Source organism: Acinetobacter sp. 24-47-66 (assembly GCF_056779755.1).
The window spans coordinates 1-55,026 of the sequence record NZ_JBWYIL010000016.1 but is presented as its reverse complement, the minus strand read 5'-3'; the positions used below and the strand labels follow the sequence as shown (position 1 = coordinate 55,026).

The 55,026-nt window shown below is 39.7% G+C and carries 50 protein-coding genes and 4 tRNA genes; 30 read left to right on the top strand and 24 right to left on the bottom strand.

What is annotated here, in order from left to right; translation table 11 throughout:
• The first annotated feature begins 251 nt into the window (after nucleotides 1–251).
• Nucleotides 252–1,415, top strand: a complete 1,164-nt coding sequence (locus AC1M84_RS12685) for an acyl-CoA dehydrogenase family protein (RefSeq protein WP_481595111.1) — start codon at nucleotides 252–254, stop codon at nucleotides 1,413–1,415.
• Nucleotides 1,416–1,467: 52 nt separating this feature from the next.
• Here AC1M84_RS12685 and AC1M84_RS12680 read toward each other — a convergent pair whose 3' ends face one another.
• Nucleotides 1,468–2,070 carry a TetR/AcrR family transcriptional regulator gene (locus AC1M84_RS12680; protein WP_481593999.1) on the bottom strand — a complete coding sequence of 201 codons (603 nt, stop codon included), beginning with the start codon at nucleotides 2,068–2,070 and terminating at the stop codon, nucleotides 1,468–1,470.
• Nucleotides 2,071–2,224: 154 nt separating this feature from the next.
• Here AC1M84_RS12680 and AC1M84_RS12675 point away from each other — a divergent pair, with 154 nt between their 5' ends.
• The 6 genes from AC1M84_RS12675 to AC1M84_RS12650 all read left to right on the top strand — a co-directional run bounded on the left by AC1M84_RS12675 (nucleotide 2,225) and on the right by AC1M84_RS12650 (nucleotide 10,801).
• Entirely contained in the window at nucleotides 2,225–4,030 is a 1,806-nt protein-coding gene (locus tag AC1M84_RS12675; protein ID WP_481595110.1) for an acyclic terpene utilization AtuA family protein, read from the top strand.
• A 72-nt stretch (nucleotides 4,031–4,102) separates the two neighbouring features.
• On the top strand, nucleotides 4,103–4,984 hold the full coding sequence (locus AC1M84_RS12670) for an SDR family oxidoreductase (RefSeq protein WP_481595109.1): 882 nt from the start codon (nucleotides 4,103–4,105) through the stop codon (nucleotides 4,982–4,984).
• A gap of 31 nt (nucleotides 4,985–5,015) precedes the next feature.
• Nucleotides 5,016–6,629, top strand: coding sequence for an acyl-CoA carboxylase subunit beta (locus AC1M84_RS12665; RefSeq protein WP_092768482.1), 1,614 nt, complete (start codon nucleotides 5,016–5,018; stop codon nucleotides 6,627–6,629).
• A gap of 136 nt (nucleotides 6,630–6,765) precedes the next feature.
• Complete coding sequence (locus AC1M84_RS12660; RefSeq protein WP_481592318.1) at nucleotides 6,766–7,923, top strand: acyl-CoA dehydrogenase family protein; 1,158 nt, start codon at nucleotides 6,766–6,768, stop codon at nucleotides 7,921–7,923.
• A gap of 14 nt (nucleotides 7,924–7,937) precedes the next feature.
• Nucleotides 7,938–8,768 (top strand): enoyl-CoA hydratase/isomerase family protein, encoded by an 831-nt coding sequence (locus AC1M84_RS12655; RefSeq protein ID WP_481595108.1) that lies wholly within the window; start codon nucleotides 7,938–7,940, stop codon nucleotides 8,766–8,768.
• Nucleotides 8,769–8,851: 83 nt separating this feature from the next.
• Nucleotides 8,852–10,801: an acetyl/propionyl/methylcrotonyl-CoA carboxylase subunit alpha gene (locus tag AC1M84_RS12650; RefSeq protein ID WP_481595107.1), complete on the top strand. Its 1,950-nt coding sequence runs from the start codon at nucleotides 8,852–8,854 to the stop codon at nucleotides 10,799–10,801.
• 44 nt (nucleotides 10,802–10,845) lie between these two features.
• On the opposite strand, the gene AC1M84_RS12645 is transcribed toward AC1M84_RS12650, so the two are convergent.
• The 5 genes from AC1M84_RS12645 to rplM all read right to left on the bottom strand — a co-directional run bounded on the left by AC1M84_RS12645 (nucleotide 10,846) and on the right by rplM (nucleotide 14,324).
• A complete protein-coding gene (locus AC1M84_RS12645; protein ID WP_035269490.1) occupies nucleotides 10,846–11,496 on the bottom strand; it encodes a hypothetical protein in 651 nt (216 codons plus the stop codon).
• Nucleotides 11,497–11,517: 21 nt separating this feature from the next.
• Nucleotides 11,518–11,952: a ClpXP protease specificity-enhancing factor gene (locus AC1M84_RS12640; protein ID WP_035269488.1), complete on the bottom strand. Its 435-nt coding sequence runs from the start codon at nucleotides 11,950–11,952 to the stop codon at nucleotides 11,518–11,520.
• A gap of 21 nt (nucleotides 11,953–11,973) precedes the next feature.
• The gene (locus AC1M84_RS12635; RefSeq protein WP_481595106.1) at nucleotides 11,974–12,627 is read right to left on the bottom strand and encodes a glutathione S-transferase N-terminal domain-containing protein; all 654 of its coding nucleotides are present in this window, start codon (nucleotides 12,625–12,627) and stop codon (nucleotides 11,974–11,976) included.
• An 869-nt stretch (nucleotides 12,628–13,496) separates the two neighbouring features.
• The gene (gene rpsI / locus AC1M84_RS12630) at nucleotides 13,497–13,883 is read right to left on the bottom strand and encodes a 30S ribosomal protein S9 (RefSeq protein ID WP_035270019.1); all 387 of its coding nucleotides are present in this window, start codon (nucleotides 13,881–13,883) and stop codon (nucleotides 13,497–13,499) included.
• A gap of 12 nt (nucleotides 13,884–13,895) precedes the next feature.
• Nucleotides 13,896–14,324: a 50S ribosomal protein L13 gene (gene rplM, locus AC1M84_RS12625; protein WP_035270016.1), complete on the bottom strand. Its 429-nt coding sequence runs from the start codon at nucleotides 14,322–14,324 to the stop codon at nucleotides 13,896–13,898.
• Nucleotides 14,325–14,535: 211 nt separating this feature from the next.
• Between rplM and AC1M84_RS12620 the strand changes: the two genes are divergently transcribed.
• From AC1M84_RS12620 to AC1M84_RS12605, 4 genes are all read left to right on the top strand, one after another.
• Entirely contained in the window at nucleotides 14,536–14,958 is a 423-nt protein-coding gene (locus AC1M84_RS12620) for a hypothetical protein (protein WP_035270015.1), read from the top strand.
• A 105-nt stretch (nucleotides 14,959–15,063) separates the two neighbouring features.
• The gene (pdxA, locus tag AC1M84_RS12615) at nucleotides 15,064–16,044 is read left to right on the top strand and encodes a 4-hydroxythreonine-4-phosphate dehydrogenase PdxA (protein ID WP_228133293.1); all 981 of its coding nucleotides are present in this window, start codon (nucleotides 15,064–15,066) and stop codon (nucleotides 16,042–16,044) included.
• A 30-nt stretch (nucleotides 16,045–16,074) separates the two neighbouring features.
• Nucleotides 16,075–16,887, top strand: coding sequence for a 16S rRNA (adenine(1518)-N(6)/adenine(1519)-N(6))-dimethyltransferase RsmA (gene rsmA, locus AC1M84_RS12610; protein ID WP_035270009.1), 813 nt, complete (start codon nucleotides 16,075–16,077; stop codon nucleotides 16,885–16,887).
• Entirely contained in the window at nucleotides 16,888–17,739 is an 852-nt protein-coding gene (locus AC1M84_RS12605) for a symmetrical bis(5'-nucleosyl)-tetraphosphatase (protein WP_092768500.1), read from the top strand. It abuts the gene before it with no gap.
• Between the two features lie 75 nt (nucleotides 17,740–17,814).
• On the opposite strand, the gene AC1M84_RS12600 is transcribed toward AC1M84_RS12605, so the two are convergent.
• From AC1M84_RS12600 to AC1M84_RS12585, 4 genes are all read right to left on the bottom strand, one after another.
• Complete coding sequence (locus AC1M84_RS12600) at nucleotides 17,815–18,492, bottom strand: LrgB family protein (RefSeq protein WP_035270007.1); 678 nt, start codon at nucleotides 18,490–18,492, stop codon at nucleotides 17,815–17,817.
• A 9-nt stretch (nucleotides 18,493–18,501) separates the two neighbouring features.
• On the bottom strand, nucleotides 18,502–18,873 hold the full coding sequence (locus tag AC1M84_RS12595; RefSeq protein WP_092768555.1) for a hypothetical protein: 372 nt from the start codon (nucleotides 18,871–18,873) through the stop codon (nucleotides 18,502–18,504).
• 42 nt (nucleotides 18,874–18,915) lie between these two features.
• Nucleotides 18,916–20,247 (bottom strand): ribosome rescue GTPase HflX, encoded by a 1,332-nt coding sequence (gene hflX, locus AC1M84_RS12590; protein ID WP_092768502.1) that lies wholly within the window; start codon nucleotides 20,245–20,247, stop codon nucleotides 18,916–18,918.
• Nucleotides 20,248–20,315: 68 nt separating this feature from the next.
• A complete protein-coding gene (locus AC1M84_RS12585) occupies nucleotides 20,316–20,453 on the bottom strand; it encodes a hypothetical protein (protein ID WP_481595105.1) in 138 nt (45 codons plus the stop codon).
• Nucleotides 20,454–20,625: 172 nt separating this feature from the next.
• Here AC1M84_RS12585 and AC1M84_RS12580 point away from each other — a divergent pair, with 172 nt between their 5' ends.
• Nucleotides 20,626–21,420 carry a lysophospholipid acyltransferase family protein gene (locus AC1M84_RS12580; protein ID WP_481595104.1) on the top strand — a complete coding sequence of 265 codons (795 nt, stop codon included), beginning with the start codon at nucleotides 20,626–20,628 and terminating at the stop codon, nucleotides 21,418–21,420.
• 39 nt (nucleotides 21,421–21,459) lie between these two features.
• On the opposite strand, the gene AC1M84_RS12575 is transcribed toward AC1M84_RS12580, so the two are convergent.
• The gene (locus AC1M84_RS12575) at nucleotides 21,460–23,094 is read right to left on the bottom strand and encodes a phospholipase D family protein (protein WP_481595114.1); all 1,635 of its coding nucleotides are present in this window, start codon (nucleotides 23,092–23,094) and stop codon (nucleotides 21,460–21,462) included.
• Nucleotides 23,095–23,193: 99 nt separating this feature from the next.
• Here AC1M84_RS12575 and AC1M84_RS12570 point away from each other — a divergent pair, with 99 nt between their 5' ends.
• Nucleotides 23,194–24,204 carry a metallophosphoesterase gene (locus AC1M84_RS12570; RefSeq protein ID WP_481594009.1) on the top strand — a complete coding sequence of 337 codons (1,011 nt, stop codon included), beginning with the start codon at nucleotides 23,194–23,196 and terminating at the stop codon, nucleotides 24,202–24,204.
• A gap of 40 nt (nucleotides 24,205–24,244) precedes the next feature.
• On the opposite strand, the gene AC1M84_RS12565 is transcribed toward AC1M84_RS12570, so the two are convergent.
• Nucleotides 24,245–25,555 carry an MFS transporter gene (locus AC1M84_RS12565; protein ID WP_035267948.1) on the bottom strand — a complete coding sequence of 437 codons (1,311 nt, stop codon included), beginning with the start codon at nucleotides 25,553–25,555 and terminating at the stop codon, nucleotides 24,245–24,247.
• Between the two features lie 141 nt (nucleotides 25,556–25,696).
• Nucleotides 25,697–26,335 (bottom strand): PAQR family membrane homeostasis protein TrhA, encoded by a 639-nt coding sequence (gene trhA / locus AC1M84_RS12560; RefSeq protein ID WP_481595103.1) that lies wholly within the window; start codon nucleotides 26,333–26,335, stop codon nucleotides 25,697–25,699.
• A 103-nt stretch (nucleotides 26,336–26,438) separates the two neighbouring features.
• Here trhA and AC1M84_RS12555 point away from each other — a divergent pair, with 103 nt between their 5' ends.
• The gene (locus tag AC1M84_RS12555; protein ID WP_481589547.1) at nucleotides 26,439–27,650 is read left to right on the top strand and encodes a class I SAM-dependent methyltransferase; all 1,212 of its coding nucleotides are present in this window, start codon (nucleotides 26,439–26,441) and stop codon (nucleotides 27,648–27,650) included.
• A gap of 21 nt (nucleotides 27,651–27,671) precedes the next feature.
• On the top strand, nucleotides 27,672–28,100 hold the full coding sequence (locus tag AC1M84_RS12550) for a GNAT family N-acetyltransferase (protein ID WP_481595102.1): 429 nt from the start codon (nucleotides 27,672–27,674) through the stop codon (nucleotides 28,098–28,100).
• Between the two features lie 38 nt (nucleotides 28,101–28,138).
• Here the strand turns inward: AC1M84_RS12550 and AC1M84_RS12545 are convergent, their stop codons facing one another.
• The 4 genes from AC1M84_RS12545 to AC1M84_RS12530 all read right to left on the bottom strand — a co-directional run bounded on the left by AC1M84_RS12545 (nucleotide 28,139) and on the right by AC1M84_RS12530 (nucleotide 33,687).
• On the bottom strand, nucleotides 28,139–28,468 hold the full coding sequence (locus tag AC1M84_RS12545; RefSeq protein ID WP_179999860.1) for a hypothetical protein: 330 nt from the start codon (nucleotides 28,466–28,468) through the stop codon (nucleotides 28,139–28,141).
• Nucleotides 28,469–28,581: 113 nt separating this feature from the next.
• Nucleotides 28,582–30,714 carry a 3-hydroxyacyl-CoA dehydrogenase NAD-binding domain-containing protein gene (locus tag AC1M84_RS12540; RefSeq protein ID WP_481595101.1) on the bottom strand — a complete coding sequence of 711 codons (2,133 nt, stop codon included), beginning with the start codon at nucleotides 30,712–30,714 and terminating at the stop codon, nucleotides 28,582–28,584.
• Between the two features lie 11 nt (nucleotides 30,715–30,725).
• Nucleotides 30,726–31,931 carry an acetyl-CoA C-acetyltransferase gene (locus AC1M84_RS12535; RefSeq protein ID WP_035267939.1) on the bottom strand — a complete coding sequence of 402 codons (1,206 nt, stop codon included), beginning with the start codon at nucleotides 31,929–31,931 and terminating at the stop codon, nucleotides 30,726–30,728.
• Between the two features lie 745 nt (nucleotides 31,932–32,676).
• Complete coding sequence (locus AC1M84_RS12530) at nucleotides 32,677–33,687, bottom strand: AraC family transcriptional regulator (RefSeq protein ID WP_092768523.1); 1,011 nt, start codon at nucleotides 33,685–33,687, stop codon at nucleotides 32,677–32,679.
• Nucleotides 33,688–33,897: 210 nt separating this feature from the next.
• Between AC1M84_RS12530 and AC1M84_RS12525 the strand changes: the two genes are divergently transcribed.
• Both AC1M84_RS12525 and AC1M84_RS12520 read left to right on the top strand, forming a co-directional pair.
• The gene (locus tag AC1M84_RS12525) at nucleotides 33,898–35,016 is read left to right on the top strand and encodes a CaiB/BaiF CoA transferase family protein (protein WP_481595100.1); all 1,119 of its coding nucleotides are present in this window, start codon (nucleotides 33,898–33,900) and stop codon (nucleotides 35,014–35,016) included.
• Nucleotides 35,017–35,147: 131 nt separating this feature from the next.
• Entirely contained in the window at nucleotides 35,148–36,143 is a 996-nt protein-coding gene (locus AC1M84_RS12520; RefSeq protein WP_481595099.1) for a DUF2804 domain-containing protein, read from the top strand.
• A gap of 54 nt (nucleotides 36,144–36,197) precedes the next feature.
• Here the strand turns inward: AC1M84_RS12520 and AC1M84_RS12515 are convergent, their stop codons facing one another.
• Both AC1M84_RS12515 and AC1M84_RS12510 read right to left on the bottom strand, forming a co-directional pair.
• Entirely contained in the window at nucleotides 36,198–37,067 is an 870-nt protein-coding gene (locus AC1M84_RS12515; RefSeq protein WP_481594018.1) for a metal-dependent hydrolase, read from the bottom strand.
• A gap of 158 nt (nucleotides 37,068–37,225) precedes the next feature.
• Nucleotides 37,226–38,101, bottom strand: coding sequence for a metal-dependent hydrolase (locus tag AC1M84_RS12510; RefSeq protein WP_481594019.1), 876 nt, complete (start codon nucleotides 38,099–38,101; stop codon nucleotides 37,226–37,228).
• A 141-nt stretch (nucleotides 38,102–38,242) separates the two neighbouring features.
• On the opposite strand from AC1M84_RS12510, the gene AC1M84_RS12505 reads away from it, so the two are divergent.
• Nucleotides 38,243–39,298, top strand: coding sequence for an AraC family transcriptional regulator (locus AC1M84_RS12505; RefSeq protein ID WP_481587987.1), 1,056 nt, complete (start codon nucleotides 38,243–38,245; stop codon nucleotides 39,296–39,298).
• Nucleotides 39,299–39,361: 63 nt separating this feature from the next.
• Here AC1M84_RS12505 and AC1M84_RS12500 read toward each other — a convergent pair whose 3' ends face one another.
• Complete coding sequence (locus tag AC1M84_RS12500) at nucleotides 39,362–40,699, bottom strand: Na+/H+ antiporter NhaC family protein (protein WP_481594020.1); 1,338 nt, start codon at nucleotides 40,697–40,699, stop codon at nucleotides 39,362–39,364.
• Nucleotides 40,700–41,050: 351 nt separating this feature from the next.
• Between AC1M84_RS12500 and trpA the strand changes: the two genes are divergently transcribed.
• Genes trpA through AC1M84_RS12480 form a run of 4 tightly spaced genes read left to right on the top strand, consistent with a single transcriptional unit; the run spans nucleotide 41,051 to nucleotide 44,982 of the window.
• On the top strand, nucleotides 41,051–41,854 hold the full coding sequence (trpA, locus tag AC1M84_RS12495; protein ID WP_481594021.1) for a tryptophan synthase subunit alpha: 804 nt from the start codon (nucleotides 41,051–41,053) through the stop codon (nucleotides 41,852–41,854).
• Nucleotides 41,851–42,747: an acetyl-CoA carboxylase, carboxyltransferase subunit beta gene (gene accD, locus AC1M84_RS12490; RefSeq protein ID WP_481595098.1), complete on the top strand. Its 897-nt coding sequence runs from the start codon at nucleotides 41,851–41,853 to the stop codon at nucleotides 42,745–42,747. The genes trpA and accD overlap by 4 nt, the downstream gene beginning before the upstream one ends.
• On the top strand, nucleotides 42,744–44,033 hold the full coding sequence (gene folC, locus AC1M84_RS12485; protein ID WP_092768531.1) for a bifunctional tetrahydrofolate synthase/dihydrofolate synthase: 1,290 nt from the start codon (nucleotides 42,744–42,746) through the stop codon (nucleotides 44,031–44,033). The genes accD and folC overlap by 4 nt, the downstream gene beginning before the upstream one ends.
• Complete coding sequence (locus tag AC1M84_RS12480; RefSeq protein ID WP_481587984.1) at nucleotides 44,020–44,982, top strand: SPOR domain-containing protein; 963 nt, start codon at nucleotides 44,020–44,022, stop codon at nucleotides 44,980–44,982. Before folC ends, AC1M84_RS12480 begins: the two co-directional genes overlap by 14 nt.
• A gap of 144 nt (nucleotides 44,983–45,126) precedes the next feature.
• On the opposite strand, the gene AC1M84_RS12475 is transcribed toward AC1M84_RS12480, so the two are convergent.
• On the bottom strand, nucleotides 45,127–45,768 hold the full coding sequence (locus AC1M84_RS12475; protein ID WP_092768535.1) for a peroxiredoxin: 642 nt from the start codon (nucleotides 45,766–45,768) through the stop codon (nucleotides 45,127–45,129).
• A gap of 330 nt (nucleotides 45,769–46,098) precedes the next feature.
• On the opposite strand from AC1M84_RS12475, the gene secA reads away from it, so the two are divergent.
• The 8 genes from secA (at nucleotide 46,099) to AC1M84_RS12435 (ending at nucleotide 52,435) form a co-directional block, all read left to right on the top strand.
• Nucleotides 46,099–48,813 (top strand): preprotein translocase subunit SecA, encoded by a 2,715-nt coding sequence (gene secA, locus AC1M84_RS12470; protein WP_092768537.1) that lies wholly within the window; start codon nucleotides 46,099–46,101, stop codon nucleotides 48,811–48,813.
• A 134-nt stretch (nucleotides 48,814–48,947) separates the two neighbouring features.
• Entirely contained in the window at nucleotides 48,948–49,298 is a 351-nt protein-coding gene (locus AC1M84_RS12465; RefSeq protein WP_092768561.1) for a hypothetical protein, read from the top strand.
• A 170-nt stretch (nucleotides 49,299–49,468) separates the two neighbouring features.
• Nucleotides 49,469–50,689, top strand: coding sequence for a bifunctional glutamate N-acetyltransferase/amino-acid acetyltransferase ArgJ (argJ, locus tag AC1M84_RS12460; RefSeq protein WP_035267912.1), 1,221 nt, complete (start codon nucleotides 49,469–49,471; stop codon nucleotides 50,687–50,689).
• A gap of 114 nt (nucleotides 50,690–50,803) precedes the next feature.
• Nucleotides 50,804–51,871 (top strand): quinolinate synthase NadA, encoded by a 1,068-nt coding sequence (gene nadA, locus AC1M84_RS12455; protein WP_481595113.1) that lies wholly within the window; start codon nucleotides 50,804–50,806, stop codon nucleotides 51,869–51,871.
• Between the two features lie 156 nt (nucleotides 51,872–52,027).
• A tRNA-Pro gene (locus AC1M84_RS12450) sits at nucleotides 52,028–52,104 on the top strand.
• Nucleotides 52,105–52,151: 47 nt separating this feature from the next.
• Nucleotides 52,152–52,228: transfer RNA gene (locus AC1M84_RS12445), tRNA-Arg, on the top strand.
• A 37-nt stretch (nucleotides 52,229–52,265) separates the two neighbouring features.
• Nucleotides 52,266–52,341 (top strand) — tRNA-His (locus AC1M84_RS12440).
• Between the two features lie 17 nt (nucleotides 52,342–52,358).
• Nucleotides 52,359–52,435 (top strand) — tRNA-Pro (locus AC1M84_RS12435).
• 110 nt (nucleotides 52,436–52,545) lie between these two features.
• On the opposite strand, the gene yfiB is transcribed toward AC1M84_RS12435, so the two are convergent.
• The 3 genes from yfiB to yfiR are packed head-to-tail and all read right to left on the bottom strand — an operon-like array spanning nucleotide 52,546 to nucleotide 54,725.
• Complete coding sequence (gene yfiB, locus AC1M84_RS12430; protein WP_035267906.1) at nucleotides 52,546–53,025, bottom strand: outer membrane lipoprotein YfiB; 480 nt, start codon at nucleotides 53,023–53,025, stop codon at nucleotides 52,546–52,548.
• Nucleotides 53,026–53,049: 24 nt separating this feature from the next.
• Nucleotides 53,050–54,267, bottom strand: coding sequence for a diguanylate cyclase DgcN/YfiN (gene dgcN, locus AC1M84_RS12425; RefSeq protein ID WP_481595097.1), 1,218 nt, complete (start codon nucleotides 54,265–54,267; stop codon nucleotides 53,050–53,052).
• A gap of 5 nt (nucleotides 54,268–54,272) precedes the next feature.
• Nucleotides 54,273–54,725, bottom strand: a complete 453-nt coding sequence (yfiR, locus tag AC1M84_RS12420; RefSeq protein WP_481595112.1) for a regulatory sequestration protein YfiR — start codon at nucleotides 54,723–54,725, stop codon at nucleotides 54,273–54,275.
• Nucleotides 54,726–55,026: the final 301 nt, after the last annotated feature.

Sequence of the window (55,026 nt, the reverse complement as noted above, 5' to 3'; positions counted from 1 at the left end):
ATGGTAGTGTGGGGTTACCCATGTGAGAGTAAGTCATCGCCAGCTCATTATTCTAAACACCCCCTTCAATAGAAGGGGGTGTTTTTTTATGTGAAAAAAATCGAATTTGAAAATAATTAAACCCTTGTAATTAAATAAGAAGCTCCATTCAGTTAATTTATGCCAAAAGATTGATGATTCTTGCAATTAAAAAAACAACAATAAATGTCAGTATGCCTATGAGGATTTAAATAATTTCAGGGACATAGTTGATGCAATACAATCCGATCTATTACACAGATGAACACTTTGCATTTGCCGATGCAGTAAAAAAATTTGTAGAAAAAGAAATTATTCCCTATGTAAATGAGTGGGACGAAGCTGAAATTTTTCCACGAGAACTCTACAAAAAAGCTGCAGAAGTTGGATTGATGGCATCAGGTTTTGATGAAAAATACGGTGGTATCCCAGATACAGATGCATTCTATACTTTATTGGGATGTGTGGAGTTGGCAAAGGCGGCATCAGGTGGGTTAATCGCTTCCTTACTTTCACATATGATCGGTGCACCGCCAATCAATAGCTTTGCAAGTGAAGATGTTAAAGCAGAGGTTTTGCCACAAATCTTATCAGGTGAGAAGATTTCTGCTTTAGCAATTACAGAACCAGGCGGAGGTTCTGATGTTGCAGCACTTAAAACAAAAGCAGTAAAAGAAGGTGATTACTATATAGTCAGTGGTGAAAAAACATTTATTACTTCTGGTATTCGTGCTGATTACTATACTGTTGCCGTTCGAACTGATCCTGAAGGAAAGGGACCCAATGGTATCTCAATGCTACTGATTGATGCCCATACGCCAGGTATTACAAAAACGAAGTTAGATAAAATGGGATGGTGGGCGTCTGATACCGCTCATTTGCACTTCGATCAAGTTAAAGTGCCTGAAAAAAATTTGATTGGTCCTGAGAATATGGGCTTCTTTGTTATCATGAATAATTTCAATATGGAACGATTTTTCTTGGCTGCGAGTAGTTATGGTTATGCAAAAGTTTGTTATGAAGAAGCTTTAGATTGGGCTCAACAGCGACGTACTTTTGGTAAGCGTTTGGTTGATCACCAAGTGGTTCGTCATAAATTGGTAGATATGGCAACACGTTTACAAACGACTCGCGCTTTACTTGAAGATACGGCATATAAAATGGGTCGTCCTGAACTTCAGGGGAATGAAATGATTGCACAAATTTGTATGCTCAAAAACGTAGCAACGCAAACTATGCAATTCTGTGCTGATGCAGCCGTTCAAACACTAGGCGGCATGGGCTTTATGCGTGGCATGAAATCTGAACGTATATATCGCGAAGTTAAAGTGAATATGATAGGCGGTGGAGCTGAGGAAATTATGAAAGATTTGGCAAGCCGACAGCTGGGCTTCTAAAAGAAATAAAAAGGTGGCTAAAGCCACCTTTTTTAATTGATCAGATATAAAGTTAAGCATTCATTGCCATATCCCAGACGATATTGGTTAACTCATCAAGTGACATTTTCCCTTCTGGATTGTACCAAGTTACGGTCCAAGCGATTGACCCACCAATCAGTCTTCGCCAGATAAAAGGATCGTGCTTAATTTTGCCTTTGTCATGTAATACCTTGATGACACTCAGCCATATCTCTTCATAATCATTTCTTAATTTTAATAGTTTCTTCTGATTTTCCTCAGAAAGTGAAAACCATTCATAGACCAATACAGCCATAGCGGAACCTGTATCCCCAGAGATCGCATCGAGTTCAGCTTTAATCAGAGCCTTGAGTTGTTGCTCTGGATGGTCTGAAGTGGATATGGCACTTTCAAGGCAAGCGTGATTGTAAATGATGGTTTGTTCCATCACATGTGCCAAAATATCGTCTTTGGTTTTGAAATGATGAAATAAACTTCCAGATTGGATACCAATAAACTGAGCGAGTTCACGAACAGTGGTTTTGGCATAACCTTGTTTATGGAATAAATAAGCTGCCCCCAAAAGTAAACGACCACGTGGTGTATCGTCAAAGCAGGCTATTGGTTGAATTTGGTCAATAGAGGTCGCGATCATCTTGTTATTTTATCCTATTTTGTTTTCTAAACGCGTTGCTTCCATGCAAATTTTAGCGCAATAAGCAGATTTGCAAATAATAATAACATTTTGCACTTTACAAACCAAGCGCTTGCTTGGTAGATTAAGCTCAAATTCTAAACAGAATAATGAGATGGTTATGACAAATATTCAGGACGAACAAAAAATTGTAAAAATTGGCTGTGCTTCAGGTTTCTGGGGAGATACCAACACAGCTGCATTTCAATTGGTACACATGTCGGATATTAACTATTTAGTATTTGATTATCTTTCAGAAATCACCATGTCTATCATGGCAAAAGCCAAAATGAAAGATCCTTCTCATGGATATGCATTGGACTTTGTTAGTCGTGTTATGACACCGCTCATCAACAAAATTGCGGACAAGAAAATCAAAGTTGTAAGTAATGCTGGCGGTGTAAATCCATTGGCATGCCGTGATGCACTTCAAGAAGTGATCAAAAATGCTGGTTTGGATTTGAAAGTTGCGGTGGTACTTGGTGATGATTTAATGGATCAGCACGCTGAACTTCAAAAACAAAATATAAAAGAAATGTTTAATGGTGAGGATCTTCCTCCACATGTCGCAAGTAGTAATGCATATTTAGGTGCTGTAGCGATTCGTGATGCTTTAGATTTAGGTGCAGATATTGTAATTACAGGTCGTGTTGTGGATTCGGCTGTGGTGATTGGGCCTTTATTGCATGAATACAAATGGGATTTAGCAGATTACGATAAATTGGCACAAGCGGCACTTGCAGGTCATGTGATTGAGTGTGGTGCACAATGTACTGGCGGTAACTTCACAGATTGGCGTTTGGTTGAAGGCTTTGACAATATGGGCTTCCCAATTGTTGAAGTGAAAGCAGATTCATCATTTGTGGTGACTAAGCCAAATGGTACAGGTGGTTTAGTATCTCCGGGTACGGTAGGCGAACAAATTGTATATGAGATTGGTCATCCACAAGCTTATCTATTGCCTGATGTAACGGCTGATTTTAGCCAAGTCAAACTTGAGCAAGTGGGTGTGCATCGTGTACTTGTGACAGGTGCAAAAGGTACAGCGCCAACACAACACTACAAAGTAAGCACGACCTATCCTGATGGTAACCGTGTATTAGTCAGCTTCTTACTTGCAGGCCAAGATGCAGAAGAAAAAGCTTATGCCGTTTCTAATGCAATTTTAAATAAAGTTGAGCGTGTAATGGCGCTTCGTTCAATTCCACCATTTACTGAAAAATCTATTGAGATTTTAGGTACGGAAACAACTTATGGTGCAAACCGACGTGTGCAAAATCCACGTGAAGTTGTGGTGAAAATTGCCGTTAAACATATGTTTAAAGAAGCATGTATGTTCTTTGCTTCTGAAATTGCACAAGCTTCTACAGGTATGGCACCTGCATTAACAGGGATTGTGGGGGGGCGTCCAAAACCATCTCCAGTAATTAAATTATTCTCGTTCTTGGTAGAAAAATCGAAATTAAATATCGAGGTGGATATCAATGGCGAGCGTCATAAAGTTGATGTTCCGCATGGTGAAGCACCACAAGAAATCCCAACCATTCCAGCAGGTGAAGTGGCAACTTTAACAGGTAATGAAGTTGAAGTGCCTTTAGTACAAGTTGCACATGTACGTAGTGGTGATAAAGGTAACTACAGCAACATCGGTGTACTTGCACGTAAACCAGAATTTTTACCTTGGATTCGTGCATCTTTAACTGAAGCGAATGTTGCGGAATATATGAAGCATGTGTTTGAAGGTGGTAATGGTGGCGAAGTACGTCGCTATGAATTGCCGGGCTTAAATGCACTTAACTTCTTGTTAATTGATGCGCTTGGTGGTGGTGGTGTTGCAAGTTTACGTATTGACCCACAAGGTAAAGCCTTTGCACAGCAATTATTAGATATGCCAGTGAAAGTGCCTGCAGATTTACTGTAAGCATAAATTTGGGCATCGCCATGGTGCCCAATCTAAAACAATTTACATCAATTAAAAATGGAAATATGCGCAATGGGTTATCAATCAATTTTTAGAAATGATGCATTCGCTGGCAAAGTCGTGATTGTAACAGGTGGTGGCTCGGGCATTGGTCGTTGTACGGCGCATGAGCTTGCATCACTTGGTGCGCAAGTGGTGATTACAGGTCGTAAGATCGAAAAACTTGAAAAAGTGATTGCTGAAATCACTGAAGATGGTGGTCGTGCACATGGCATCGTGTGTGATAACCGCGAAGAAGAACAAGTTAAAAAAATGATTGCGGAAGTGATCGAAAAATTCGGTCGTATTGATGGTTTAGTGAATAACGCAGGTGGTCAGTTCCCATCAACATTAGAAAGTATTTCTGCCAATGGTTTTGATGCGGTCATCCGTAATAACTTACATTCGACCTTCTATCTTATGCGTGAAGCCTATAACCAGTGGATGGTAAAAAATGGTGGTGCCATCGTCAATATGGCAGCAGATATGTGGGGCGGTATGCCGGGTATGGGGCACTCAGGTGCAGCACGTTCAGGTGTTGATAACCTGACCAAAACGGCTGCGGTGGAATGGGGTAAATCAGGTGTGCGGGTAAACTGTGTGGCACCGGGTTGGATTATTTCATCAGGGATGGATACCTATTCAGGCCCTGTCGCAGAATTCATTATCCCAAACCTTTCAGGCAATGTGCCTTTACAACGTATGGGAACAGAATCGGAAGTGTCTTCAGCGATTGTGTATTTACTTTCTGAAGCGGCCAACTTTGTTTCAGGGATGACAGTACGTATCGATGGTGCGGCTTCACAAGGTACACGCGTATTCCCATTATCATCTGCAGAAAATAGTGAGTCTTATAACGGCTTCCACCGTGCATTTATTCCAGATGTACTAAAGAAAAAAGACGAAAAGAATTAATCGAGATTATAAGGAACAAGGAGGAAACGGAATGGCAGTGATTCAGTCCGAAGTTGCAGTAGGAAGCGAAGTATTTGAACAGAATAAAGCGAAATTGCTCGAGCAAATTGAAGAGATTCGAGCGATTCAAAAAAGTGCGCTAGATCGTTCTTATAAAGCTAAGCCTAAGTTTGATAAAAAAGGAAAGATTTTACCGCATGAGCGTGTACGTATGTTGCTCGATGCAGATTCTCCATTTGTAGAGTTGTGTGGTCTTGTGGGTTACAAGATGCATGATGATAAAGATGGTTCAGAAGCAGGTGGCGGGATCATTGCAGGGATTGGTTTTGTAAATGGTACACGTTGTATGGTGGCTGCCAATAACAGTGCGATCAAAGGCGGTACGATTGCCCCAATGGGTGTACACAAAAGCCTTCGTTTACACCAAATTGCGTTAGAGCAAAAATTACCAATCATTACTTTGGCAGAAAGTGGTGGTGCAAACTTAAACTACGCAGCAGAAGTATTTACTGCCGGTGGTACAACATTTGCCAACCAAGCACGTTTATCTGCAAAAGGAATTCCACAAGTTTCTGTAGTCCATGGTAACGCAACAGCAGGTGGTGCATACCAACCGGGTCTTTCTGATTATGTGATTACTGTACGTAAGCAAACTGAAATGTTGCTTGCAGGACCGCCATTGTTATTGGCAGCAACAGGGGAAGTGGCAACTGCTGAAGAATTGGGTGGTGCAGAAATGCATGCACAAGTGGCAGGTACAGCAGAATACTTAGCAGAAAATGATGCTGATGGTATCCGTATCGCACGTGAAATCTTTAAGCATTTAAACTGGAAAGAGCAAGTTAAGCTTGAAACACCAGAATATAAAGAGCCACGTTACTCGGCAGAAGAATTGCTTGGCATCATTCCTTCAGATCCAAAACAACCTTTGGATATGAAAGAAATCATTGCCCGTATTGTTGATGATTCTGATTTCTTCGAGTTCAAAAACGAATATGACTCACATACAGTGTGTGGTTGGTCAAAAGTCGGTGGTATGCACTTAGGCATCATTACTAATAATGGCCCAATTACGCCACAAGGTGCAGCAAAAGCAGCGCAGTTTATTCAATTATGTGAACAAACCAAACGCCCAATTTTATTCCTGCATAACACCACAGGTTTTATGGTGGGTACAGATGCAGAACAAAACGGCATCATTAAACATGGTTCTAAACTGATCCAAGCTGTTGCGAATTGTACAGTGCCGAAGATTTCGATCATTGCACATGGTTCATACGGTGCAGGTAACTATGCGATGTGTGGTCGTCCACTTGGCCCACAATTTATCTTCTCATGGCCGAACTCTCGTGTTGCGGTAATGGGTGGTGCGCAAGCTGGTAAAGTTCTTCGTATTGTTGCAGAAGCAAAACAGCGTGAATCTGGCATGGAGCCAAATGAGCAAATGTTAGATTTCTTAGAACAATCGACAGCAATGAAATTAGAGTCGCAATCGACTGCATTATTCAACACAGCGATGTTGCATGATGATGGCATTATCGACCCACGTGATACACGTAAATTGCTAATTTTCTTATTGCAAACGATTAATGAATCACAAGCACGTGAGTTGAATCCAACACGTTTTGGTGTGCCAAGATTCTAATAAATCCCTCTTGCGGAATATATTCCTCATCCCTGTGAAAAGTGAGGAATTCCCCCTCTTTTTAAAGTGGTGAGAAGCATGGCTTCGCAAGGGAGATTAAAGATTAAAAAATATTGAAATTTTAAGGAAGACAAAAATGAAATTTACTGAAGAACATGAAGCGCTACGCCGTACAACACGTCAATTTGTAGAAAACGAAATCAACCCATTTACAGCAGAATGGGAAAAAGCGGGTCGATTCCCAATTCATGAAGTATTCAAAAAAATGGGTGATTTGGGTTTATTAGGTATTTGTAAACCTGAAGAAAACGGTGGTTTGGCACTCGATTACTCTTATAACTTGGTGGTTGCAGAAGAGTTAGGTCGTATCAATGTTGGTGGTGTTGCACTTGCGATGGGTGTACAAACCGATATGGCAACGCCTGCGATTGCACGTTTTGGTTCTAAAGAGTTACGTGATGAGTTTTTAACGCCAGCAGTTGCAGGTGAAAAAGTTGCAGCGATTGCAGTATCTGAGGTTCAAGCAGGTTCTGACGTTGCAGCACTAAAAACCACAGCAACTAAAGATGGTGATGATTACATCATCAATGGTCACAAAATGTGGATTACAAACTCTCTACAAGCAGACTTCTTCTGTTTATTAGCGAATACCTCTGATGGTAAGCCACACTTTAACAAATCAATGATTGTGGTTCCTGCAAATACACCGGGTATTACATTCTCTGAGCCATTAGACAAGTTAGGTATGCGTTCAAGTACCACTGCACAGGTGTTCTTTGACAACGTACGTGTGCCACAGCGTAACTTAGTGGGTCAAGAAGGCATGGGCTTTATGATGCAAATGCTTCAGTTCCAAGAAGAGCGTATGTGGGGTGCTGCTAACGCCATGGGTGGTATGTTGCAATGTATCGAAAAAACAATTCAGTACACTAAAGAGCGTACGACATTTGGTCAGCCGTTAATTGACAACCAATATATCCATTTCCGTTTTGCTGAACTCATGACTGAAATTGAAGCGCTGAAAGCATTAACCTATCGTGCTTGCCAATTACATATCGAAGGCGAAAACGTAACGCAAATGGCGTCTATGGCAAAACTGAAAGCAGGTCGTTTAACACGTGAAGTTGCAGATAGCTGCTTACAATTCTGGGGTGGTAATGGCTTTATGGCAGACAACCCAGCAGCACAATTCTACCGTGATGGTCGTTTAGTTTCGATCGGTGGTGGTGCAGACGAAATCATGCTTGGCATTATCTGTAAGATGATGGACATCCTTCCTGGTAAGAAAAAATAAGCAGGAGATCTGATATGACATTATCAAGCTCAATTGCCAATTTAGAAGTTGATGGCAGCATCATCCTAGAGCAAGACGGTGGCATTTTAACCTTATGGTTAAACCATCCTGAAAGCCGTAATGCGATGAGTCTAAAGATGGTGCAATCGATGCAAGCGGTATTTGCTGCGATCAAAGATGATGTGTCTGTACGCGCTGTAATTTTGCGTGGTAAAGGCGGTCATTTCTGTGCAGGTGGAAACATCAAAGATATGGCGGGTATCCGTGCTAAAGCGATGGAAGTGGGAAACAACACACCATATACCGAATTTAACCGTACCTTTGGTGCGTTGATTGAGCAAGTCGATCAAGCACCACAAACGGTTGTGGCTGTACTTGAAGGTGCTGTACTCGGTGGTGGTTTCGGTTTGGCATGTGTCTCTGATGTTGCAATTGCGCATGCAGAAGCACAATTTGGCTTACCTGAAACTGGCTTAGGGATTTTACCTGCACAAATTGCACCGTTTGTGGTGACACGTGTTGGCTTAACTCAAGCACGTCGTTTAGCCTTATTAGGTATGCGCTTTAAGGGTCAAACCGCTTTAGAGGTGGGGATTGTGCATCAAGTGGTTGCAGATGAAGTTGAACTTGCATCAGCACTTGAAGAAACCATTACCCAAATTAAACGCTGTGCGCCATTGGCATCGCGTGCAACCAAAGCATTATTACATCGTACCACCAAAGAAGAATTGGGGCCGTTACTTGATGATGCAGCACGTCAATTTGCAGATGCCGTGGCAAGCGCAGAAGGCATGGAAGGCACAATGGCGTTTATTCAAAAACGCCAACCAAGCTGGGCAGAATAAACCACATTCCAACGCCTGTATGAATGTGAATTAAAAAGGATACGCTCCTCAAGATCAGAGGAGCCTAAAAAATTGGTGGAACTATGGCGTTTACAAAAGTATTAGTTGCAAACCGTGGTGAAATTGCTGCTCGTGTGATGCGTACAGCAAAAGCCTTAGGTTACGAAACCGTTGCTGTGTACTCAGATGCCGACAAAAATGCGCGTCACGTACAAGTCGCAGATGAAGCGGTTTATATCGGTCCTTCAAAAGTATCAGAATCTTATTTATCGATTCCAAATATTATCGAAGCATGTAAGAAAACTGGCGCAGATGCGGTGCATCCGGGTTATGGTTTCTTATCAGAAAATACTGATTTTGCTGCAGCATGTGCAGAAAATGGCATTATCTTTATCGGTCCACCTGCAGGTGCGATTGAGCTCATGGGTAGCAAGCGTTTGTCTAAAATCGCCATGATCGAAGCAGGCGTACCATGTGTACCGGGTTATGAAGGCGACCAACAAGACATCGACTTTTTAGCAGATCAAGCGAAAAAAGTAGGTTTCCCATTGATGGTGAAAGCATCAGCAGGTGGTGGTGGACGTGGTATGCGTCTTGTACATCAAGAAGCTGATTTGCTTGAAGCGTTAAAAACTGCCCGTTCTGAAGCAGAAAATGCGTTCGGTTCGGGTGAGCTGATTATCGAGAAAGCAGTGATTGCGCCTCGCCATGTAGAAATCCAAGTCTTTGGTGATACACATGGCAACTACGTGTATTTATTTGAACGTGATTGCTCGATTCAACGTCGTCACCAAAAAGTGGTTGAAGAAGCACCATGTCCAGTATTGACACAAGAAACACGTCAAGCCATGGGTGATGCCGCAGTTGCCGCAGCCAAAGCTTGTAACTATGTGGGTGCAGGTACGGTTGAATTCTTACTAGATCAATCAGGTGAGTTTTATTTCTTAGAAATGAACACACGTTTGCAAGTAGAGCATCCTGTAACAGAGATGATTACAGGTCTTGATCTTGTGGAATGGCAGCTTCGTGTGGCAAACGGTGAAACATTACCGCTCAAGCAAGAAGAATTGACTATGAATGGTCATGCCATTGAAGTGCGTTTATATGCAGAAGACCCACGCCAAGACTTCTTACCACAAACAGGCAAAGTATTGCGTTGGCAACCTTCGGATTTAGAAGGCGTACGTATCGATCACGGTATGATGCCAACTGATGAAGTTAGCCCATTCTACGATCCAATGGTGGCTAAAATCATCGTACATGGCAAAACACGTACCGATGCGATTCGTTTACTTGCACGTGCTGTAAATGATTCTGTACTGTTAGGTGTAAACAGTAATAAGGAGTTTTTAGTTAACTTATTACGTCATCCACTTGTGGTGGAGGGTGATGTGAACACTGGTTTTATTCAACAGCATTTCCAAAGTGATGTGAGTTTGAATAAACAGAGTCTAAATTTAGAAAGCTTAGCATTGATTGCAGCGTTGTTGATAAATGCATCTGCGCAAACAGATTGGAACACAGGAGTTTCTTCAGCATTACCACTGAAACTTCGATATGATGATCAAAAGTTAGATCTCATTGTGCATCGTGATGGTCTTTCAGTGAGTGTTGAAACCTGTGGTGAAAGCCAGTCGATTGAGGTTGTAGCGCAAAATACACAGCAATTGATTTATAGCATTAATGGAATTCGACGTCGAATCGACTATGTTCTTGATGGTAATTTTGTTTATTTAGATCGCGCGAATGGCAACGTCATGGTGGAAAATATTACCTATTTACCACCTGAGACTGCCGATGTGGCAGGGGATGGTAAAATTCGTGCCCCAATGGATGGTGCAATTATAAATGTCATTGCTCAACCTGGAGAGCGTGTAACTAAAGGGCAAACATTATTGATTCTTGAAGCGATGAAAATCCAACAGCAAATTAAGTCAGATGTCGACGGTGTTGTGGGTGAAATCGTAGGACAAGTTGGTCAGCAAGTGAAAAAACGTCAAATCTTGATGAATATTGAGGTTGATGCTGAATAAGCAATAAAAAAGCCATCTAACGATGGCTTTTTTTATGACCGGATTTATGCAAATACTGTTTGTACGGCACAGTAAAGCACCCAAAGAATTGCAATCGCAACTACAGGTTCTAAAACTTTTGCCCAAGTTGGTGTAGCCACTACTTCTGGCTCAGCAACATCGTGGTGATCATGTTGAACTTGATTGACCATGTCATGAAACTCCTTCATCGTTTGGTCTAATGATATCTCTTCTTGAATGACAGGTTGAGAACCAATCAACTCATTTAGGTTATTTGTTAGCCAAACCCAATCTTTTGCTTTACCAGAGAGATGTTCAACTTGACCCTGAAGTAATTCATTCATGCCTTGTAGTTGATAATGACCTGTTACATCAAGTTGTTTAAGTTCATTAAGCTGTAAGGTCAAAATCTCTGATGTCGCAGTTTCAAGTTCTTGATGAGACAGCGTAGACTGATTATGTTGAGATGTCGTCAAATGCCGTGCGACTTCTTGAATATAAAGTTGGTCAGCGGCATGAATTTCTTGGTATATTTTTTTTTCGTCTTTACGCCATAGGCTGATGAGTTTACCTAAAGCTAAGATATTTAATTCATTGAGATATTCATGCCGTTGTTCAGCTGGATACTGTTTCAACAGCTGAGGCTTTTGAATTTTGGTCTGCTCAACAAAATATTGTACTAAATCAAAAGCCATTCAACTCTCCTGTAAGTTTTTTCAATCCAAAATTCTTAAACTCGGTTTTTTCTTTGGTGCTTCATTTTCTTGATTTTGTTGCTGTTTAGATTCTATCGGATTTTCATCCGTTTGTGCATTGGCATATTCATCAGGATCAAAGAATAATCCTTGACCATTTTCTTTTGCATATAACCCGAGTACAGCATTGATTGGCACATAAATATCTTTGGAAACACCACCAAAACGTGCAGAAAAGGTAATCGCTTCATTGCTCATGTGTAGTTGATGCACAGCATGTGGCACGATATTTAAAACAATCTGACCGTCTTGAACGAACTGTGTAGGTACATCGGTATAAGGCTGTGTGGCATCTACCAGTAGATATGGGGTGAGATTGTTATCGCAAATCCATTCATAAATCGCACGTGCTAAATACGGGCGAGTTGGACTTAATTTGATTTCTTGATCAGACATGTGACTCACTCTTTTGCTTTTTTAAGCGGATTTTAATTCAGGACTATAACGATTTTTTTCCTGAACCGTCATGGACTTAATGAAGGCTGGACGACTGAAAACACGCTGGCAATATAAATAAAACGGGCGGCATTGTTGCTTTGGAAGCTCAATACCCATCGTTCTTAACCGTATAAAAATCGGTGCCAACATGCAATCTAAAATTGTAAATTGTTCAGACATGAAATAAGGATAGTGCTGAAACAAAGGTGTCAGCGAGATAAGCGTATCTTTTAACTTTTTTTGGGCTGCCTTTTGTGCGTCAACATCAAGTGTGTCTGGGTGGCGCAACATATCATCTGCAAGTTTTAACCAGTCATTTTCAAAACGCCATATATATTGGCGTTGTTCTGCACGTGGAGCAGGAGCATCTGCATATAACTTATTCTGACGATAGCGATCATCTAAATATTCAGAAATGATGGATGTATTGAAAAGTTTTAACTCATTTTCAATCATCATCGGGAGTCGATTGTATGGATTTAAACTCGCAAGATCCTCGTTGTCTTCGTCGATAATAAATAAATTGTGTTTAATTTGTTTTTCTGCCAGTAAGAAGCGAATCCAATGCGATCGAAAGTCATCTGCATGACTATAAATGGTGATGCCTTGTAATGGGGTGGTTTCGACTGACATATTCCAATCAAAGTATTAATGAATAGATAAGGATACTAAAAAAGCACGCTAAAATCATCGTTTAATGAGCGATGCATATTAAAACACTTGGATTTTATATTGATTCGTATTTATGTCTGGAACGTTTTTTATTAACTTCTATCCTTGCATTGTTGAAATTCAATCTTTAACTTTTTTATCCAAAGCGATGTAAAAAGCCGATCTTTAAATCGGCCTTGTGCACTAATGTATGATTCCACTCCACCATTGACGGACGTCGCGATTGTTAGTTAATGCACTTGTGTCGCCAGGTCTAAGTTTATAGCCACACTTGTAAACCACTGAGAATTTTTGACCTAAAGATCGATGTACCAGACTATTATTTTGTACAGGATATCCATCTGAGCATCCAACTAACTCTAATGCTTTATTTATGTTTTCATATGAAGACATTAATCTTTGTATAGGTCCATCACAAACATGCTTACCCGTATTGGATTGCCAGCACACGGCTAAAGCATCTATTGATTGTGAGTTATTTGCTTGTGCAATATTGGATGTACCGAATATTGTAGCGGCTACGGCGAATGATAAACATATTTCCCTATTTAACATTTTTATCCTCTTAATTTAAAAAACTGCATGAAAGTATTTTTTAATGAAGTTATAAAAGTTAACAATCCTCAAATTGGGATAGATGATTAAGCATATGTTTGTTTAAGTCAGTCAAAATAGAGCAATAAAAACTAGCGTCTTTTTATTGATATCAGAGTTTAATATTCATTTTAAAGTATCGTGTACGACTGATTTTCATGAGTAAGGGAAAATATAAAGATGAAAAAAAACCTTGGCATAAGCCAAGGTTTTTTTGTCCGAATTCGGAAAACGAATTAACGTTTAGAGAATTGTGGACGTTTACGAGCTTTACGTAAACCAAGTTTCTTACGTTCAACTTCACGAGCATCACGAGTAACGAAACCAGCTTGACGAAGAGCAGGTTTTAAAGTTTCGTCAGCAGCGATCAATGCACGAGTAATACCGTGACGGATTGCGCCAGCTTGACCACCGATACCACCACCAGCAACAGTGATGTAAAGGTCATATTTCTCAGTAGCATCTAAAAGCTCTAGTGGTTGACGTACAACCATACGAGCAGTTTCACGACCGAAGTATTGTTCTAAAGAACGGTTGTTAATAACGAGTTTACCAGTACCAGCAGATAGGAAAACACGTGCAGTTGCGGTCTTACGGCGACCTGTACCATAGTTAGTAGCCATGTGCTGTATCCCTTAGATGTCCAAAACTTGTGGCTGTTGAGCTGTGTGAGGATGCTCAGCACCAGCATACACTTTCATTTTCTTGATCATAGCATAACCAAGAGGACCTTTTGGCAACATGCCTTTTACAGCGCGTTGGAAGATTTCTTCTGGCTTGTGAGCAACTAATTTTTCAAAGTTAGTTTCACGGATACCACCAGGGAAACCAGTGTGGCGATAGTATTTCTTATCAAGTGACTTGTTACCAGTTACTTGAACTTGCTCAGCATTGATAATTACGATGTAATCACCAGTGTCAACGTGAGGAGTATAAGAAGTTTTGTGCTTACCGCGTAAACGACGTGCGATTTCAGTCGCAAGACGACCTAAAGTTTTGCCAGAAGCATCAACAACGTACCAGTCGTGTTGAACTTCAGCTGGCTTAGCGCTGAGAGTTTTCATTAACCACTACCTATTATAGTTGGTTTGGACGGTGGAATCTGTCCAAACAAAAAGGAGAGCGAATTCTAGCGGAAAAACACTAGAACCACAATCAAAATATTAAGATTTCGAGGGGCATATTCTATTTAATTTAGATTGAAAAGTATAGCGGTTTATTTAATCAATTTCTTTTAGAATGAGGAAATAATCATAATAATAGCTCGGAGTTTTGATGAGTTCACAAAATAATAATGATCGTTTCTCTCATTCTGTTCATCATTCAGATTTATCTTCACGCCATGATCAAATTAAAGTGAGTAAAGTGACGAAATTTTTGACCGGATTTTTATTTATTTTTCTCGGAATATATTTAGCGTTAGGCGTGGTGTTTGGCGCTATTTATGGAATCGATGTTTTGAGTGTCATTCTTATATATTCAATGTATGCACATTTTATGATTTTCCCTTGGTTTATTTATTCAATCGGTGGCTTTGGTTTCTTGTGCATTAAAGACTCAGCGTTTTATTCAGTGCGTTCAACGATTGGACGGATTCTTTTGTTAGGTTTGTTCCTCGTTATCGTGATTGTATGTGTATCCGAGATGGCTCATGCAATTGGTCTATTAGATGCAAGATTTCGTATGGATTGGCGCTAAAAGACTCAAAAGAACGATTAAAAAATCAGAGGGCTAAGATTTTACCATTTTGGGATTGTTGAACATCGCACATTCGATCTGTATTAAAATAATAAAAATCCTTGAATGATGATCGTTATGCTTCCTTTGTATGTCACCAGCGGTGAGCCTGCTGGAATTGGTCCTGATATCTGTTTAAGCCTTGCGCAACGTCTGGATGAGCGTCCACTCGTCGTGCTTGCTGATATACAAATGCTCAAGCAACGTGCAGAAATACTTCATCTTGAAGTTGAAGTGATTGAGTATCAAGGGCAACAAACATCGTCAAAAGTGGGTCAGCTTTATGTGGAACATATTCCTTTAAATGAAAGAGTAGTACTGGGTGAGTTAAATGCTCAAAATGCGAGTTATGTCTTAGAGCAACTCCGCCGTTCTGCAGATTATGCGATGTCAGGTAAAAGCGTTGGCGTGGCGACAGCACCTGTACAAAAGTCAGTGATTAATGAGGCAGGTATTCATTTCAGTGGTCACACTGAGTTTTACCAAGAGTTTGCTGGTGTGTTACGCGTGGTCATGATGCTGGCAACCAAAACCTTACGTGTTGCACTTGCAACCACGCACTTACCCCTTCGTGCGGTTGCGGATGCGATTACAGCTGAGCGCTTGCATCAGGTCATCGACATTCTGATTCATGATTTAAAATCAAAATTTAAAATCGAATCTCCCAAAATTTTGGTGTGCGGTTTAAATCCTCATGCAGGTGAAGATGGTTATTTAGGAGTGGAGGAGATCGAAGTGATTAATCCTGTACTTGAACGCTATCGTGCGCAAGGGATAGACATGAGTTTATGTCTGCCTGCAGATACCTTATTTACACCAGAAAATTTAAAAGATGCCGATGCAGTTTTAGCCATGTATCACGATCAGGGATTACCTGTGTTAAAATCGCAAGGATTTGGTGAAGCCATTAATATTACTTTGGGCTTGCCGTTTATTCGCACCTCTGTCGATCATGGCACAGCACTCTCCCTCGCAGGTACTGGACTTGCGAAAAGCTCGAGCTTACAGGTGGCTGTGGACTTAGCGCTCGATTTAGCGCGTCAGTGATCTTGTCTTAATTACACGTTGGAAATCTTTATGTATCAGATTAATGCCTTAAACCCGAAAGATGAAGGGCATCACACGCGTAAGCGTTTTGGTCAAAACTTCTTACATGACCAACGTGTCATTGCCAAAATTGTGCGTTCGGTGAACCCGCGTACTGGTGACAATATTGTTGAAATTGGTCCAGGTCTTGCTGCTTTAACATCGCCTTTAATTGGTGAATGTGATGCTTTGACTGTCATTGAATTAGACCGTGATTTAGCAGCTGGATTACCCGGTCGTGTACCGCATCCTGAACGTTTAACTATTGTGGAAACTGATGCCTTACGCTACGATTTCACTGAACTGTTTGATGGTCGTCCGTTGCGTGTTGTCGGTAACTTACCTTATAACATTTCTACACCTTTGTTATTTCATCTCTTAGAGTTTGGTGACAAAGTCAAAGACATGCACTTCATGTTGCAAAAAGAAGTGGTCGATCGTATTACGGCATCACCAAATACCAAAGAATATGGTCGTTTATCAGTCATGATTCAGTACTACTGTAAACCGACATTCTTGTTTGAAGTGCCACCTGGTTCGTTCAATCCACCACCCAAAGTAACTTCTGCGGTATTTCGCTTAGAGCCGTATGATGTAAAACCAATAGTGGCGAAGAATGAAAAAGCCTTGGCACGTTTAGTCTCCCATGTATTTACACAACGCCGTAAGACACTTCGCAACAGTTTAAAAGGCATGTTGCAAGAGGAAGGATTTGAAAAAGCTGGTGTTGATCCAATGGCGCGTCCAGAAACATTAACACTTGCTCAATTTGTTGCACTTGCAGATCAAATGGTAGATGCATAAATGGCTGGTGAAAACATTCGATATAATTACGTGATTGGTGATGTTCAGGGCTGTTTTGAAGCTTTGAAAATGTTACTCAAGGAAATCAAATTTGATCCTGATCAGGATTTTTTATGGTTTGCGGGTGATTTAGTCGCACGTGGTGAAAACTCGATTGGCGCTTTACGTTTTATCAAGAAACTGGTCGATCGAGGCGTTGCTGCGACAGTCTTGGGTAATCATGATCTGACCTTGTTAGCGGGCGCAAGGGGCATTAAAGAGATTAAAGAGAAAGACAATACTCGTGATGTGATTGATGCGATTGACAGTGATGATTTAATCGACTGGTTACGCAAACAACCCTTATGTTTATGTCCAAATGAAAATATTGTCATTACACATGCGGGTATTCCACATATTTGGACAGTAGAGCAAGTGAAACAGTTTGCTCAAGAGGTTGAAACGGTTATTGCGCATGATGATTTTGATGTTCTGGATGCATTTTTGAAAGAAATGTATGGTAAAGAACCTACATTATGGTCAGATGATTTAACAGGATATGAGCGCTTACGATGTATCGTGAATTATCTAACCCGTATGCGTTTGACTGATCCAGAGGGTCGACTTGAATTTAGTTTTAAAGATGCTTTAGATGAGCCGATGCCAGCTGGCTATCAGCCATGGTTTGAATATGAGTCAAAAGCTGCTCAAACTCATCAAGTCATTTTTGGACATTGGGCTGCCTTACAGGGCAAAACAATATCTGCGCATATTCAGAATGTTGACGGTGGTTGTGTCTGGGGCAATCAATTAATGGCGTATCGTCTTGAAGATCAGCAAATGTTTGCTGTAGATAATCCTATGTTTGCATAGAATCTACTTTTGGTCGTTTTCGTCTAATAAAAAAGCCACTCATCAGTGGCTTTTTTATTTTCAGTTGTGGGTATATCAAGAGGTCGCTTTTAAAAAGTGAATAAAAGTAGGGAGCCAAACGGCTGTAAACGTTGCATTTACCGCCATACCAAATGCAGCATAACGACCAGCTACACTGCCTCGTTGCCAAGCTTGAGCTGTCCCAATCGCATGGGCTGCTAAACCGAGTGCTAAGCCTGAGGCACGCTCATCATTAATATGACGTAGTATGAGTGGTGAAAAAGCTGCGCCAATCACGCCAGATAAAATAACGATTAAAATGGCTAAGCTAATTGGTGCATGGAGTAAGGTCGCAATATTAATTGCGATTGGTGTTGTCACTGCACGTGTAGCGAAAGCCATAATGGTCGAATCTGCCATATGCAGTAGATACGCTAAGCCCATAGGCAATGCGACAGCACTGACACTAGCAAACACTAATATTCCTAAAATGCCTTTTAGTGGTAAATCGTCATAACGCATCGCTGCAAGTGGGATCGCGAGAGCCACTGTGACGTATCCTAATAAATGATCAAAAATCGGATTGACATCTTTCATGTAGTGATCATAAGGAATACCAATAATCAGTAAGATGACGATCACAAAGAACATCCCGAATACAATTACAGGAATCTGTGGTACGACACGGTTACAGGGTTTTGAAATTAAATAGGCGAATAACGTAATAGCAAAGCCGATTAAAATTGCGAGCATATTTCTCTCCTATAACCAGCGTTTTGCCATTTTGGCGTAAACCCAAAGTGGAATAAGTGTACTTAACGTGAGTACGAGTAAAAAAAGAGGAATTTCTTTACCCATATGAACCAACATAACCAATGCCCCAGCACTAATTGGTAAAAATGCGAAAGCACTTTCTTTCATGATTTTATTATTTACATCGACAACTCTGGTTGGAAGAGTGCCAAATCTACGCCAAGCAAACAGTACAAGTAGTAAGGAAAGCAACCCGACAAGATTGCCCAGTTCGGGATGATTCAATTGAGTCATAAGCCAAACTGAACCTTCTCGGAAGCCAATAATAAGCACTATGGTGCCAATCCATGCTGGCCAATCTATCGTTTTCATCCACTGCATCATGATTATACTTTTAACATTATTTATCACGTTTTAACTGATTTATGATTTGATTTCAAACTCTTCTAAAGGTCTTTTAAATTGTTGCGCCTTATCACCAAGAATTTGATCAATTGGTAAATGTGCTTGTTTTATAAGTTGCTCTAATTTATGTGGCGCAATTTGAATATTTAAAATCAAATGACCTAGATCATCATAATGTTCAGACTGAATCACATTTAATTCATACAGTTGATTGCGTAATTTGCCATATTCAGGTCTGAGTGTGAGTTCAAATTGTTGTATTTGCCCCATTAAACACTCTTGAACGGCTTGTCGCAGTAAATCTAAACCTTGACTTGAGTGTGCTGAAACATAGACTCGATCAGGCAAATTGGGAGAAGCATAAATGATTTTAGGTTCTTCTCCCGTTTGATCAATTTTGTTGTATACGCGTAGTATTGGCACTTGAGCCCCAATTTCTTTTAGGACTTTTTCAACAGCATCAATTTGCTCAAGCTTTTCTGGACTATTTGAATCGATAACATGTAAAAGCAAAGTCGCCTCAAGTGTTTCTTCAAGGGTTGCTTTGAATGACTCTACTAACGAGTGTGCAAGATTGCGAACGAATCCCACTGTGTCAGCCAAGACCAATGTTCCAATGCCATCCCAATTTAATCTTCTTAAAGTTGGGTCAAGAGTTGCGAACAATTGATCTGCTGCATACACATCACTTTCAGCAAGAATATTAAATAGGGTGGATTTTCCTGCGTTGGTATAACCGACTAGAGACACTGTTGGAATAGACGCTTTTTGACGCGCTGCACGACCTTGAATTCGTGTTTGGCGGACTTTTTCAAGTTTGTCTTTGAGCTGGGTTATGCGGAGACGAAGTAAACGACGATCTGTTTCTAATTGTGTTTCACCTGGACCACGTAAACCAATACCACCTTTTTGGCCATCTAAGCCCATGCGACCACCCACTAAACGTGAAGCGAGATGGTCTAACTGAGCCAATTCAACTTGTAGTTTACCTTCATGTGTGCGTGCGCGTTGTGCAAAAATATCTAAGATAAGGCGAGTACGATCGATGACACGACATTGAATAACACGCTCGAGATTACGTTCTTGAGATGGTGTGAGGGAATGATCGAAAATGACAATATCAGCTTCTACCGCTGCAACAAATTCGGCGATTTCTTCAGCTTTACCCGAACCAATAAAAAATTTAGGGTCAGGTTTAATACGTTGAGCTTGTATATGTTCAAGAATCTCTGCACCAGCAGATTTGGCCAATAAACGAAATTCTTCTTGATCAAGATCTTCTAATATTTGGACATTAACACTCACCAAGACCGCACGTTCATTTGCTTGATTTTGTCCAGTAACTTCCACTCAGCTAATACTCCACATCAAAACTCTAGTGTAGAGGAAATTGAACAATTGAGGGAAATAGATTTAAATTAACCTAAAGCAGTTTTGAACATAAGTATAAACGCCAGCATAAATAAAAAGACGCCACCGACAATTGATGCCAATGAGAAGAGTGCCGACCAGATGGGAATGACTTGATTTGATGGTGATTGAGTTGTAGTTTGCATAATTTTTAAATCTATAAATTCGATTTAAAAATTATATTTTATTGGGTATTTGAATTGAAATTGAATTTTCAAATCTATGTATACGGTTTTTATAATCAATGCATCTCTGGTGAGCTCAGTATAGAATGGAGCTATAGTGGATAACGCCTGTTATTATTTAGTGAAATAATTTATGACAACATTAACGCCTAAAAAACTCAATTTATTTTCAAAAACAGCGCTATATAGCCAAAAAATCATCTCAGGTACTGCTGCTGTCACTGAAGGGTTTTATTTAATTTTTAGGCATCAAATGTATAAAAATCCGAATAATCCAAACAATACTCGCTATGTACAACATTTTTGCCGTCGCTTATGCAAAGTTTTTAATATCGATTTACAAGTGCATGGCAACATTCCTCGTGAACCCGCATTATGGGTGAGCAATCATATCTCTTGGTTAGATATTCCTGTATTAGGTTCGAGTGCGCGTGTATTTTTCTTAGCAAAAGCAGAAATTGAAAATTGGCCGATTTTTGGGAAACTTGCCAAGGGTGGTGGAACACTGTTCATTAAACGAGGTTCAGGAGATTCGGTCCGTATTAAAGAGCAAATCACAGAATTTTTGAAGCAAAATATCCCTGTCTTATTTTTTCCAGAAGCAACCACGACTGATGGAACTAAAGTCAAAAAAGTGCATGGAAGAATTTTAGCTGCAGCCATCGAGGCTCAAAAACCAGTGCAAGTTTGTTTAATCTGTTATGTCAATCAAGAGGGGGAGTTAGATCAGGTTGCTCCCTTCATTGGAAATATCGGATTTGCCGCGCATCTCAAAGCGGTATTGGAAATGCCTCAAGTCGTTGCACATTTAACAGCCTTGCCCACGATTGATGTTACTGGGCATACAGTAGAAAGCTTAACGAGAGAAGTGCAACTCAGAATGCAGGAAGGATTGGAAGCATTACATCAAAAAGTACTCAAAGCTTAATCATTAGAAGCAAAGCAGGGATCATGATGATCCCTGCTCTTACATGAATCCTTCGATTGGCAACCATGAGATAACTTTCAAGCTTGCTTTTTGCCACCATTTCATTTTTGGTTCTTTGGTATAGATTTTAATACCTTCAGGTGTCGCTTGTTTCCAATTAATATTATTTTGTGAATCTAGAACTAATTTATAGGCATATTTTTTTAGGTTCTGATCCATGGTTTTATGCACAGCTTGCGCTAGGGGTTGGCTGTTTAAAATGACGCCAATTTCAGTATTTAAATTGGCTGAACGTGGATCAAAATTAAATGATCCGATAAATACTTGCTTATCATCCAAAGCCATCATTTTTGCATGCAGGCTTGAGCGACTCAGCCCTTTAAGGCTCACTTTGGACTGCTTAGAAATTTCAATATTATTTTTATTTTGGAATTCTTCTGGCAAAGCAGGGAGGAACTCATATAACTCTACGCCGTTTTGCAGTAAATCCTGACGATATTTCGCATAAAATGCATGTACAAGCGCAACATCATTGGCTTTAAAAGAGTTGGTCAGTACGCGAACTTTAACGCCATCTTGTGCGATCGCACTTAAGCGTTGCTCACCCTTGCGTTCAGGAACGAAGTAAGCGGAAATGATATCGACACTTTTTTCTGGTTTCTCTAAGCGTTCAACCAGTTGAAAGTTGAGATGTTCCTCTTTCTTTGCTTTCGCTTTGATTTTTTCTGGTGAATCTTTGATAACTTCTGCTTTCACCCAATCCAGCTTAATTTCTTGATTGAGCCAACGATCAAAATCATGAGATTCACGAGTAATTTCAACATAACTACGTACAGCACCATCATCAAAGTGCTCTTGCAGTTGCTGTTTTAAACCTTCATAGCGCAATGTATATTGTTGATGATTGACAATATTTTTAACTGGATAGGCATATTCATGATTCCAGTACTCATCAAATGAGTGGGTAATATCACTTACTGCATGACCGACAAGCATGACATCGACATCTGAAAATTGATATCGGTCACTGACATTGTAGTATTGATTACTCATATTTCGGCCGCCAATCAGGGTAATTTGATTGTCAGCTGTAAACGTTTTGTTGTGCATCCGTCGATTGATACGTTTCAGATCCAAAATCATATCAACGGGTCTAAGGCGTCGGAATTTATAAGGATTGAATAACTTTACGTCAATGTTTTGATGTTGGTCCAACGCGAGATAAATACTTTCCATCGTCTTAGCGTTGTTGTCATCCATTAACAATCTGACTTTTACACCACGATCAGCAGCTTGAATGATTTTATAAAGAGCCAATGCACCTACACGGTCGTTATCCCAAATGTAATATTGAAGGTCGAGTGTTTTCTCAGCTTTCTCAATTAATTGAAAACGTGCAGCTATCGCTTCGATTGGATCATATAAAACATGAAAACCTGTTAATTCAGGATTCTTAATTTTCAAAGGTTCGACAATTTGCGCCAATGAAGTGTCATGAGTGTCGATGTCGTACGCATATTGAGGTGCAATAGCTTGTTGAGTAGGTAAAGTTGAGCATGCAGGTAAAGCAAGAACCAAACATGAACTCATGATGAAGCGCATTTTAAAAGATGTACTCTTTTGGCGATTCAATTGTTGAGATTGATTCTTTTTCATGTGATTTGCTTGCATAATCTATTCTTTGAACTCAGTGTGCTAAAGTATAAAGAGCACCATTTAAAAGATAAATGAACCACTCAGATTATTCGTCTGATTTAATGAAAGAGATTGAATATGTGGACAACAAATAACATCCTTGCTGCGTTCTATATTATTTTCTCGCTCTTCGCTATTTGGGGAGTCACGCAAGCATGGATGAGCCAATCTCGAACTGAAACCATACATCCATTTAAAGCCTTTGTTCATCTCTTGGCATTTTATCTTTCTTATTTACTTGTTCCGTTGTGGTTTTTTAGTATTTTTGCTACTTGGCAAGGTATATTTTCATTGCATGAAGGTGTGTTTATTTTCTTGTTGAGCAGTATATTGATTTATGCACGTTTCATTGAGCCACATCGTGTAGTAGTGAATAACCTGAGTTACAAGTTAAGTTCAACGCAACCCTTTAAACGTCCGATTAAAGTGGCATTAATTGCAGACCTACATATTGGATTGTTTTCTGGGCATGAAAGACAATTGAAAATTATCGTAAATAAGATTAATCAAGTTCAACCAGATTTAGTGGTTGTGGCAGGAGATTGGACCTACGAACCAGAAAATAAGCTGGCAGAAGAGCTCCGAGTATTGAGAGAAATCCAAGCGCCTGTCTATTCTGTGAATGGTAATCATGATGAGCAATATCCAGGTCCACCAATTCAGGCATTATTAAAAGATGCGCTAGCTTCAAATCAGGTGATGGATATTGAAGGTAAGATTGTTGAGTTTGATGAGTTTAGATTGATTGGTGTGGGGGATTTGTGGGCAGGTAAGGCCGACATGAGGGATATGCCTGATTTACCACAAGATAAGCCGTGGTTAATTCTGTCACATAATCCGGATACGGTGGATATGGTGCCAAAATTGCCAACTCATCCGTTGATGTTGTCAGGGCATACACATGGGGGACAAGTGGAGCTTCCGTGGTTGACAGATTACATCATGAAAAAAGTGTCTATCTTGGGTCATAAACGTGGTTTATATAAGCATGAACATGCCAATGTTTATGTGTCCGTAGGTACTGGCATGGTAGGTGTCCCATTCAGATTCAGAGTACCACCGATGATTGATATCATTGAACTCAGCTAATAAAAAAACCGGCTTAAGCCGGTTTTTTTAGATGAAAACATCAAATTTGATTATTCACATCATCATGTTTCGTTTCGCGAATCATCAGGAAAGCAATCAGTGAAAGGATTGATGCAGCCGTCAAATAATAGCCTACTGCAGACAAACCATATTCAGTTGCCAATTTCGTTGCAATCAAAGGTGCGAAAGATGCACCAAAAATACCAGCAAGGTTAAATGTTAACGCCGAACCAGTATAACGCACCGATGTCGGGAAGATTTCTGAAAGTACCGTACCGATTGGACCATAGGTTAAGCCCATAATCGCAAGACCAATACATAAGAATAAGAACACAATCAGTGTGCTTCCTGACTCCAACATGTCCGCAAAGAAAATACCAAAAATAGCAGAAATTACACACACCGCGATCGAAGTGGTTTTACGACCGAACTTTTCCGCAAAAATTGCAGAAAGGGGAATAAATGCTGCAAAACAAAGCGTTGCAACCAACTGAAGTTGTAGGAACTCTTCACGAGAGTAACCTAATTGTTTTGTACCCCATTGCAATGCAAATACAGTGGTTAAGTAAAAAACTACGAAAGTACAAATGGCTGCAATCGTTCCGAGTACAAGCATTTTTGAATGCTTTTTAAAAACTTGTACAAAAGGGACATTCACTTCTTTTTGTTTATCAAGCACGTTTTGGAATGCTGGCGTTTCATGCAACTTTAAGCGAATCCACAAGCCTACAATCACCAATAAGGCACTTGAAATAAATGGAATACGCCATCCCCATGACATGAATGCTTCTTCACTCATGAATGCCCCAAGCGTAAGGAAAGAGCCTGTGGCAAGGATGAAGCCGATAGGTGCACCAAGTTGAGGGAACATACCGTACCAAGCACGTTTGCCTTCTGGCGCATTTTCAGTTGCGAGTAGAACTGCACCTGACCATTCGCCACCTAAACCTAAGCCCTGACCTAATCGGCACAAAGCTAAAAGTAAGGGTGCCACAATGCCAATTTGCGCATAGGTTGGAAGTAAACCAATCGCAACGGTAGAAAGTCCCATGGTTAGCAAGGCTGCCACTAAGGTTGCTTTACGACCGATTCGATCTCCCAAATGACCGAATAGTGCGGCGCCGATAGGACGTGCGATGAATGCGATTGCAAAAGTTGCTAATGATTGAATCGTTGCTGTCATAGGATCTGTACTTGTTGGAAAGAACAAGTAGGGGAAAATAATGACTGCAGCTGTTGCGTAAATATAAAAATCGAAGAACTCGATGGTTGTACCAACGAGACTTGCAGTTAATACCCGAGTTTTAGAGTTTGCGGGTTGAGCTTGTTGTGATGCTGTATTAGACGCCATGAGAGACCTTACACTTACTAAAAATAAAAAACTTAGATTTAATAGCGTAATCTTTTTAAAAAAGGCGTAATTTCTTAAAAAAATACGAAATACCAACTCGCTCTACGGTGTTAGGGTTGCTAGACGATGTAGTTAAAGTGGTTATAGCACGTAAAGATAAATAGACAAGAAATGTGATCCTGCACCTATCAATACAAAAATATGCCAGATAGCGTGAGTGTATCTTACCTTTTTTAAAGCATAAAACAATGCGCCTATGGTGTAAGCAAGGCCACCAATTATAAGTAAGCTTAAACTTTGATCAGATAAATATGTACGCATATCATCGATCACAAGTAATGCTAACCATCCCATTGCAAGATAGGCAAAAAGCGATATTTTTTGAAAATGGTGAATAAATACCAATTTAAATAAAGTGCCAATCGCCGCAATTACCCAAAGTGCAATTAATAAATAGTGAGCTTTTTGCGTTGGTAAAGCTATAGATAGAAAAGGCGTGTAAGTTCCTGCGATGAGATAATAAATAGCCGTGTGGTCCAATTTTTTAAACCAACCCCGACGCTCAGGTGTTTCCGCAAAATGATAAAGACTAGACGCCGTAAAGAGTAGAACTAAACTAAGTCCATAGACCCAAAGCCCGATCCATTGTGCCATAGGATAAGCAGCACCTTTTATAATCAATAAAATGGCACCGATGACGGCCAAGACAGCACCAATGGCATGACTGATGAAATTAATTTTTTCTTCTAATGGATTATACGAAGCAGGAGATGCTTTCATTGTTCACTTACACATTTAATTATACATCTGTATCGTAATTGAATTTTGCTTTTCGCGTAAGACGCATTAAAATTTAATAGCATTTCTTTTTTTGGCACTGTTTATGACCGTTTCGGCATCCTCCACACCGCAAGAGCAACAATTTCTTGAAGCATTTCATCAAGCATTAGCTTCTCAGCGTTTTGATCGTATGATTCTGAGTCAGTATCAGGGCGAGATAGAAGCTTTAGAGAAGATGACTTTACGCATGATTCGATTACAAGATGAATGGATGCTGAATGTTCTGTATCGCTTTAAAACTCAAGATGTGACCAAAAATTTTCCAATTGATGAAGCTGATCCGTTGGTGAGTAAATTGGTCAGTGAATGCAAACAAGCCAATCTTTTTACATTGGACAGCGAGTTACAGCTCAAGAAAAATAAGAAAAAAGCGATCTTAACTCAAAGTAAAAAGGCTTCAGTCTCCAAGATCATTGAAAAATCACACGACCGTCAAAAACACCGTTTTGTTGAGCAAGAAAGTTATTTTCTTCAACCGTTGGGTATTACGGATCAAAAAGAACAAATTATTCCAAGCATGGCGCGTAAGTGGAAACAGATTAATAAATTTGTTGAGATTTGCTCAGGCGCATTAAACCAAATTCAAGTTGATCAGCAGCTCAACGTTGTCGATTTTGGCTCAGGTAAAGGTTATCTCACCTTTGCACTGTATGACTACTTACAAAAAAATGATTATAATCCTTATGTTACAGGTGTGGAACTGAACGAGAAAATGGTTCAATTCTGTCAAGATGTTGCCCGTAAATCAGATTTTAAGCATTTAGATTTTTTCCAAGGAGATGTACGAACTTACTCGCCTGAAAAACTCGATGTCATGATTGCGTTGCATGCCTGTGATGTAGCAACTGATTTTGCGATTCATACCGGTATTCGATTGAATGCGCAAATGATTATGTGCGCGCCGTGCTGCCACAAAGAGTTGAGACCTCAAATGCAAAGTCCCTCTGTATTAAAACCAATGTTGCAGTTTGGTATTCATGAGGGGCAACAAGCTGAAATGCTGACAGATACAATTCGAGCGCTATTGTTAAAAGCCTATGGTTACGAGACTAAAGTTTTTGAATTTGTGGCTTTGGAACATACTAGCAAAAATAAAATGATTTTAGCCACCAAGCGCAAAGATTTGAACGCACCAGATCAGCAAGTGTTAGATCAAATAATTGCATTAAAAAATATGTATGGTATTCAAAAGCACTCATTAGAGTTGCTTCTAAAAGGAGAGTGGGAGCAACAAAATATTGGTGAAAAGTGCTAACACCCCTTTGGGAATTAACACATGAGTAATGTCTTCGATGTTCAAGTAGGTTCATGGTCGCAATTAAAGTGCTACGCGATGCAGATACGAGAGCAAGTATTTATTCTGGAACAACAAATTTCACCTGAAGACGAATGGGATATGGAAGATGAGACATCGATTCATTTCGTTGTTTTCCATGAAGGTGAGGCAATCGCCACGGCTCGACTACTTCAAAACCATAGTATTGGAAGGGTAGCAGTCATAAAGGCTTATCGAGGAAAAGGTGTTGGGTTTGAGCTCATGAAATTTATAATTGAGTTTGCTCAAAGGGAAAAGCGACCAACCTTGAATCTTTCTGCTCAAGTTCATGCATTACCATTTTATCAACGTTTAGGGTTTGAGCCCCACGGTAAGGAATACTTAGATTGTGGTATTCCTCATGTTTATATGACGATGCAGCTTGAATAAAAAAACGGAGCCAATGCTCCGTTTTTTCATCACAAATATCAATGACTATGTGAACCTGATTCACCATCATGTGTATGACTGTGTTCGCCCATTGCTGCGTGTTCTTCTTCAGTCATATTGTGCTCAGTTGCACTAGCTTGAGCAGCTTTGTTGGCTTCTATTTTTGCTGCTGCTTCTTCAGACATCACAGGTGATGCTTTGAATGCATGATGTTCACTGGTTTCTGTTCGTTGTTTACTTGGCATATAGTCAGGTTCATTTTCAATGGCTACATAGAAAATCACCATAAATATAATACTTAAAATGATCGCGATAATTAGCGCTTTCCAACCCCAAGGAGATTTTTCTGGTGAAGAATGATCAGTCATAATGCTATACCAAGTTGGGTAAAATGAATCTGAGAATATGTTACTTTATAACACATATTTATCGACAAGACCGAAAAAAACCTCTCCGAAGAGAGGTTTTTAATTTATATCAATCAGATCGACTTTCCATACTGAACTTTGTCCTTGAGGAGTTGAGGTGCTTTAAAACGCTCACCATACTTCGCTTCAAGCTGATTCGCGCGCTCAAGCGCTTGTGCGAGTCCATATTGATTGAGGAACTGTAAAGCGCCGCCAGTCCAAGGGGCGAATCCTATGCCAAAAATAGAACCGATATTTCCATCAATGACAGACTCTAAAACACCCTCTTCAAGACAACGTAAGGTATCTAAAGATTGCACAAACAAGAAGCGATCAATCATTTCTTGCTCAGAAATATCAGCCTCTTTCGTCCAATGGTTTAAACCATCCCAAAGGTATTTTTTACCACCTTCTGGATATTCATAAAAACCAGCACCAGCAGCTTTGCCTTTACGCCCAAATTCATGGATCATTTGCTTTAAAACATCTTCAGCAGGGGAGTGTGGTAAATCTTTGCCTTCAGCCTGAAGTGCTTTACGCGTTTCGTTGGTCACATGCTCAGACAAGGTTAGTGCGACTTCATCTTGGATTGCTAATGGACCGACTGGCATACCTGCTTTTAAAGCAGCCATTTCAATTTTGGCTGGATGTACTCCTTCAGCCAGTAAACGCAAACCTTCGTTGACAAAAGTACCAAATACGCGGCTGGTGAAGAAACCACGACTATCATTCACCACGATAGGTGTTTTTCCAATTTGTTGAACATAATCATAGGCTTTAGCTAGTGTCTCAGCTGAAGTCTCTTTACCTTTAATAATTTCAACCAACTGCATTTTATCAACAGGGCTAAAGAAATGCAGTCCAATAAAGTTTTTCGCATCTTTACTTGCTGTTGCAAGACCTGTGATCGGTAAGGTGGATGTATTAGAAGCCATCACACCGCCGTCAACCAAATATTGCTCAGCTTCTTGAGTTACTTTAGCTTTGAGTTCTTGATTTTCGAATACAGCTTCAATGATTAAATCACAGCTTTGTAAATCGGATGCATTCGCTGTAGGGGTAATGAGAGATAAAATTTGTTCGCGCTTTTCAGCAGTCATTCGACCTTGTGAAACACGTTTATCTAACAGTTTTTGACTATACGCCTTACCTTTTTCCGCATTTTCAATCGATACATCTTTAAGGACGACTTGAATCCCTTTAACCGCTGTCGAGTAGGCAATGCCAGCACCCATCATTCCAGCGCCTAAAACACCTACTTTAGTCGCTTGCCATTTTGAAGGCTCTTTAGGGCGGCTTTCACCTGATTTGATTGCATTCAGTCCATGCCAGAAAGTACCAATCATGTTTTTCGCAATTTGACCAGTTGCCAGATACGTAAAATAGCGAGATTCAATAGTTAATGCAGTATCAACATCTACCTGAGCACCTTCAACGGCAGCAGCCATAATGGCTTCAGGGGCTGGATAGCAACCTTTTGTTTTGTCACGCAACATTGCTGGGGCAATGGCAAGGACTTGAGCCACTTGAGGTGATGATGGCGTACCACCCGGAATTTTGTATCCTTTAACATCGAATGGTTGTTGAGATTTTGGATTTGCTTTAACCCAAGCAATTGCTTTATCCATGAGCTCTTGTTCAGAATCAGCCGTATCTTGAATTAAGCCTAGAGATTTTGCTTTTTCTACACCAAATTGTTTACCTTCCATCAAGAAAGGAAAAGCATTCTGCAAGCCGAGCAGTCGTACCATACGCACGATACCACCGCCGCCTGGTAACAATCCTAAGGTAACTTCAGGTAGACCAAATTTCGCTTTAGGATCATTTAATGCAATACGAGCATGACAGCCTAGTGCGATTTCCCAACCACCACCGAGAGCTGTTCCATTTAACGCAGCAACAACAGGTACACCCAAGGTTTCAATATAGCGGAATTCCGCTTTCATTTTTTGGATCATGCCAAAGAATTCAGTGGCGTGTTCTGGTTGAGCTTGAATCAACTCATCCAAATCACCGCCTGCAAAAAAGGTTTTCTTTGCAGATTTAAAAATGATACCTGTAATGCCAGATTCGGCTTTCAGTTTTGTTACCGTCTCTTCCAAAGCAACTCGGAAATCTGCATTCATGGTATTGGCAGACTGATTAGGTGAGTCTAAGGTGAGAATAACAATGCCATCAGCATTTTTTTCAAATTGAATTGCACTCATTATTATTCTCCTTATACCAATTCAATGATCGTTGCGATACCCATACCACCACCTACACACAGTGTAGCCAAGCCACGTTTTTTACCTTGACGTTCAAGTTCATCGAGCAACGTACCTAAAATCATGGCACCTGTCGCACCGAGTGGATGACCCATTGCAATTGCACCACCATTTACATTGACTTTTGCAGGATCGACATTCAGTTCATTAATAAAGCGCATTACTACAGCCGCAAACGCCTCGTTCACTTCAAATAAATCGATATCATCAATGGTTAAGCCAGCTTTTTCCAAAGCTTTGCGTGCCGCAGGTGCTGGACCAGTTAACATGATTGTTGGATCAGTTCCGACAAGCGCAGTTGCTAATACTTTGGCACGTGGTTTTAAGCCTTGTTCTTGAACCGCTTTTTCAGATGCAAGTAGAACAACAGCAGCGCCGTCTACAATGCCTGAAGAGTTTCCTGCATGGTGAACGTGATTAATCTTCTGAGCTTCTGGATATTTTTGTAATGCGACTGCATCAAATCCCATACCGCCCATCATTTCAAAGCTTGGATTTAATTTGGCTAAGCCTTCAACGGTAGTCGTTGGTTTGATGAACTCGTCTTTATCTAAAACGACAACGCCAGCTTTATCTTTTACTGGTACAACTGATTTATTGAAGTAACCATTCGCTTGAGCCGCTGCTGCTTTTTTTTGTGAATCTGCAGCAAAAGCATCTACATCAGCACGAGAGTAGCCATCTAAAGTTGCGATTAAATCAGCACCAATCCCTTGTGGAACAAACGTAGATTTCAGGTTTGTTTCTGGATCGAGTGCCCATGGTCCACCATCGGAGCCCATTGGAATACGCGACATTGACTCTACACCACCAGCAACTACAACATCTTCCCAGCCTGAACGAACTTTCTGTGCAGCAAGATTGACAGCTTCTAGTCCTGAAGCACAAAAACGGTTGATTTGAACGCCTGCTACATCATCATTCCAGCCTGCTGCAATTGCAGCAGTTTTAGCGATATCACCGCCTTGATCACCAATTGGAGTTACACAACCCAGTACGATGTCATCGACTTTAGAAGTATCGAGTTGATGGCGAGTTTGAAGTTCATTTAACAGCGTTGTGAGTAATGTGATTGGTTTTACTTCATGTAAAGAACCATCTTTTTTTCCTTTTCCGCGTGGTGTGCGAATGGCATCAATGATATAAGCCTCGCTCATAATAGTTCCTTTTTTATAGGTTGAAATTGTTATGGTGTTTTGAGTGTAGATGATCTATGTGATTGTGCAATGACGAGAACGGATGAGTCGTTTGATATTTTTGGTCACTGAAAAATTAAGTGTTTTAGATTGCGAAATGAAAAAATTTTTAATGAATGTTAAAAAATTCATAAAGCGAATGCTTAGATTATAATTCAGCTATATCAAATCTTTGGCGCTTGATATGGCAAGCTTTACAACATAAGAGCCTTCATCATCTTTATCAACATACCAACCACCGTTAATTACAGCGGGCACTTTTTTATTGATAAACTGCCCTTTCAGATTCTAATTTACTTAAATAGCCAACGGTTAATCCGTTGATTTCAACTGTGATCGCATTTTGATCGTATTGGTTATATGGTTCTGACAGAACATGAGCAGTACATTCATGAAATTTAGATACAGCTTTTTTTTGACCAGCTATTTTAAGTAAATTTTTTTGATATGCATTTTCTCCGACAATATTATAAGTGTACTGTATATCAGCTTGAGGTACAGAGCTGTGCGATTTTACACTGTAAAATAAAGCGCTATTCCAATCAAAATTGATATTAGGATTGCAGTAAGTGTCATCTTATTATTCCTTTAAATATTCCGAATAGTTTAATTTCAACTTGAATATTTTTGCAAAATAAATAAGCACTTAAATCCATATGTAAAAAAAAGCCTGAACAATGTCAGACTTTTTTTATGTTTGAATAAATTAATGATAACCATGTAATTGACGATACAGTCCTGGTGTTACCCCTGTCCACTTCTTAAATGCTCGGTGGAAGGTACTGGTTTCACTAAAGCCGACTTGTTGTGCCACATCTTCTAAAGTTAAAGATGGGTTTAACAGTAAGTGAATTGCGGCGTCTCGACGCAAAGCATCTTTCACACCTTGATAGCTCTTACCTTCAGCAGCTAAGCGACGGCGAAGCGTCTGTGGTGATAAATAGAGCATGGCTGCAACATCATTTAATGTTGGCATTTCTTCACCAATTTGGCTCTTCAATACTTCGCGAATACGTGATGTGAGTGAATTGGTATTCTTGAATTTCACCAACAGTTTCGCTGGAGCACCTTTTAGAAACTCTTCCAAGGTGTTTTCATCTTGGCGAATTGGAAGGTCTAAGTAGTCTGCAGCAAATGTGATTTCAGTACGAGCTGAATCAAATTGGATCACTGGCGCAAAAAATAACGCATCATATTCATCTGCATGTTGTGGGCGTGGATAAGAAAAATGCACACGCTCTAACGGGATACGACGCTCAATAAGCCACGATGCCAAACCATGCCAGATCATGAGCATACTTTCAGTAATGAAATGGTCAGGATCCATTGTTTTTGGAATGAGTGGAACTAAGCGTGCTTCATGTTTATCGCGCTCTAAAGTCACAGACCACTCATCACCGAATAACTTATAGAACTGTGATGATAACTCAAGCGCATCACCTAAAGTTTTGGCATGTATGATCAATTGACACATGATCGCAAAGGTCCCTAAGCGACGTGGCTGGATATCAAAACCAACGTGTTCATCTTGGGTGACCATCCACAGCATTTTAACAAAGCGTGTGTACTGCTCAGGAGAAATACGTGCTTTAGGTTGGCGGAGTAGTTCAGCTTCAATGCCGACATGTGAAAGTAAAGTGTCAACATCCATCCCTAGACGTTTTACCCCAGTCAGGGCTGCATTCACAAAATGGATACTTATCGTATCGCGACTCATGTTAAATCCTTCAGTCTCTTTGATGTTCACTGCTACTTGACCTAAATGACACAAAAAATAATTTAATTGGCAATTATCACTAGAGTAATTGCTCTTTTACATCATAAATTGCCGAAATGATCAAGGTAAATGGCTGAACATGACATTGTTAATCTTGTTTTATATTTCTATTATGGGTGAAAAATCAACATATTCTTGGTGAAAATAACAATGACAGCTGCATTAAAGGGATTGAAAGTTTTAGATTTTTCCACATTATTACCCGGACCCTTTGCGACCTTGTACTTAGCAGATCTAGGGGCAGAGGTGGTCCATATAGAGTCACCAAATCGACCAGACCTTGTCAGAATGTTGCCACCTTATGCAAATGGTCAAGCCACGGCGCACAGTTATTTGAATCGCAACAAGCAGTCGATTGCTCTAGATTTAAAAGATAGTCAGAGTATTGAACTCATTAAATCAAAAATTTCAGAATACGATATCGTGATTGAGCAGTTCCGTCCTGAAGTGATGCGACGTTTAGGACTCGACTATCAAACTTTATCTGAAATAAACCCACGTCTGATTTATTGTTCAATAACAGGATATGGGCAAACAGGTCCTTATAAAGATAAAGCGGGACATGACATTAACTATGTATCGCTCTCAGGGATTGCTGGGCATTCAGGTCGGCAGGAAAGTGGACCACCACCTATGGGGATTCAAATTGCTGATGTCGCAGGCGGTTCTTTACACGCAGTGATCGGCATTTTAACAGCCGTGATTGAAAGGCAACGGAGTGGTTTAGGTCAATATATTGATATCTCTATGACGGATTGTGCGGTGACCTTAAACAATATGGCTGCGGCAGCTGTACTTGCAGGTGGACAGAATCAATACCCTGAAAATGAACATCTGAATGGGGGAACATTTTATGACTATTATCAAACGCAAGACGGGCGCTATATCTCAATTGGGAGTCTAGAACCTCAATTTATGACAGGTCTGGCAACTATATTAGAACTGCCTATCTTATTGGAAAAAGGAACTTCATTTGATGTTGAAGATCGAAAAGCAGTCAAGGCTGCGATCGCTGATAAAATCAGGGAAAAAAGTTTTGATGTATGGCGTAAAACATTTTCTGAATTAGACGTATGTGTAGAACCTGTGTTAAATCTAGATGAAGCTCTGACGTCAGATTTGGCTCAACAACGTGCTTGGACAGTAGATGTACCTCTAAGGATAGATGCAAATGAGGTAGAAAAACAGTTGGCTTGTCCAATTAAATTTTCAAGATCCAAGGCACAGTATCATTATATCGGCCAAACACTGGGTGAAGGGAACTGGTAGTCAAAGTATTGAATATATGAGAAAAAAGAACCGATCTTTATCGGTTCTTTAGTCTATGCTGTCACACAGTAAATGAAATACTTTAGACTAAAGTCTATAATTGTCATGGAATGAAATTAGGCTGAGTCCCAATGGATTTAATTCAAGTAAATGGTCAACCGCGCTATGGGCGTTTTACAGAATTGCCAAGCGCAATTTCTGTTTCAAAATATATTTATAAAACGCCATATGGCAAAGTGCTCAAAGGGTGGAGAAAAAAACTTAAATATAAGAAATTTAAGTTTTGTAGTATCCAACATGAGCATTACAGCATTGGGATGGCTATCGTCGATATCGCTTGGGCGGGACATGGTTTTATCTATATTTATGACCATAATACCGGACAAGTCGTCGAGTGGAATGCGATTAATGTATTGGCACACAGTACGGTTCTAGATGAACAGCCACTATTTAATCATAGCCATTTTAAACATGGAAAAATCCAACTCGATATTCAACATGCCAATGGTGTTCGTTATATCAAAGTGATCAAACATGGTGAAGAAAAACTGTCTGCACGTATCTTTTGTGCTGGAACAGATCCTTTGTCGATGTGCAGTCCTACTGGAATTAATGGTTGGACCTATACTCAGAAACTAACTACATTGGCCGTTGAAGGGTATTTCATTAATAAACAAAAAGAAAAAATTGAATTTAACTCACGAACTTTTGCTTCGCTTGATGATACTTGCGGTTTTCTAAGACCTGAAACGGCTTGGTTTTGGCTATCTTCAAATTTTTGGGATGCGCAAGGAAACCGTGTGGGTTTGAATCTTGCCTCTGGCGTGAATGAAAGTTTTGGGAATGAAAACTGTTTGTGGATTAATGGACGCCTTTATGCGTTGACGGATGTTCTTTTTGAAATGCAAAATGATCAGATGTGGACCATACGATCTATGGATGACAAATTACAATTGACCATTGAAACAGGCTGGCGCCGTTATGAAAATCTTAATCTTAGAATGGTAGGCAGCCAGTTCAGTCAGTGGCAATCTAAAATTACGGGTTTTATTATTTCAGATGATGGTCAGCATATTGAGCTTAATCAAGAGTATGGACTATTAGAGCAACATTACGCTAAATGGTAATGGCGTCATAACAACAAAAAAGTCCGATTGATCGGACTTTTTTTACATTCTTTTTTATATCGCAGCTTGCCAAAAAGCTTCACCTGCTTGAATTGGATCTTGAGTTTCAGCGAGCGTATCAACCCAAACTTGGTATTGATGAATAATAGGGTGTTGGTTTGGGTGAAAATCAGGTTTAAACCAGTCTAAATATTCTCGTTTTTTTGCCGTTAAAATGCCATCTTTTCCAAGCAACCATTTCAAGCCTTGAGCAAACATTTTTAACCTTTCAATTCGAGTAAAACCATCTTGTTTGAGAAGTCCATGTGTTCTTTGCATGGTAAATCCAAACATCATAAGCGTAACTAAAACCAAGGCGGTATAACGTGTAAGGTTTGAAGTCTGCGCTACCTCGATCATAACATCATAAGCAACATCGCGATGTTCCATTTCTTCAATACTATGCCATGCAAATAAACCACGGACAAAAGGATGTGCATGGGCCATCGTACTTTTATGACTGAAAAAGGTCGTTGCCATTAAAGCGGTTAAGTGTTCGCATGAAGCGGTGATCGCAATATTAAAACGATCAGGATACCTTTTTAACGCATGTTTGAAACGTTGATTGACTTGATGAATATATTTTTCAATCGGCATACCTTGCTCAATTAAAATTTTATTCATTTTGTCATGGGCAATACCGTGTTGCGCTTCTTGTTGAATAAAGTCTTTCACACGTTTGGCTAAGACAGGATCTTGAATATGCGGTTGAAATAGTCGGACACACTGTATGAAATATCGTTCTCCATCTGGAAATGTCAAACTCAAAGCATCAAATACACGTGTTTTAAAAGGATCGTTGTTAAACCAAAATCGTGGTACTTCGTTGAGTCGGAAATCAAGGTGCTTACGAATCACTGGATGGTATGTGGTAATTGCATTCATTTTATTTTATCACTTATGCAGAAAGAACAAGTATGTAAAAAAATCACATTGAGGTCATTATCTCTACAGGACAAAAGAAGAGAGAGAAGGAGATTAAAACTGTAAGTAATGTCGGCTAAATCATCTGAATAAAAATGATCCAGCCGGCAATAGGAATATTATCGAGCTGCTTGCCAGAATGCTTCACCAGCTTGAATTGGATCATTGGTCTCGGCTAATGTTTTTACCCAGACATCATATTGGGCAATCACAGGATGTTGGCTTGGATGGAAGTCTTTTTTAAACCAATCTAGGTATGGACCTTTCATTCTCGTTAACATGCCATTTCGACCGATAAACCATGGAAGTCCTTTGACGGTCATTTTGAAACGGTCTAAACGACTAAATCCGTCATACTTCAACATGATATTGGCACGATAAGTTGTAAATCCAAGCATCATGAAAGTTGTAAATGCCAAAGCAAATTGTCGAGTAAGTTCTGGAACATCACCGACTTGTTTCATGACATCAAAAGCCACATCACGATGCTCCATCTCTTCGATAGCATGCCATGCTAAAAGCGCGCGCACATAGGGGTGAGCATCTTCAAGGGTTGCTTTTTGACTATAAAAAGTATCAGCCATTAATGCAGTTAAGTGTTCGGCTGCAGCAGTCATGGCAATATTGTATTGAGGTGAATGACGTGTCAGTTCGAATTTAAAAATTTTGTTAAGAACCTTAATAAATTGATCGACAGGCATACCTTGATCTTTCATGACCTGATTCATCTTGTCATGCGCAATTCCATGCTGTGCTTCTTGTCGAATAAAATCTGCGACTCGTTTTTGTAATTCAGGGTCTTTGATTTTATCTCTAAATAATCGAACTGATTCAATGAAGTAGCGCTCTCCGTCTGGGAAAGTTAGACTCAATGCATCAAACATACGGGTTTTGAATGGATCTCCACCAAACCAAAAACGAGGAATTTCTGAGAGCTTGAAATTGAGATTCGTGCGTACGACAGGATCAACCTGATATTTTACCAATGCGTTCATCTTATTTTCATTCATCCGCTTTAGATCGTTTAAGTATGTATGGCATTGGTCTGATTGTTTTGACAGTACTTGCCATTTTTTATACATTTTACGACAAATGAAAATGAATAAAGTCAATTTTGCCTAAAGGAATAGTGCATCGTGAAAGATATTCAAATACCCAATGGATATTTCCATTTATGGCAAACATTTATTCAAGTGAAACAGCTCGATAAAGAGATAAAGACTGCATTAAATCAGGATGTTGATACGCTGAATAAGATTTTGGCAGCACCGATTGCCATGCAATCCTCTTATTCTTTTTTCTTAAAACTTAATTCTCTCACGCAGGTTTATTTGAATCGCGCCAATTATATTTTTGAAATGGCTCAATATGTGAAACCTGAGCATTTTGGTGTGCTTGGATATATGGCGACACGAAGTGAGACGGTGGCGGAAGCACTGAACTATATTTTAAGATTTAGCCGCTTGGTGATTGATGGTGAAGAGATTACACCCATGCAGATTCACCAGAACGGTGAAATACTGATTTTAAGCTGGCCGTTTATTTGTGATGACTATAATTTTATCAATGAGCTGACGAATGCCATGATGGTTTCATTGGCAAAGCAAATATTAGTGCACGATACCTTTCCACTGTATAAAGTGATCATGGCGCATGAAGCTATCGCACCATTGTATGAATATCAAAAGTTCTATGGTTGTCAGGTAGAGTTCAGCCAAGTTGAATATCAGTTTCAAATTCGCACGCAGGGGTTGCAGCTAAAACCCCAACAAGCAGATCCTTCACTTATGCAATTGTTGGTTCAACAAGCGGAAGAGGCGATTGCATCAAAACCCGTGCAATCGAGTCTTGATCGGCAACTCCACTTAATTATTGCTGAGTATTTGCGTATTCGTCACGAAGCGCCAAAGATTGAAGATATTGCGACAGAATTATGTTTGTCGGTGAGGACTTTGCAACGACAATTAAAAGATCGCGGAACATCATTTAAACGCATACTTGAGCAAGAACGGATGTCACAATGTGAGCGCCTATTAAATCAGGGGCTAGAGTTAACGGATATCGCCGTGCAACTCGGTTACTCAGATCAGTCTGCGCTTGCTAGAGCATTTAAAATGTATAATGGAATAACGCTGTTGCAGTTTAAAAAACAACTTAAACAACGTCCAATTCATCGTCATAATCTAAGTTAGAACATGAAAAATAAAAAAGGTAAGCATCTAGCTTACCTTTAAAGACTCTATTTTTATGCCAGTCTAAATTTGATTCATCTGTATTTTGGGATATCTAAAAGCAATGGAGAGTATAGCAATCACCGCTAAGATCCAACAGTAATAAACGTTTTGGATCATTTCCATTGGCGATAATTTTGCAATTGAACACGCCAATAATAATTGTGCGCCAAACGGAATTAAGCCTTGAACAACACAAGAAAAAATATCCAACAAAGCAGCCGAGCGTTTTGGGTCAACACCATATTCTTTAGCAACTTCACGTGCCATATCGCCAGATAGAATAATGGCAACCGTATTATTTGCCACAAAGAAATTAGACAAGATTACCAGAAGGCAGATTCCGATTTCACCAGCTCTTTGCGTTCCCACTTTGAATAAACGCGTAAGTTGATAAATGCGTTGTATTAGCCACTCTAAGCCACCTTCTTTTCGCATAATGGCTGAAATACCACCGAGTAACATTGAAAGCAATGCGACTTCAAACATGCCCAAAAAGCCATCGTAAATCGCATTATTTAATTTAAGTAGGTTAAAGTCAGGGGCTTGAATCAGACCGACGAGTCCAGACATAACAATGCCCAGCATAAGTACAGCCAACACATGTAATCGGCTAAAAGCCAAAGTAAATACGGCTAAATAAGGCAAAATCAGCCAAAAATTATAGTCATTGAAAGAAATTTGTTGCGTATCACGACTCATCACAAAATAAATCAAAATCGTGAAAAGCGCTGCTGGTACTGCAATCCATACATTGACTTTAAATTTATCCTTTAGTTCTACACGTTGGCTACGAGTTGCAGCGATAGTGGTATCTGAAATCATAGACAAGTTATCACCAAACATGGCTCCTCCAACCACAGCACCAATCGCAACAACAGGATTTATATCGGTGACTTGAGTGAAGCCAAATGCGATCGGTGCACAAGCAGCGATAGTACCCATCGAGGTTCCCATCGCGGTAGCAATAAATGCTGAAATAACAAAGAGCATTGGCAGGACAAAAGCCGAAGGAATGAGAGATAAACCTAATTGTACTGTTGCATCAACACTACCAATGGCGCTACTAATACTGGCAAAAGCACCTGCCAGCATAAAGACCATAAACATTAAAATAAGATTAGGATGGCTTGCCCCACGGAGAAACTCATCTATACCTGTGTTTAATTTGCCACGATAAAGTAATACCGCAAGAATGAGGGCAGGGATAGCAGCAATGGGTGCTTTAATTTGGTAGAAGGCAAACTCAGTGCCAATCAGAGTGTGATAAATACCGCTGCCCAAAAAAATGGCTAAAAACACAATAAGCGGTAGAAGGGCAAGCGCTCGCGGAGAAGCTTTGCCTGGGGAGATTGTGGTCATAACATAAGAAATAAAAGAGTAAGCATGTATAGTATAGAACAGCTTTGGCTAATTCAGAAAAGTTAAAATGTAAGTGCTAAGCTATTTGTTTTTAAACATTTTTAATCAATAAACATAAGTTCATATAAATATTCATGATTTAGAAAAAACAGAAAAAATCGAGCTTTTTGATCATTGTTAAAAAAATCAAAACATTGATAAATATGCACTTGGAATACTTAACTGAAAAGAGTGTTTGGTGCTTTTCATCACACTCTGTTCAATGAGTAAAAAATAGCGTTACAATGGGCCGTCTTGTATTTTACAAAACCAACTCCTCAATTCTATACAATTCAAGGAAAGTACATCCCTATGTCACGTTTAGCCACACGATTTGCACAGCTTAAATCTCAACAGCGTAAGGCTCTAGTTTCTTATGTCATGGCAGGTGACCCTCATCCACACGTAACGGTTCCTTTGTTACATCAAATGGTGGAAGCAGGTGTGGATGTAATTGAACTTGGCTTACCATTTTCAGATCCAATGGCCGATGGTCCAGTGATTGCACTTGCGGCTGAGCGTGCATTGGCAGCCGGTACAAATACATTGGATGCATTGGAAATGGTCAAGCAATTCCGTGAAAAGGACACAGATACACCAGTGGTGTTGATGGGTTATTTGAATCCTGTAGAAGTCATTGGATATGAGAAATTTGTATCAACTGCTCATGACTGTGGTGTGGACGGTATTCTGTTGGTGGACTTACCACCTGAAGAAGCACAAGCGCTCGATGTTGTCTTGAAAAAGTTTGATATGGATCAGATCTTCTTGTTGGCGCCAACATCTACAGATCAACGTATTCAACATGTCGCTAATCATGCGAGTGGTTTTATTTATTACGTGTCTTTGAAGGGTGTAACAGGTGCAGCGACTTTAGATGTGAATGAAGCTGCTCAACGCATCGAAAAAATTAAGTCGATGACGGATGTACCTGTTGGTGTAGGTTTTGGTATTAGTGATGCAGCCTCTGCAAAAGCAATCGGAAGCGCAGCGGATGCGGTCATTGTTGGTAGTGCTTTTGTTAAACCATTTGCACAGACAACTCCTGATCAAGCAGTTGAACAGGCGGTCAATAAAGTCAAGGAGCTTCGAGCAGCGCTCGATGAGTTAGTATGAATCAAGAAGTTAAATCAGGGAAAACTTTAGCACCTGTAACACCTTGGACAGATCGTTCAGTACCAGGTATTCAAATCCCTGATCAACAGCAATCGTTAAAAGCGACGTTTACTGAGCCTACGATTGAATGTCCAGAATGTCATGCTCTGGTGACTCGTACGGCGATGTCTTTCAATGCTTATGTTTGTCCTCAATGTGATGAGCATTTAAAAATGAAAGCACGTGACCGTTTAAATTGGTTCTTTGATCAAACCGCAAAAGAATTAGGTCAAGAGTTTGTTGCAAAAGACCCACTCAAGTTTGTGGATAGCAAAGCTTATCCTGTGCGTATGAAAGAAGCACAAGAGAAAACTGGCGAAACTGAAGCACTCGTGGTGATGGAAGGACAAATCAAAGGTTTATCTTTAATCGCTTGTGCATTTGAATTTGATTTCATGGGCGGTTCGATGGGTACTGTAGTTGGTGATCGATTTGTACAAGCAGCAGAGCGTGCGATTGAAACCAAACAGCCAATGATTTGTTTTGCTGCCTCTGGTGGTGCTCGTATGCAAGAAGGAATGTTATCTTTAATGCAAATGGCACGTACATCAGCTGCGATTCAAAAAATGAAAGATGCTCGTATTCCGTACATTGTTGTATTAACTCATCCAGTATATGGTGGTGTGACCGCATCTTTAGCCATGTTGGGTGATGTGCATATCGCTGAGCCTAAAGCAATGATTGGTTTCGCTGGTAAACGTGTCATTGAACAGACTGTACGCGAAAAGTTAGAAGAGCCGTTTCAACGTGCTGAATTCTTGCTTGATCATGGTGTAGTCGATCAAATTGTTCATCGTCACGCATTACGTGATACAGTTTATCGTATCGTAGCGAAATTGATGAATTTGCCTTGAACCTCACTGCTCCACTCAGTACAGATAATTTACAAACATGGCTCGATTATTGGAGCCATGTTCACGTTACAGGAATTGATTTAGGGCTTGAACGCGTCATTCCTGTGGCTGAAAAATTGGGCGTTACACACCCGCAAGCGAAAGTCATTACTGTCGCTGGTACGAATGGTAAGGGTTCAACAACCACAACCTTAGCTTCTATTCTGAATGCTCAAGGATATCAAGTCGGTTTGTATCAATCTCCGCATATCTATCGTTTCAATGAGCGTGTAAAACTCGCAGGTCAGGAAGTTTCAGATGAGCTTCTGATCGAAGCATTTGTTCAAGTTGATCAAGCACGACGTGAATGTGATTTAAGTTTATCTTTTTTTGAAGCAACAACCCTTGCAGCTTTTGTCATCTTCAAACAACAGAAATGTGATGTTTGGGTATTGGAAGTTGGACTTGGGGGACGTTTGGATGTTGTGAATGTCGTTAATCCAAATGTTGCGGTCATTACCAATATTGGATTGGATCACACAGATTGGCTGGGTGACACCATTGAAAAAATTGCTTTTGAGAAAGCGGGTATTATTCGTCCAGATATTCCAGTCATTTTTGGTGGGCAACAAATACTTCCAACATCAATTCAGGATAAAGTCATTGCATGTAATGCGACGCTGTCATGTCTAAATCAGGATTATTTTTATCAAGCAAATGGTGATGGTAAAACTTGGACATTTTCAAGTTCAGCACTGACCTTAAAATTACCATGTGGTCAGTTGGCCCTAGATAATGTTTCAACTGCCGTGGCTGCATTATTGGTCAGTGGATTGAAAATTTCTCAAACTGCACTAGAGCAGGGCATTATTCAAGCACATTTACCAGGTCGATTTGAAATAAGGGAAATCGCAGGAAAAACAGTGATTTTCGATGCGGGACATAATCCGCATGGTGTAGAATTTTTGTTAAAGCAATTGCGAAATTATTTAGAATACAATAAACAGTACACAGAAGTTATCGCTGTGTTTTCGATGTTAGCGGATAAAGATATAGATTCAGTCGTTAATTTATTGAAAAACACGGTATTTATGTGGAAAATTGCGCCGATGGATGTGCCTCGTGCAGCACCATTACAACAATTAGAGTCAGCGCTTCAAGGTGAGACAGTACAACAGTATTCAAATGTACAGGTCGCATTTAAATCAGCACTTGAAGAAACAAAAAATAATCAGCTGATTTTGGTGTGTGGTTCGTTTCATACCTTAGAAGCGGTCTGGGAGTATTTAGAGAATGTCAATGAATAACAAACAACGCTGGATGGGTGGTGTTGTTTTATTGGGTGGTGGTGTTTTATTGGCAGCATTACTTCTAAAAGGCAAAGAAGAGATCCACCAAAATAATGTTGAACAACCGGTTGAAGCTGTTCAACAAAAAAAGAATGAACCTGAAGCAGTACAACTTCAACCTCTCACAGTTGATGTGGAAACTGAAAAGCGTTTACTTGAAGAGCAACGACGTGCTCGTGAGAAAGCTGTGGCAGAGCAAGAGGCTCGTGCTGCTGAATATTTAAGAATGCAACAAGAGGCCGAAGCTGAAGCCGCACGTCGCGCTGCTGAAGAATATGCTGCAATGAATGCTCGTCGAAACGCTGCTCAGCAAAGTTCAGACAATATTCCTCCTGAATTGGTTGAGGATGAAGCTGAAAAGCAAAAGCGTTTGGCTGAAGAAAAACGCATAGCTGAACAGAAGCGTTTAGCTGAGCAAAAAGAACAACAGGCGAAATCCTCAGAAGAACAAAAGCGTAAAGCCGAAGCAGAAAAACGTGCAGCTGAAAAGAAAGCAGCAGAGCAAAAAGCTGCTGAGGAAAAACGTAAAGCAGAAGAGGCGAAGAAGAAAGCTGAAGCTGATAAAAAAGCTGCAGAAGAGAAAAAACGCAAAGCTGCTGAAGAAGCGAAGAAAAAAGCTGAGGCAGAAAAAGCTCGTGATCTGCTGGAAAATGGAGATCGTCAATGGATGGTTCAAGTGGCATTGGCTGCGAATGAGGCGAATGCAGATGCGCTTGCGGCTAAGCTTCGTGCCAAAGGATATAAGGTAACGAAGAGTCCAACGTCGAAAGGTATTCGAATTATGGTTGGTCCATCTAAAGATCGTGATTCGGCAGATGCGTTACGTAAGAAAATTAACAGTGATGCAAGTTTAAATATGAAATCAGCATGGGTGATTGATTGGGTACCACTGGATAAGCGTCAATAGTTTCTTGCTTTGTTTTAGAAAAAAGGATTCAAACTATAATTTGAATCCTTTTTTAAATTAATATGTTAAAGAATATAAGCCATAATCAAAAAAAAAGCCTATCTGAGGATAGGCTGAACGCTGAAACTTGATGGCTCGTCAAAATTAATCAAGATCAGGTTGAGGTGTTAAACGTAGATAAGGTGTCACTGCCTTGTACCCTTTAGGGAAGCGTTGTTGAATTTCATTTTCGTCTTTAATAGAGGGAACAATCACAACATCTTCACCATGCTGCCAGTTTGCAGGGGTTGCCACTTTATAGTTATCTGTTAACTGTAATGAATCTATAACACGTAAAATTTCATGGAAATTGCGACCAGTTGACGCTGGATACGTAATAATCAAGCGTACTTTTTTATTTGGATCAATGATCACAAGAGATCGGACGGTTAGGGTCTCGCTGGCATTGGGATGGATGAAATCATATAAAGTCGAAACTTTACGATCCTGATCAGCAATGATTGGGAAATTTACCGTGGTAGATTGAGTTTCATTGATATCTTTAATCCAACCATGATGTGATTCAACATCATCTACAGAGAGAGCAATCGCTTTAACATTACGTTTTTCAAACTCGTCTTTTAGTTTTGCTGTAAAACCTAATTCCGTCGTACATACGGGAGTGTAGTCGGCAGGGTGTGAAAATAAAACTCCCCAATGATCTCCTAGAAAATCATAAAAATTAATTACTCCTTCACTTGATTGCTGTTCAAAGTCTGGAGTGGTGTCACCTAAACGTAATGCCATATATACCTCTATTCTTATCAAAACCTTAATGTGCTGAAATTAATATGGCGGAAACTATTTATAATTAAAAATAGTGTTTTTTTATTTGGTTATGAAAAAAACAGATTTGTTTCACTCTCTGGAGGCGAATAAACGTTCATAAATTTGAATTTGAACGATATATATTTCTGATCAAATTTGCTACATTAACTCGCCGTTGCTCATGCGTCATGGAAAATAATCCAGAAATTTTTTGATTGCATTTGTTTAAAACCCTTGTACTTCAAATTTCTAGCACCATAATAACGTTTGAGAAAAATCATTTTGATAAGTAAGTTTTAGAGAGTCTATATGTTGGCAAGTCTGATCGGAGGAATCTTCGGTACTAAAAACGAGCGCGAATTGAAGCGTATGCGTAAAATTGTCGAGAAGATCAATGCGCTCGAGCCGACGATATCTGTGTTAAGTGATGCAGACTTATCTGCAAAAACAGAAGAATTCAAACAACGTTATAAAAACGGCGAAAGTCTTGATCGCTTGTTACCAGAAGCTTTCGCGGTATGTCGTGAAGCTGGTAAGCGTATTATGGGTATGCGTCATTATGACGTACAGTTGATTGGTGGTATTACCCTACATGAAGGTAAAATTGCAGAAATGCGTACAGGTGAAGGTAAAACCCTAATGGGTACTTTGGCTGTATATTTAAATGCAATTAGTGAACAAGGTGTTCACGTTATTACTGTCAATGATTATCTGGCGCAACGTGATGCTGAGTTAAACCGTCCACTTTATGAATTTTTGGGATTATCTGTTGGGGTGATTTACTCCATGCAGAATCCTGTCGAAAAAGCAGAAGCTTATCGAGCAGACATTACCTACGGTACAAACAACGAATTTGGTTTCGACTATCTTCGTGACAATATGGTGTTCTCATTAGCCGAGAAAAAACAACGTGGTCTTGCCTATGCGATTATCGATGAGGTTGACTCAATCTTAATTGACGAAGCACGTACTCCACTTATTATTTCGGGTCAAAGCGAAGATTCCTCACAACTTTACGCGGCAATGAATGCGATTCCGCCAAAGTTACATGCTCAAAAAGAAGAAAAAGTTGCAGATGGTGGACACTTCTGGATCGATGAAAAACAACGTTCAGTCGAAATTACAGAAGCTGGTTTTGAAGCCATTGAAAGTGAACTTATTGCGATGGGTTTATTGGCAGAGGGTGAAAGTCTATATTCTGCAGCCAACTTAAATCTTGTTCATCATGTCACAGCTTCTATTCGTGCACATTACTTGTATCATCGTAACGTGCATTATATCGTCCATGACGGTGAAGTGATTATTGTCGATGAAAATACAGGTCGTACGATGCCTGGTCGTCGTTGGTCTGAAGGTTTGCATCAAGCGGTAGAAGCAAAAGAAGGTTTAGAGATTCAACCTGAAAACCAAACGCTTGCAACGACCACATTCCAAAACTATTTCCGTTTATACCGTAAACTTTCAGGTATGACAGGTACAGCAGATACTGAAGCTGCTGAAATGAAAGAAATTTATGGCTTAGATGTGGTGTTGATTCCAACCCATCGTCCAATGATTCGTAAAGATCTGAATGACTTAATTTATTTGAATCGTAATGGTAAATACAATGCGATTATTGAAGAAATTAAGAAAATTCATGAAGCTGGTGTTGCACCGATTTTGATTGGTACGGCAACAATTGAAGCTTCTGAAATCTTATCGGATAAACTGAAAGAAGCGGGTATCGCACACGAAGTGCTGAATGCCAAACAGCATGAGCGTGAAGCGGATATTATTGCACAAGCTGGCTCTCCACGTGCCGTGACTATTGCGACCAACATGGCAGGGCGTGGTACGGATATCTTGCTCGGTGGTAACTGGAAAGCGAAACTGGCGAAAATTGAAAATCCAACTCCTGAAGATGAAGCACGTTTAAAAGCAGAATGGGAACAAAATAACCAACTGGTGCTGAATTCTGGTGGTTTACACATTATTGGTTCTGAACGTCATGAATCTCGTCGTATTGATAACCAATTACGTGGTCGTTCAGGTCGTCAAGGTGATCCAGGTGTTTCGCGTTTCTTCTTATCGTTAGAAGATGATTTGATGCGTATCTTTGCAGGTGATCGTGTCGTCGCAATGATGCGTGCAATGGGTCTGCAAGAAAATGAAGCCATTGAACATAAAATGGTGTCTCGTTCGATTGAAAACGCCCAACGTAAGGTTGAAGCACGTAACTTCGATATTCGTAAGAACCTGTTGAAGTATGATGATGTAAATAATGAACAACGTAAAATTATATACTCACAGCGTGATGAAATTCTGGCAGAAAGTACATTGCAAGAATACATCGAGTCAATGCATGAAGAAGTGATGAAAGGGGTGATTGAAACGTATATCCCACCTGAATCAATTCATGATCAGTGGGATGTCCCAGGTCTTGAATCTGCATTACGCTCAGACTTTAATATTGATCTTCCTGTGCAGCAATGGTTGGATCAAGATCGTCGATTAGATGAAGAAGCATTAGCACGTCGTATTACTGATGAGGTTTTACAACGCTATCGTGCGCGTCGTGAACAAATGGGGGCTGAATCTGCAGCAGTGTTAGAACGAAACTTTATGTTAAGTTCTTTAGATCGCCACTGGAAAGATCATTTAGCAGCGATGGATTATTTACGTCAAGGTATTCATTTACGCGGTTATGCGCAAAAGAATCCTGAGCAGGAATATAAGAAAGAAGCATTTAATCTGTTTGTAAATATGTTAGCTGTCATTAAGTCTGATGTTGTGACAGATCTTTCATTGGTGCGATTACCAACGCCTGAAGAGCTGGCAGAAATGGAAGCACAGCAGCAAGCTCAAGCTGAAGCGATGCAACTTTCACTTTCTCATGCTGAAGTTGATGGTTTAACAGGTGAGCAAACAGTTAATACTCAAGAATTGGATCAGAATGAAGTTGAGATTACGCCACCTCAAAGCCGTAATGCACCTTGTCCATGTGGTTCTGGTTTAAAATACAAGCAGTGTCACGGTAAAATCTAAATTTCATGAAGCAGAACTTAGGTTCTGCTTTTTTTATTTTATTATAGTGCTTGGTCAGTTCATGTGAATAAGCATTGCCAATTTTCTCAGTTAATGCTATTTAATTTTGCATGATTGAATATATGGAAGCGACAATGAAAAAAATACTAAAACCGGCTTTATTTGCAGTTTTTGCTTTACCAGCTTTTGCATTTGCCAATACTGATACAAAAACTGTACCTCTAGCGAAAGTTCAAGCAGCTGCGGGTGTTACTCAAGCACAAACTGAAGTTAAAAATGACTCCACAACGGTGATAAGTCCACGCACTGGTATTCGTTATACACTTGGTAATACGGCTGGTCGACCAATTATTCTTCAAACAGCTGCAATAGCACCTGCAACACCAGCTACAGCAAATCGTATTGTTGCATCAAATCCAGCTCTTTCAAGTTCAAGTCAAGAAAAAGCAAAACAAGCTTTATTAGAACAAACTGTATCTAATTAATTTTAGAATTTCGTACTAAAGCCAGTCTTTGACTGGCTTTATTGTTTTTAGGGATCGAGATTTATTTCAAATCATTCAATTTCAATCAACCCTAATGCCTTATTCACTCGATTTTTTTTCTAATTTCTAATAAGCTTAGCCATCATTTTTTTTAATTCGGACAATCAAAAATGGCGGTGGGTGACGTATCAATGCCACAAATGCATGTGGTAAAGGGTGTAAGAATTGGCTCAGCAGAAGCGTATGTACGTTACCCAAATCGACGTGACTTGGTTGTATTTGAATTTGCACAAGGCACTCAAGTTGCAGGTGTATTTACCCAAAATGCTTTTTGCGCAGCGCCAGTACATATTTCAAAACTGCATTTGTCTCAAACAAATCCACGTTACCTTGTAATTAATACAGGCAATGCGAATGCAGGTACTGGTCCTACAGGTTTGAAAAATGCAAAGGACACTTGTGCTGAATTTGCCAAAATTGCTGGTGTAAATGAGAACGAAGTTTTGCCATTCTCAACAGGCGTAATTGGTGAACAATTACCCATGGAGCGTTTGATTGCTGGGTTAAAACCAGCATTTGAGAGTCTTGAAGATGATGTATGGCCTCAGGCAGCATCAGGTATTATGACGACGGATACTTTACCTAAGGGTGCTTCTGAACAATTTGAAATTGACGGGGTTGTTTATACAATGACGGGGATTTCAAAAGGTGCAGGAATGATCCGTCCTAATATGGCAACAATGTTGTCTTTCGTAGCGACAGACGCGCCTATTGCTCGTGAATTGGTTCAAAAACTATTAAAAACCACGGTTGAACAATCATTTAATCGCATCACGATTGATGGTGATACATCTACTAATGACTCTTGTATTTTTGCAGCAACTGGTCAAGCAGGTGGTGCTGAAATTACATCTAAAGAAGATGCTCGTTACTCTGTTGTTTTAGATGTACTTACACGTGTCATGAAGCGCTTGGCTCAGTTAATCGTTCGAGATGGTGAAGGTGCAACCAAATTTATAACTGTTTCAGTTGAAGGTGGTGCAAATACGCAAGAGTGTTGTGATATCGCTTACAGCATTGCACATTCACCTTTGGTAAAAACAGCGTTCTTTGCTTCTGACCCTAACTGGGGGCGTATCTTGGCTGCAATTGGTTATGCTGGGGTCCAAGATTTAAATGTCGACAAAATCCAAGTATGGTTAGATGATGTCCAGATCTGTAAAGATGGTGGTGCAGCGGCAGATTACACAGAAGAGGCTGGTGCTAAAGTGATGAATCAATCAGAAATTACTATTCGCGTTGATTTGGGCCGTGGTTCTGCCAAAGATACGGTTTACACCTGTGATTTGTCATATGATTATGTCAAGATCAACGCAGATTATCGTTCTTAAATAAATTAAGCCTCCCTGTTGAGGCTTTTTATTTATCAAATTTTAATGATTGGTCAAATCCAATCTGTGTGTAATTGCTTATATTTATAAGCGCTATGGATAGAGATGCAAATAATGAATGATGCAACCAATTTAATTGCAAATGATGCGAAAGCAATTGTTCAAGCTCATTTAGACCTGATTGATGAATCTAACAATCAAGATTTAACACCAGAGTTAAAGCAGCAAAAATTTGCTGAAATCCAAGCTGAATTGGAAAAGCGTAATGCGGTATTGGTTGCTCATTATTATTGTGATCCAGTCGTACAGGAGCTTGCGGAGCTGACTGGTGGTTGTGTTTCAGATTCACTTGAAATGGCACGTTTTGGGCGTGACCATGATGCGACAACACTCGTTGTGGCTGGTGTGAAGTTTATGGGTGAAACTTCTAAAATTTTATCACCTAACAAAACCATTTTAATGCCTACTTTAGAGGCAACTTGTTCACTCGATCTAGGTTGTCCTGTAGATGAGTTTAGCAAGTTCTGTGATGCTCATCCTAATCATACTGTTGTGGTTTATGCAAATACCTCAGCTGCGGTAAAAGCACGTGCAGATTGGGTGGTAACATCCAGTTGTGCTGTCGAAATTATTGAGCATTTAGATAGTTTAGGTGAAAAAATTATTTGGGCACCTGATCAGCATTTAGGACGTTACATTCAAAAGAAAACTGGAGCGGATATGTTGCTCTGGGATGGTTCTTGTATCGTACATGAAGAATTTAGAGCACGTGGCATCGCTCAGATGAAAGCCATCTATCCTGATGCTGCAGTTTTAGTCCATCCTGAATCTCCAGAATCGGTGATTGATGTTGCTGATGCAGTAGGAAGTACTTCGCAATTGATTAAGGCTGCAAAAGAACTACCGCATGAAACAATGATTGTTGCGACCGATCGCGGTATTTTTTATAAGATGCAGCAAATGGTGCCGAATAAGACTTTGATTGAGGCTCCTACGGCAGGTGAGGGAGCGACTTGTCGTTCTTGTGCACATTGTCCATGGATGGCAATGAATGAATTGGATGGCATTTTGCATGTTTTACGACATGGTGATCAGGAAGTGTATGTTGATCCCGCTTTAGCAGAGCGCGCTAAATTACCATTAGATCGAATGTTAAACTTTAGTGCGTCATTAAAGCGTTAATATTAGTCAAAATGCTTGATAAATATACATTTGAAGTGTTTTTTTGAATTTTTTTGAAGATAGGTGTTGACGTTATCCAGCGTCACGCCTAGAATGCACACCGTACCGAACGATACATCAAACGATAAGTTGAACGGTACAAAAGCTGAGATGAATCGGAGTATAGCACAGCCTGGTAGTGCACCTGGTTTGGGACCAGGGGGTCGTAGGTTCGAATCCTACTGCTCCGACCAATTCTTCAAGGCAAAGGTTTTCCAATGATCTCGCAATCATGGGTAATGCGCCTGTAGCTCAGTTGGATAGAGCATCCGCCTTCTAAGCGGATGGTCACAGGTTCGAATCCTGTCAGGCGCGCCATTGGTCGCTTGATTTTATAGAACCAAATTTTGTGATGGTGGATGTAGCTCAGTTGGTAGAGCCCCGGATTGTGATTCCGGTTGTCGCGGGTTCGAATCCCGTCATTCACCCCAACACAAACCGATGTAATCGGAGTATAGCACAGCCTGGTAGTGCACCTGGTTTGGGACCAGGGGGTCGTAGGTTCGAATCCTACTGCTCCGACCATTTATTTCATTATAAATGGTCAGATAAAAGATACCGCGTTAAGCGGTTTTTTTATGTCTGATTTTTGCTGTTAAAAAAAGATCCTATCAGGATCTTTTTTTGTTGAGTGTTTAAGGCACGATAATAACAGCAACGCGTCTATTTTCTGCATGGGCAGCGTCAGTATTTGCAGTATTAATAGGTTGGGTTGAACCGCGACCAATGGTTTGGATATGAGCTGGGTTAAAACCCTCCTCAATAAAAATAGTGCTTACGCTTCGGGCACGGCTTTCAGAAAGTTTAAAATTATAATCTGGATTGCCAATAAGATCGGTATGACCGACGATACGGACTTTCTTTAAATTGTACTTTTGTAGTTGTGCTGCGAGATGTTGAATCTGTTCACGATTTTTTTTAGAGATTTCAGCCTGATCGAAATCGAAAAGAAGTCGTTCGGGTAGTCCCAAACTCCAACCTTCCTCTGTGAGTACGAAACCTTGTTGTTTTAACATTTTTACTTGTTTATAGCTTAAAGATCCCATACCCAAGCATGCACTTAATCCTATACAAAGAATGCTCATGATAAAAAGTTTGAAACTACGATTGAGCATAGGTATTAATCCTCAGTAAAAACTCTATTGTTGAAATATGTGCCAATGATGTTTTAGATTCTTCGCTTTGTACATCGCTTGGTCTGCTTGAGAAATTAAGTCCTCTGGGTTATGAGCTTCTTTAGCCAAAGCAATACCAAGACTAAAACTAAAATGAATTGATTGTCCGTCATATTTTAAGGGTTCATCAGAACATTTTATAAGATTTTCGGCGATCGAAATTAAGTGATCCACCTGACTGACAGGACTTAGGATAATTGCAAATTCATCACCGCTTAATCTTGCGACAAAATCATTTTGACGAGTGTTTTGTTTTAATCGTTTAGCCATCTCTTTCAACACTTCATCCCCTACTAAATGACCATATTGATCGTTAATAGACTTAAATTTATTGTTATCTATAAAAATCAAAACAGTATTTTCACGTTTATCAGGCTGATCGAAAAGGCTACACAAAACTTTATAAAAGTAATGTCGGTTTGGTAATTGTGTTAATTCATCATGTTGTACTTGATAATTAAGCTGAGTATTTTCAGACTGTAACTGATTGTGCCAAGATTGAATTTCTTCTAATAGTTGATTAAATACTGAGTTTAGATGATGAAATTCTTGAATATCATTTTTTGGAAAGCGGAGATTATATGCTTTTTGTTGACTCACTAATTGTGCTGTATGAATAATTGGTGATATAGAATTCATAATATGACGATAGGTTGCATTAACCGACCACCATAAGGCGAAAATCATAAAAAGCATACCTAAAATCAAGGCTAAGCAAATCTTGATAATGAATAAAATGATATCTTGAGAACTGCCGAATAGATGAAGCTCACCGACCAATTGTCCATTGTGGGTAACTTCAATTTGAATCGGCTTAGAAAAAAATAATCCATCAAACCAAGTTTGAAGTTCTGAATGGCGATCTATCAGTTTGCTGCTTTCAGTGATTTTAACTTTATTGCTATCCAATACTTGGATAAGGCGAATTGAGTGTTGTTGTGTGTACTCGTGTAAAATATTGTCTAAAGTGTATTTATCTTGGAAAACAAGAGCAGGTTGAATGCGTTCCGCAATTGTGCGACTCACTAAGGTTAAGTTTTGATTGGCGTATGATTTCACCGTAAAAATTGAAATCGTTGCAAAAATTAAAGTGCAGATCAAAAAAGTAATCGCAAAAATTAAAAATTGTGATCTTCTAAATAGTGATTGGAGTGAAGTTAATCCAAAAAATTTATCAATCATCTGAATTACTCCATGTTCTGTGCAAGAAGTAATACACGAGGATCAACGTGGATTTTGGTTTTTGCAAGACTGTCTAAATTGACTTTAAATTTTGTAATACCTGCTTTATTGCTATAGAGACAGAAAACACTTCCAACCTCGCAATCTTCATTATTTGTTGAAAATGAGAGAATTGATTTCTTTAGTGATTCTCCGATGAGCTTTTGTTCGACTGTTGGAGAAGATTTAGAGAAAAATATAACATCACAATTGGTCTTGTTTAATTCGTAATCATGAATATTTTGTGCTTTGATCTTTGAATTTTGCTTTAGAATTATTTGATTAAACTCTGCTAATGCCACAGTGTTATCAATTAGACATAAATCTGGTTGTGGAGATGAAATTTTGGCATAGCTCAAAATAGATAGAGTCATTTGATAAATGTTCTGGTTGGAATTGGCATGGCTAAAGCTGCACATCAAAAGCAGTAGGGAGATCAATACGGCTTTTTTGATTTTAAATATAGCCATTTAGTAACATAGTTCTAGTCAGTTAAATAATAGAGACTATTCTAATCTAATTTTAATAAAGTTAAAGTGTTCGATTTTTTATCGATATCATACTGAATGATGTGAATTTGATTATTAAATACCCACTCAATACTCATAATTTAAAAAAATACTAAAATATTTAAAAAAGAGGTTGCATTGGGAGAGGAATGCTGTAGAATGCACATCCATCGGCGGTGATGTTGATTAAAACTTGTTGAAAAACAAGGAT

What these genes read in the sequence shown, in the direction of transcription:
- AC1M84_RS12570 (WP_481594009.1), top strand. Translation starts at nt 23,194, where the DNA reads ATGTGGACAACAAATAACATCCTTGCTGCGTTCTATATTATTTTCTCG.
- AC1M84_RS12655 (WP_481595108.1), top strand. Translation starts at nt 7,938, where the DNA reads ATGACATTATCAAGCTCAATTGCCAATTTAGAAGTTGATGGCAGCATC.
- AC1M84_RS12635 (WP_481595106.1), bottom strand. Translation starts at nt 12,627, where the DNA reads ATGTCAGTCGAAACCACCCCATTACAAGGCATCACCATTTATAGTCAT.
- AC1M84_RS12660 (WP_481592318.1), top strand. Translation starts at nt 6,766, where the DNA reads ATGAAATTTACTGAAGAACATGAAGCGCTACGCCGTACAACACGTCAA.
- AC1M84_RS12620 (WP_035270015.1), top strand. Translation starts at nt 14,536, where the DNA reads ATGAGTTCACAAAATAATAATGATCGTTTCTCTCATTCTGTTCATCAT.
- AC1M84_RS12680 (WP_481593999.1), bottom strand. Translation starts at nt 2,070, where the DNA reads ATGATCGCGACCTCTATTGACCAAATTCAACCAATAGCCTGCTTTGAC.
- AC1M84_RS12515 (WP_481594018.1), bottom strand. Translation starts at nt 37,067, where the DNA reads ATGAATGCAATTACCACATACCATCCAGTGATTCGTAAGCACCTTGAT.
- secA (WP_092768537.1), top strand. Translation starts at nt 46,099, where the DNA reads ATGTTGGCAAGTCTGATCGGAGGAATCTTCGGTACTAAAAACGAGCGC.
- nadA (WP_481595113.1), top strand. Translation starts at nt 50,804, where the DNA reads ATGAATGATGCAACCAATTTAATTGCAAATGATGCGAAAGCAATTGTT.
- AC1M84_RS12565 (WP_035267948.1), bottom strand. Translation starts at nt 25,555, where the DNA reads ATGGCGTCTAATACAGCATCACAACAAGCTCAACCCGCAAACTCTAAA.
- AC1M84_RS12465 (WP_092768561.1), top strand. Translation starts at nt 48,948, where the DNA reads ATGAAAAAAATACTAAAACCGGCTTTATTTGCAGTTTTTGCTTTACCA.
- AC1M84_RS12580 (WP_481595104.1), top strand. Translation starts at nt 20,626, where the DNA reads ATGACAACATTAACGCCTAAAAAACTCAATTTATTTTCAAAAACAGCG.
- AC1M84_RS12520 (WP_481595099.1), top strand. Translation starts at nt 35,148, where the DNA reads ATGGATTTAATTCAAGTAAATGGTCAACCGCGCTATGGGCGTTTTACA.
- AC1M84_RS12670 (WP_481595109.1), top strand. Translation starts at nt 4,103, where the DNA reads ATGGGTTATCAATCAATTTTTAGAAATGATGCATTCGCTGGCAAAGTC.
- AC1M84_RS12555 (WP_481589547.1), top strand. Translation starts at nt 26,439, where the DNA reads ATGACCGTTTCGGCATCCTCCACACCGCAAGAGCAACAATTTCTTGAA.
- AC1M84_RS12545 (WP_179999860.1), bottom strand. Translation starts at nt 28,468, where the DNA reads ATGACTGATCATTCTTCACCAGAAAAATCTCCTTGGGGTTGGAAAGCG.
- AC1M84_RS12475 (WP_092768535.1), bottom strand. Translation starts at nt 45,768, where the DNA reads ATGGCATTACGTTTAGGTGACACCACTCCAGACTTTGAACAGCAATCA.
- AC1M84_RS12685 (WP_481595111.1), top strand. Translation starts at nt 252, where the DNA reads ATGCAATACAATCCGATCTATTACACAGATGAACACTTTGCATTTGCC.
- AC1M84_RS12550 (WP_481595102.1), top strand. Translation starts at nt 27,672, where the DNA reads ATGAGTAATGTCTTCGATGTTCAAGTAGGTTCATGGTCGCAATTAAAG.
- AC1M84_RS12525 (WP_481595100.1), top strand. Translation starts at nt 33,898, where the DNA reads ATGACAGCTGCATTAAAGGGATTGAAAGTTTTAGATTTTTCCACATTA.
- AC1M84_RS12540 (WP_481595101.1), bottom strand. Translation starts at nt 30,714, where the DNA reads ATGAGTGCAATTCAATTTGAAAAAAATGCTGATGGCATTGTTATTCTC.
- yfiB (WP_035267906.1), bottom strand. Translation starts at nt 53,025, where the DNA reads ATGCTCAATCGTAGTTTCAAACTTTTTATCATGAGCATTCTTTGTATA.
- AC1M84_RS12650 (WP_481595107.1), top strand. Translation starts at nt 8,852, where the DNA reads ATGGCGTTTACAAAAGTATTAGTTGCAAACCGTGGTGAAATTGCTGCT.
- AC1M84_RS12530 (WP_092768523.1), bottom strand. Translation starts at nt 33,687, where the DNA reads ATGAGTCGCGATACGATAAGTATCCATTTTGTGAATGCAGCCCTGACT.
- rsmA (WP_035270009.1), top strand. Translation starts at nt 16,075, where the DNA reads ATGTATCAGATTAATGCCTTAAACCCGAAAGATGAAGGGCATCACACG.
- AC1M84_RS12595 (WP_092768555.1), bottom strand. Translation starts at nt 18,873, where the DNA reads ATGCAGTGGATGAAAACGATAGATTGGCCAGCATGGATTGGCACCATA.
- AC1M84_RS12480 (WP_481587984.1), top strand. Translation starts at nt 44,020, where the DNA reads ATGTCAATGAATAACAAACAACGCTGGATGGGTGGTGTTGTTTTATTG.
- dgcN (WP_481595097.1), bottom strand. Translation starts at nt 54,267, where the DNA reads ATGATTGATAAATTTTTTGGATTAACTTCACTCCAATCACTATTTAGA.
- argJ (WP_035267912.1), top strand. Translation starts at nt 49,469, where the DNA reads ATGGCGGTGGGTGACGTATCAATGCCACAAATGCATGTGGTAAAGGGT.
- rplM (WP_035270016.1), bottom strand. Translation starts at nt 14,324, where the DNA reads ATGAAAACTCTCAGCGCTAAGCCAGCTGAAGTTCAACACGACTGGTAC.
- trhA (WP_481595103.1), bottom strand. Translation starts at nt 26,335, where the DNA reads ATGAAAGCATCTCCTGCTTCGTATAATCCATTAGAAGAAAAAATTAAT.
- AC1M84_RS12510 (WP_481594019.1), bottom strand. Translation starts at nt 38,101, where the DNA reads ATGAACGCATTGGTAAAATATCAGGTTGATCCTGTCGTACGCACGAAT.
- AC1M84_RS12600 (WP_035270007.1), bottom strand. Translation starts at nt 18,492, where the DNA reads ATGCTCGCAATTTTAATCGGCTTTGCTATTACGTTATTCGCCTATTTA.
- rpsI (WP_035270019.1), bottom strand. Translation starts at nt 13,883, where the DNA reads ATGGCTACTAACTATGGTACAGGTCGCCGTAAGACCGCAACTGCACGT.
- accD (WP_481595098.1), top strand. Translation starts at nt 41,851, where the DNA reads ATGAATCAAGAAGTTAAATCAGGGAAAACTTTAGCACCTGTAACACCT.
- AC1M84_RS12675 (WP_481595110.1), top strand. Translation starts at nt 2,225, where the DNA reads ATGGTTATGACAAATATTCAGGACGAACAAAAAATTGTAAAAATTGGC.
- trpA (WP_481594021.1), top strand. Translation starts at nt 41,051, where the DNA reads ATGTCACGTTTAGCCACACGATTTGCACAGCTTAAATCTCAACAGCGT.
- AC1M84_RS12640 (WP_035269488.1), bottom strand. Translation starts at nt 11,952, where the DNA reads ATGTCTGATCAAGAAATCAAATTAAGTCCAACTCGCCCGTATTTAGCA.
- AC1M84_RS12665 (WP_092768482.1), top strand. Translation starts at nt 5,016, where the DNA reads ATGGCAGTGATTCAGTCCGAAGTTGCAGTAGGAAGCGAAGTATTTGAA.
- AC1M84_RS12645 (WP_035269490.1), bottom strand. Translation starts at nt 11,496, where the DNA reads ATGGCTTTTGATTTAGTACAATATTTTGTTGAGCAGACCAAAATTCAA.
- AC1M84_RS12585 (WP_481595105.1), bottom strand. Translation starts at nt 20,453, where the DNA reads ATGCAAACTACAACTCAATCACCATCAAATCAAGTCATTCCCATCTGG.
- AC1M84_RS12605 (WP_092768500.1), top strand. Translation starts at nt 16,888, where the DNA reads ATGGCTGGTGAAAACATTCGATATAATTACGTGATTGGTGATGTTCAG.
- yfiR (WP_481595112.1), bottom strand. Translation starts at nt 54,725, where the DNA reads ATGTGCAGCTTTAGCCATGCCAATTCCAACCAGAACATTTATCAAATG.
- pdxA (WP_228133293.1), top strand. Translation starts at nt 15,064, where the DNA reads ATGATGATCGTTATGCTTCCTTTGTATGTCACCAGCGGTGAGCCTGCT.
- AC1M84_RS12535 (WP_035267939.1), bottom strand. Translation starts at nt 31,931, where the DNA reads ATGAGCGAGGCTTATATCATTGATGCCATTCGCACACCACGCGGAAAA.
- AC1M84_RS12500 (WP_481594020.1), bottom strand. Translation starts at nt 40,699, where the DNA reads ATGACCACAATCTCCCCAGGCAAAGCTTCTCCGCGAGCGCTTGCCCTT.